48 protein-coding genes are annotated in these 49508 nt (G+C 32.1%); 23 read left to right on the top strand and 25 right to left on the bottom strand.

What is annotated here, in order from left to right:
• Positions 1-500: 500 nt before the first annotated feature.
• The 3 genes from ACJBCC_RS16225 to htpG form a co-directional block, all read right to left on the bottom strand.
• Positions 501-1073 carry a Crp/Fnr family transcriptional regulator gene (locus tag ACJBCC_RS16225; protein ID WP_407557793.1) on the bottom strand — a complete coding sequence of 191 codons (573 nt, stop codon included), beginning with the start codon at positions 1071-1073 and terminating at the stop codon, positions 501-503.
• A gap of 149 nt (positions 1074-1222) precedes the next feature.
• A complete protein-coding gene (locus tag ACJBCC_RS16220) occupies positions 1223-2878 on the bottom strand; it encodes a serine hydrolase (RefSeq protein WP_407557792.1) in 1656 nt (551 codons plus the stop codon).
• Between the two features lie 124 nt (positions 2879-3002).
• The gene (gene htpG / locus ACJBCC_RS16215; RefSeq protein ID WP_407557791.1) at positions 3003-4913 is read right to left on the bottom strand and encodes a molecular chaperone HtpG; all 1911 of its coding nucleotides are present in this window, start codon (positions 4911-4913) and stop codon (positions 3003-3005) included.
• A 170-nt stretch (positions 4914-5083) separates the two neighbouring features.
• On the opposite strand from htpG, the gene ACJBCC_RS16210 reads away from it, so the two are divergent.
• Positions 5084-6094 (top strand): 3-oxoacyl-ACP synthase III family protein, encoded by a 1011-nt coding sequence (locus ACJBCC_RS16210; protein WP_407557790.1) that lies wholly within the window; start codon positions 5084-5086, stop codon positions 6092-6094.
• 305 nt (positions 6095-6399) lie between these two features.
• Here the strand turns inward: ACJBCC_RS16210 and ACJBCC_RS16205 are convergent, their stop codons facing one another.
• Positions 6400-8844 carry an outer membrane beta-barrel family protein gene (locus tag ACJBCC_RS16205; RefSeq protein ID WP_299103313.1) on the bottom strand — a complete coding sequence of 815 codons (2445 nt, stop codon included), beginning with the start codon at positions 8842-8844 and terminating at the stop codon, positions 6400-6402.
• A 90-nt stretch (positions 8845-8934) separates the two neighbouring features.
• Between ACJBCC_RS16205 and ACJBCC_RS16200 the strand changes: the two genes are divergently transcribed.
• Positions 8935-9297 carry a CoA-binding protein gene (locus ACJBCC_RS16200; protein ID WP_299103315.1) on the top strand — a complete coding sequence of 121 codons (363 nt, stop codon included), beginning with the start codon at positions 8935-8937 and terminating at the stop codon, positions 9295-9297.
• On the opposite strand, the gene ACJBCC_RS16195 is transcribed toward ACJBCC_RS16200, so the two are convergent.
• Entirely contained in the window at positions 9294-10826 is a 1533-nt protein-coding gene (locus ACJBCC_RS16195; RefSeq protein ID WP_299103317.1) for a sodium:solute symporter, read from the bottom strand. The genes ACJBCC_RS16200 and ACJBCC_RS16195 overlap by 4 nt on opposite strands.
• A 77-nt stretch (positions 10827-10903) precedes the next feature.
• On the opposite strand from ACJBCC_RS16195, the gene ACJBCC_RS16190 reads away from it, so the two are divergent.
• From ACJBCC_RS16190 to ACJBCC_RS16170, 5 genes are all read left to right on the top strand, one after another.
• Positions 10904-13438: a VPS10 domain-containing protein gene (locus ACJBCC_RS16190; RefSeq protein ID WP_299103319.1), complete on the top strand. Its 2535-nt coding sequence runs from the start codon at positions 10904-10906 to the stop codon at positions 13436-13438.
• Between the two features lie 81 nt (positions 13439-13519).
• Positions 13520-14137, top strand: coding sequence for a recombination mediator RecR (recR, locus tag ACJBCC_RS16185; RefSeq protein ID WP_299103321.1), 618 nt, complete (start codon positions 13520-13522; stop codon positions 14135-14137).
• A 7-nt stretch (positions 14138-14144) separates the two neighbouring features.
• Complete coding sequence (locus tag ACJBCC_RS16180) at positions 14145-15245, top strand: glycosyltransferase family 2 protein (protein ID WP_407557789.1); 1101 nt, start codon at positions 14145-14147, stop codon at positions 15243-15245.
• Between the two features lie 90 nt (positions 15246-15335).
• A complete protein-coding gene (locus ACJBCC_RS16175; RefSeq protein ID WP_407557788.1) occupies positions 15336-16757 on the top strand; it encodes a dihydrolipoamide acetyltransferase family protein in 1422 nt (473 codons plus the stop codon).
• Positions 16758-16959: 202 nt separating this feature from the next.
• Positions 16960-17646: a hypothetical protein gene (locus tag ACJBCC_RS16170; RefSeq protein ID WP_407557787.1), complete on the top strand. Its 687-nt coding sequence runs from the start codon at positions 16960-16962 to the stop codon at positions 17644-17646.
• Between the two features lie 138 nt (positions 17647-17784).
• On the opposite strand, the gene ACJBCC_RS16165 is transcribed toward ACJBCC_RS16170, so the two are convergent.
• From ACJBCC_RS16165 to ACJBCC_RS16155, 3 genes are all read right to left on the bottom strand, one after another.
• Positions 17785-18336 (bottom strand): hypothetical protein, encoded by a 552-nt coding sequence (locus tag ACJBCC_RS16165; protein ID WP_407557786.1) that lies wholly within the window; start codon positions 18334-18336, stop codon positions 17785-17787.
• 11 nt (positions 18337-18347) lie between these two features.
• Positions 18348-18806, bottom strand: coding sequence for a hypothetical protein (locus ACJBCC_RS16160; RefSeq protein WP_299103331.1), 459 nt, complete (start codon positions 18804-18806; stop codon positions 18348-18350).
• Between the two features lie 176 nt (positions 18807-18982).
• The gene (locus ACJBCC_RS16155) at positions 18983-19582 is read right to left on the bottom strand and encodes a hypothetical protein (RefSeq protein WP_299103333.1); all 600 of its coding nucleotides are present in this window, start codon (positions 19580-19582) and stop codon (positions 18983-18985) included.
• Between the two features lie 201 nt (positions 19583-19783).
• Between ACJBCC_RS16155 and ACJBCC_RS16150 the strand changes: the two genes are divergently transcribed.
• The 9 genes from ACJBCC_RS16150 (at position 19784) to ftsY (ending at position 25739) form a co-directional block, all read left to right on the top strand.
• Entirely contained in the window at positions 19784-20560 is a 777-nt protein-coding gene (locus ACJBCC_RS16150; protein ID WP_299103335.1) for a 3'-5' exonuclease, read from the top strand.
• Between the two features lie 36 nt (positions 20561-20596).
• Entirely contained in the window at positions 20597-21499 is a 903-nt protein-coding gene (locus ACJBCC_RS16145; protein WP_299103337.1) for a carboxypeptidase-like regulatory domain-containing protein, read from the top strand.
• 90 nt (positions 21500-21589) lie between these two features.
• Positions 21590-22201, top strand: a complete 612-nt coding sequence (locus ACJBCC_RS16140; protein WP_299103339.1) for a fumarylacetoacetate hydrolase family protein — start codon at positions 21590-21592, stop codon at positions 22199-22201.
• Positions 22202-22543 carry an Hpt domain-containing protein gene (locus ACJBCC_RS16135; RefSeq protein WP_299103341.1) on the top strand — a complete coding sequence of 114 codons (342 nt, stop codon included), beginning with the start codon at positions 22202-22204 and terminating at the stop codon, positions 22541-22543.
• Positions 22544-23791 (top strand): competence/damage-inducible protein A, encoded by a 1248-nt coding sequence (locus ACJBCC_RS16130; protein WP_407557785.1) that lies wholly within the window; start codon positions 22544-22546, stop codon positions 23789-23791. It begins immediately after the preceding gene.
• A 168-nt stretch (positions 23792-23959) separates the two neighbouring features.
• Positions 23960-24196, top strand: a complete 237-nt coding sequence (gene rpmB, locus ACJBCC_RS16125) for a 50S ribosomal protein L28 (RefSeq protein ID WP_173281392.1) — start codon at positions 23960-23962, stop codon at positions 24194-24196.
• 27 nt (positions 24197-24223) lie between these two features.
• A complete protein-coding gene (gene rpmG, locus ACJBCC_RS16120) occupies positions 24224-24406 on the top strand; it encodes a 50S ribosomal protein L33 (protein ID WP_215924165.1) in 183 nt (60 codons plus the stop codon).
• 8 nt (positions 24407-24414) lie between these two features.
• On the top strand, positions 24415-24567 hold the full coding sequence (locus ACJBCC_RS16115) for a DUF4295 domain-containing protein (RefSeq protein WP_008271041.1): 153 nt from the start codon (positions 24415-24417) through the stop codon (positions 24565-24567).
• A gap of 197 nt (positions 24568-24764) precedes the next feature.
• Positions 24765-25739 (top strand): signal recognition particle-docking protein FtsY, encoded by a 975-nt coding sequence (gene ftsY, locus ACJBCC_RS16110; RefSeq protein ID WP_407557784.1) that lies wholly within the window; start codon positions 24765-24767, stop codon positions 25737-25739.
• A gap of 243 nt (positions 25740-25982) precedes the next feature.
• On the opposite strand, the gene ACJBCC_RS16105 is transcribed toward ftsY, so the two are convergent.
• A complete protein-coding gene (locus ACJBCC_RS16105; RefSeq protein ID WP_407557783.1) occupies positions 25983-28109 on the bottom strand; it encodes a T9SS type B sorting domain-containing protein in 2127 nt (708 codons plus the stop codon).
• A gap of 201 nt (positions 28110-28310) precedes the next feature.
• Positions 28311-29390: a serine hydrolase gene (locus tag ACJBCC_RS16100; RefSeq protein WP_299103349.1), complete on the bottom strand. Its 1080-nt coding sequence runs from the start codon at positions 29388-29390 to the stop codon at positions 28311-28313.
• 125 nt (positions 29391-29515) lie between these two features.
• On the opposite strand from ACJBCC_RS16100, the gene rimO reads away from it, so the two are divergent.
• A complete protein-coding gene (rimO, locus tag ACJBCC_RS16095) occupies positions 29516-30820 on the top strand; it encodes a 30S ribosomal protein S12 methylthiotransferase RimO (RefSeq protein ID WP_407557782.1) in 1305 nt (434 codons plus the stop codon).
• 24 nt (positions 30821-30844) lie between these two features.
• Here the strand turns inward: rimO and ACJBCC_RS16090 are convergent, their stop codons facing one another.
• The 9 genes from ACJBCC_RS16090 to ACJBCC_RS16050 all read right to left on the bottom strand — a co-directional run bounded on the left by ACJBCC_RS16090 (position 30845) and on the right by ACJBCC_RS16050 (position 39262).
• Positions 30845-31417 (bottom strand): ASCH domain-containing protein, encoded by a 573-nt coding sequence (locus tag ACJBCC_RS16090; RefSeq protein WP_407557781.1) that lies wholly within the window; start codon positions 31415-31417, stop codon positions 30845-30847.
• Between the two features lie 134 nt (positions 31418-31551).
• Positions 31552-32364, bottom strand: a complete 813-nt coding sequence (locus ACJBCC_RS16085) for a hypothetical protein (RefSeq protein WP_299103352.1) — start codon at positions 32362-32364, stop codon at positions 31552-31554.
• Between the two features lie 136 nt (positions 32365-32500).
• Positions 32501-33043: a DUF4287 domain-containing protein gene (locus tag ACJBCC_RS16080; RefSeq protein WP_299103353.1), complete on the bottom strand. Its 543-nt coding sequence runs from the start codon at positions 33041-33043 to the stop codon at positions 32501-32503.
• Between the two features lie 297 nt (positions 33044-33340).
• On the bottom strand, positions 33341-33541 hold the full coding sequence (locus ACJBCC_RS16075) for a hypothetical protein (protein ID WP_299103354.1): 201 nt from the start codon (positions 33539-33541) through the stop codon (positions 33341-33343).
• Position 33542: 1 nt separating this feature from the next.
• Positions 33543-33917: a VOC family protein gene (locus ACJBCC_RS16070; protein WP_299103355.1), complete on the bottom strand. Its 375-nt coding sequence runs from the start codon at positions 33915-33917 to the stop codon at positions 33543-33545.
• A gap of 257 nt (positions 33918-34174) precedes the next feature.
• The gene (locus ACJBCC_RS16065; RefSeq protein WP_299103356.1) at positions 34175-35188 is read right to left on the bottom strand and encodes an NAD-dependent epimerase/dehydratase family protein; all 1014 of its coding nucleotides are present in this window, start codon (positions 35186-35188) and stop codon (positions 34175-34177) included.
• A gap of 61 nt (positions 35189-35249) precedes the next feature.
• Complete coding sequence (locus ACJBCC_RS16060) at positions 35250-35819, bottom strand: Crp/Fnr family transcriptional regulator (protein WP_299103357.1); 570 nt, start codon at positions 35817-35819, stop codon at positions 35250-35252.
• A gap of 198 nt (positions 35820-36017) precedes the next feature.
• Positions 36018-36668 (bottom strand): peroxiredoxin-like family protein, encoded by a 651-nt coding sequence (locus ACJBCC_RS16055; protein ID WP_173281380.1) that lies wholly within the window; start codon positions 36666-36668, stop codon positions 36018-36020.
• A 110-nt stretch (positions 36669-36778) separates the two neighbouring features.
• Positions 36779-39262 (bottom strand): M14 metallopeptidase family protein, encoded by a 2484-nt coding sequence (locus ACJBCC_RS16050; protein ID WP_299103358.1) that lies wholly within the window; start codon positions 39260-39262, stop codon positions 36779-36781.
• Between the two features lie 117 nt (positions 39263-39379).
• On the opposite strand from ACJBCC_RS16050, the gene bshC reads away from it, so the two are divergent.
• The 5 genes from bshC (at position 39380) to ACJBCC_RS16025 (ending at position 45510) form a co-directional block, all read left to right on the top strand.
• Positions 39380-40975 carry a bacillithiol biosynthesis cysteine-adding enzyme BshC gene (gene bshC / locus ACJBCC_RS16045; protein WP_407557780.1) on the top strand — a complete coding sequence of 532 codons (1596 nt, stop codon included), beginning with the start codon at positions 39380-39382 and terminating at the stop codon, positions 40973-40975.
• A gap of 81 nt (positions 40976-41056) precedes the next feature.
• Positions 41057-42592, top strand: a complete 1536-nt coding sequence (gene guaA, locus ACJBCC_RS16040) for a glutamine-hydrolyzing GMP synthase (protein ID WP_407557779.1) — start codon at positions 41057-41059, stop codon at positions 42590-42592.
• Between the two features lie 52 nt (positions 42593-42644).
• Positions 42645-44552: a LysM peptidoglycan-binding domain-containing protein gene (locus ACJBCC_RS16035; RefSeq protein WP_407557778.1), complete on the top strand. Its 1908-nt coding sequence runs from the start codon at positions 42645-42647 to the stop codon at positions 44550-44552.
• Between the two features lie 149 nt (positions 44553-44701).
• Entirely contained in the window at positions 44702-45241 is a 540-nt protein-coding gene (locus ACJBCC_RS16030; protein WP_407557777.1) for a DUF922 domain-containing protein, read from the top strand.
• Between the two features lie 41 nt (positions 45242-45282).
• Positions 45283-45510, top strand: a complete 228-nt coding sequence (locus ACJBCC_RS16025; RefSeq protein WP_299103369.1) for a DUF3820 family protein — start codon at positions 45283-45285, stop codon at positions 45508-45510.
• 63 nt (positions 45511-45573) lie between these two features.
• Here the strand turns inward: ACJBCC_RS16025 and ACJBCC_RS16020 are convergent, their stop codons facing one another.
• A complete protein-coding gene (locus tag ACJBCC_RS16020) occupies positions 45574-46086 on the bottom strand; it encodes a lactoylglutathione lyase family protein (RefSeq protein ID WP_299103371.1) in 513 nt (170 codons plus the stop codon).
• A 123-nt stretch (positions 46087-46209) separates the two neighbouring features.
• On the opposite strand from ACJBCC_RS16020, the gene ACJBCC_RS16015 reads away from it, so the two are divergent.
• Positions 46210-46527 carry a winged helix-turn-helix transcriptional regulator gene (locus ACJBCC_RS16015; protein ID WP_407557776.1) on the top strand — a complete coding sequence of 106 codons (318 nt, stop codon included), beginning with the start codon at positions 46210-46212 and terminating at the stop codon, positions 46525-46527.
• A 12-nt stretch (positions 46528-46539) separates the two neighbouring features.
• Here ACJBCC_RS16015 and ACJBCC_RS16010 read toward each other — a convergent pair whose 3' ends face one another.
• From ACJBCC_RS16010 to ACJBCC_RS15990, 5 genes are all read right to left on the bottom strand, one after another.
• Entirely contained in the window at positions 46540-47082 is a 543-nt protein-coding gene (locus ACJBCC_RS16010; RefSeq protein ID WP_407557775.1) for a hypothetical protein, read from the bottom strand.
• 109 nt (positions 47083-47191) lie between these two features.
• On the bottom strand, positions 47192-47569 hold the full coding sequence (locus ACJBCC_RS16005; RefSeq protein WP_407557774.1) for a T9SS type A sorting domain-containing protein: 378 nt from the start codon (positions 47567-47569) through the stop codon (positions 47192-47194).
• 208 nt (positions 47570-47777) lie between these two features.
• Positions 47778-48317, bottom strand: a complete 540-nt coding sequence (locus ACJBCC_RS16000) for a hypothetical protein (protein ID WP_407557773.1) — start codon at positions 48315-48317, stop codon at positions 47778-47780.
• Between the two features lie 10 nt (positions 48318-48327).
• Positions 48328-49059, bottom strand: a complete 732-nt coding sequence (locus ACJBCC_RS15995) for a DNA/RNA non-specific endonuclease (RefSeq protein ID WP_299103380.1) — start codon at positions 49057-49059, stop codon at positions 48328-48330.
• A 209-nt stretch (positions 49060-49268) separates the two neighbouring features.
• A partial coding sequence (locus tag ACJBCC_RS15990) for a type II toxin-antitoxin system RelE/ParE family toxin (protein WP_407557772.1) occupies positions 49269-49508 on the bottom strand: 240 nt, incomplete at its 5' end.

Below are 49508 nucleotides of genomic sequence, written 5' to 3'. Positions count from 1 at the left end.
TTTCCTATTCTAATTTATAATAATCTTAGAAGTAACTAAATTTTAATGTTGAATAGATTAACTCTAATTTAATGTCAAGTGGTTTAGTTTTTTACATTATAGAATTCTACTTCTCTTAAAATATTGGTTAAATTTTGGATTTTAATTTGTCCATGTTTTATTCATTTTTCATAATTATTTAGCTGCGTTAAGACTATAATTTACCTGATGTATTATAACCATAACATCCTATTGTAATAAAAGGAGATTATTCTTTTAGGATTCATAGTTTTCATTGTTTACCAGAAATTGATTCAGCTTTATTAAAGGCAAAAATGGAATAGATAATATAGATTAAGGTCTTATTTACGGTTAAATTAAACAAAAAAAAGCGCAAGTCTATACAACTTGCGCTCTCCAGCTATTAATCTTAGGGTAATAAGGGATATTACCTTGTTAGGACTGCAAAAATAGAACTATAAATGATGTTAAATATTGATGTATGGTAAGAAATCGATGCCTTAAGATAATTCTTTTCTAATACGACTTAAACTTTCTGTAGTTATTCCCAAGTAAGAGGCAATGTGGTAGTTTTTGATACTCTTTTCTATTTTGGGATACGTTTCAATAAAATTAATATAACGCTCCTTCGCAGGTTTTGATAGGTTAATTAGAATTCTTTTTTGAAATGCCGTAAAGGCTTTTTCGAGTTTTACTCTAAAAAAATGATCCACTTTAGGCATTTTAGAATACATATATTCTTTATCCTCTCTAGAGATTCTATATAAGGTAGAGTCTTGTATGGCTTCAATGTTTAAGATAGCTTTGCCACCACTGAAAAATGCAGTGTAGTCGCTAATCCACCAATCGCTAATCCCAAATTGAATGGTATATTCTTTACCTTCTTTATCAACGTGAAAGGTTCTCATACAGCCATCTACAACATAATATTGATAATTGACAAGGTCACCTGCTTTTAGTAAGATATCCCCTTTTTTAATTTTTACTTTACGAAACACAGATTTTACAATCTTAATTTCTTCATCTGTAAAATTAAGCTCGTCAAAAATCTTATTTATGTACGTAAAATCCATTACTACCGTTTAATGAATATAAAATTACGTAAAACCTTTTAAATGAGTAGTTTAATTCGTTGTGGGATATAAAAATAGGTTTATCAGACAAAGTGTAAAAAACCACTTTTAATTAACAAAGTGGTTTGTTTGATTCTTTGGACTGATAATTAATTAATTTTCTTGGCGACAGATTCTTGTCCGCCTTGATATAGTGTGAAACTTTCAATATCGTCTTTTTCAGTTTTATTAAACTTTACTTTAAGCGCTGATACCTTAGCAAAAAACGTGGTTTCATCTTCTGCGAAAAGTTCAAATTTACCTTGACCTGTAGCTTGTCCAAATATTTGGCTGTCTTCAACTGTAATCTCCACAACAAAATTTGGAGCTAATTCATATTTACCAATATATTTTTTTAAGAGATCATTAGATAATGATATTTCTTTTCTGGCTTTAGGCATTGCCTTGTCTATTTCTATTCCAATATTTTCCTTGTCAGTGATGAAAATGGCTTGTCGTTTTCCGTTCGCTGTCTTTGAGAATTTATATTCTATATTTCCTTCTTCAAACATAAAATGGTTTTCAGATAATGGGAAAATTTCGAATACAGTGTTGGTTTCAGATTCTCTCATGCTGCTAAGTTTTCCGTCCTTCATAAATATATGTCTTATAGCACCATCTTCAAATTCGTATGCGCCAACCCATTGTTTTAGCTTTTTCTCAGAAACTTTGACCACATCATTCATTGTAGGATAAGGTTTGCCGATAGCTGCAGCGGCTAAACTTTGAGTGACAGCACCAATATCGTTGCAGCTACAATTACTAAGACCAATAACATAGAGGTCTTCTTCAATAAGGTATATACCATTAGTAGAAGTACCAAAAATTCCACCGCTATGCGTGTAACCTTTAGACCCTTTTAAATTAAATTCACCAAGACCATAACCATAAGAAATATGCTCTCCATCATTGAGATTAGAACCATTAATTGCTTTTTCTAATGTTGATGCTTTAATAAATGTGTTATTAGTAAGTGCATTTTGCCATTTTAACATATCTTCTACAGTAGAGGTTAAGGAACCCGCAGCATGAGGTATAGTCATACTGAGGTAACTAGCGTTAACAAAACCAGAAGGTTCTTCTTCATAAGCCTCAACTCTGTTTTTAACTAATTCTCTATTATTTCCATATCTAGAATTATTCATGTTAATACGCTCAAAGATGTTTTTCTCAATATAATTTTCATACGTATCTCCAGATAATACTTCTATGATTTTACCTAATAATACATAACCAGAATTATTATATTGATAAGCTTCGCCTGGATCGAAATCCATGGGTTCATTTTTAAAATAATCAATTAACTCATCTAGAGTAAAGTCTTTTCTAGCCACTTCTAATAAATTACCAATGCCTGTATAACTTTTTATACCAGACGTATGATTTAGTAAATGATGCACAGTAATGGTTTTTCCATGCGTAGGATAATCTGGTATGAACTTAGTAATAGGATCATTTAGACTTAGTTTTCCTTGCTCTTCTAACATTAAAATGGCTACGGCTGTAAATTGTTTAGTTATTGAGGCTAACATAAACACGTTCTCAGGAACCATATCTACATTGAGTTCTAAACTCGATTTGCCAACCGCTTTTTTATAAATGGTTTTGCCATTTTTGGCAATTAAAATTGTTGCACCAGGAGCATCAGGATTATCATAAAATTGAGATACGATTTCATCGAATTGTGCGGTGTTGTTTTGAGCAAATGTTGCTGTTGTAAATACAAAACTTAAAAGGAGTAATGAGATAGTTTGATTGATTTTCATTTTTCTGAAGATTGATTAATACTAATAAGACGATTCTCAGAAGATTAAGTTACAAAAAAACCACTTTGAATTAACAAAGTGGTTTTAAATATTTAAGAAACTGAAACAAGTTCAGTAAAAGAGATTATTTTATCATCTCATAACTACGCTTAATAAAGCTTGTTAACTCTTCGCCTTTTAAAAGCCCTTGAGATAAACGTGCTAAATCTAAACTTTGAGAAATTAAACGTTCTTGTTTCTTCTTAGTTTTAGTACCTAATATTTCGCCAACTAATTCAGAGTTTGTGTTAACGATAAGGTTATGAATTTCTGGCATGTTACCAAACATATTCATTCCGCCTCCACCAGTCTGCTGCATTTCTTTCATTCTACGCATAAATTCTGGTTGTGTAATAATAAATGGAGACGCATCGCTATCCATAGCTTCTAACTGAATTGAGAATTTTTCAGAAGGAATTACTTCCTTTAAAAGTGTATCTAATTCTGTTTGTTGCTCATCTGTTAATTTAGAAATTGTGTTTTCGTCTTTCTTAATTAAATTGTCAATATGATCACCATCAACTCTAGCAAAAGAAATATTTTCTTTAGTAGACTCTAATTTCTGAATTAAATGCGAAACAATAGGAGAGTCTAACATCAATACTTCATAGCCTTTAGCTTTTGCAGCTTCGATATAAGAGTGTTGCTGATCTTTATTTGAAGCGTAAAGGATTACAAGTTTACCATCCTTGTCAGTTTGGTTTGCTTTTATCTTGTTGAATAATTCGTCATACGTAAAGAATTTACCATCTACTGTAGGGTAAAGTGCAAATGCATCTGCTTTTTCAAAGAATTTTTCTTCAGAAAGCATTCCGTATTCAATAACGATCTTAATATCATCCCATTTTGCTTCAAAATCTTCGCGATTGGCGTTAAATAAAGACTTTAATTTATCTGCAACTTTACGAGTAATGTAAGATGAAATTTTCTTAACTGCACCATCTGCTTGTAAGTAAGAACGAGATACGTTTAATGGAATATCTGGAGAATCGATAACACCTCGTAGCATTGTTAAAAATTCAGGAACAATACCTTCAACATTATCAGTTACGAAAACTTGGTTTTGGTATAATTGAATTTTATCCTTCTGCATGTTCATATCATTCGTCATCTTAGGGAAATATAAAATCCCTGTTAAGTTGAATGGATAATCTACATTAAGGTGAATGTTAAATAATGGCTCTTCAAACTGCATTGGGTACAATTCTCTATAGAAACCACTATAATCTTCATCTTTCAATTCTGATGGTTGTTTTGTCCAAGCCGGATTAGGGTTGTTGATTATACTATCTACCGTAATTTGTCTATGTGGCTCAGTTGTTTCTTTACCGTCAGCATCTGTTGTAGTTGCTGGTGTAAACTCAGGATCGTTAATTTCCTTAGTTCCAAATTTAATTGGAATAGGCATAAACTTGTTATACTTATTAAGTAATTCACTGATTCTAGACTCTTCTAAAAACTCGGTAGAATCTTCTGCGATATGAAGAATGATCTCTGTTCCTCTAGATTCTTTATCAGATTTTTCTAAAGTAAATTCTGGAGAACCATCACACGTCCAATGTGCAGCATCTGCTCCTGTGTGAGATTTTGTAATGATTTCAACTTTCTCCGCAACCATAAAAGCAGAATAGAAACCAAGACCAAAATGGCCAATGATTCCAGAATCTTGTGCAGAATCTTTGTACTTATCTAAAAATTCTTCAGCACCAGAAAAGGCAACTTGGTTAATGTATTTTTCAACTTCTTCAGCTGTCATACCTAATCCTTGATCAATGATATGAAGCTTTTTACCTTCTTTATCAATCTTTACTTCAATCTGTGGATTTCCGTATTCAGATTTAGATTCACCTATGCTTGTAAGGTGTTTTAATTTTAGTGTGGCATCCGTACCATTACTAATAAGCTCACGTAAAAATATTTCGTGATCACTGTATAAGAATTTTTTAATAAGCGGAAAGATGTTCTCTACCGATACATTAATACTTCCTTTTGTCATGATATATAGTTTTTTGTATTATTAATTTTAATATTTAGCTTTAGTCAAATAAAATACCAAGACTTAAAAAGTGACAAACTGACACAAGTACTATGCGTGCATAACGAATGTAAATTCTAATAAATGGTAATCGTATCTTAAATATTAAATTGCAGTACTAAATAATAACTATGTACAATTCAAAAATAATAGGCTTAGGCAAATATGTGCCAGATAATGTTGTCACTAATGATGATCTATCAAAAATGATGGACACTAATGATGAGTGGATTCAAGAACGCACTGGTATTAAAGAACGTCGTTGGGTAGAAAAGGGTAGTGGAGACACTACAGCTACAATGGGAGTGAAAGCAGCGAAAATTGCTATTGAGCGCTCAGGATTAGATAAAGACGATATTGATTTTATCATTTTTGCGACACTAAGTCCTGATATGTATTTTCCAGGTCCAGGCGTACAAGTACAACATGCCTTAGACATAAAAACCGTTGGCGCCTTAGATGTACGTAACCAATGTTCTGGTTTTGTATATGCCATTTCTGTAGCAGATAATTTTATTAAAACAGGAATGTATAAAAACATTCTTGTCATAGGCAGTGAATTGCATTCTCATGGATTAGATAAAACCACGAGAGGACGAGGCGTTTCTGTTATATTTGGAGATGGTGCAGGCGCTGCTGTTTTAACTAGAGAAGAAGATACAACGAAAGGTATTTTATCTACACATTTACATTCTCAAGGTGAGCATGCCGAAGAGTTGGTCTTGGTTGCTCCAGGAATGGGTAAACGTTGGGTAAATGATATTTTGGCTGCAAACGATCCTAATGACGAAAGTTATTTTCCATATATGAATGGGCAATTTGTATTTAAAAATGCGGTTGTTCGTTTTAGTGAAGTCATTATGGAAGGTTTAATGAAAAATGAATTACAGGTTGATGATATAGATATGCTTATTCCGCACCAAGCGAATTTGCGTATTGCACAATTTATACAACGTAAGTTTAAATTAAACGACGATCAGGTATTTAATAATATTCAGAAATACGGAAATACTACAGCAGCATCCATCCCAATTGCGTTAACTGAAGCTTGGGAAGAAGGAAGAGTAAAAGAAGGCGACACCGTTGTATTAGCAGCTTTTGGTAGTGGTTTTACTTGGGGAAGTGTAATAATAAAATGGTAGTACAATATTTTAATTAAATTAGAATTTTAAGTATAAAAAAGCCCAAGCAGAATGTCTGTTTGGGCTTTTTCGCTATTAACCAACCTTAACTAATCACTATTATAAACTAAGTTTATAATTCCCATGATAAAAAAAACTTATAATAATGAAGACGTAATAGTTGCCATTTTATTTCAATGAATATTACATTTAACTTGTATTTAACAAAAATCCTGATATGTCCAAAGACCATCAGGATTTTCTTGATTTAATAGTTGAGTTCTAACACTAACCATCAACATTTTTGTCAACTATTAAATACTATCTTAAAACATGCCACCATCTTGCTTTACATCATTATCTCTTTGTTTACGCGATTTTGCTCTGTACTTTCCTCCACCAAAACGGTACGATAAGCTTGTTGTAATTTGTTGGCTCTCCCAGTTAAACTGTCCACGTTGGGCATAAGGTCTTTCTCCATCGAATTCTGCATACATAGTATCAAAAATATCGTTGTAACTTAAGCTGAAGTTGGCTCTGCCTTCCATAAAGTTATAGCGCATTCCTAGGTTGACCATTAACATATCATTCATTTCAAATTGAATATTCTTGTTTTTTGAGCGGTACATTCCAAATGCAGAAAAACTAAGACTCTTACTCACTTTAAAATTATTGAATGCTCTGGCACTCCAAGCTATATTATCGACTTCAACTGTATTTAAAACAATATCTTGGTTGGTGTCAAAAGATTCAGCTAAACTCTTTTGTGTTTGCGAATACAAATCAAAACTAGCATTTACGCTCCACCATTTTGTAGGTCTGTAATTTGAAGATACTTCTATACCGTAAGACGTAGTATTGTCAAAGTTTAAATTGGTAAATATTAAACGGTTAACATCAGTTCTGTCAATTAAGATAGCTTGTTGAATTTCGTCTTCAATAATTCTGAAGAATACACCTGCCGTAATACTCCCTTTTTCAAATTGTCTAGTATAGTTTGTTTCTATAGAATTAGTAAATTGAGGACGTAATTCTTGATTTCCAAATTCTGAAATTAATGGTGTGCTCCAATTAGGTAATGGGTTTACTTGTCCTATTCCTGGTCTATCTATACGTCTACTATAACTAAATTGATACGAGTTTTTCTCAGAGGGTGAATAGGTTACAAATGCAGATGGATATAATTCAAAATAATCATTTGTAAAAGGAATATTTAATTCTTCACTAGAATCTAAATCTTTTTTAAAGGCATCAGAATCTACATTTACAGTTTCTGCCCTTACGCCAAACTGATAACTCCATTTTTCTAACTTTTTACCATAAGTGGCATATGCAGAATAAATATTTCTGGTGTAATCAAAAAGTGTTGTTGTTGGTATGTATGTACCTGCTTCGTTTTGTTCTCTTGCATCAGATTCGTAAAAGATGCTGGTGTCAAATAAACGTGCTTGTAATCCCAATTCAAATTTTACAGACTCTGATAATGGATTAACATAATCTAAATTAACAGTTGTACTATTTCTATCAATATCAGTATCTTCTATAAAATCTGGACGTTGAGAGCTAAAAAACACATTACTGTTATCCACCAAACCTTCATAAATATTATGATCAACTTCTAATTCTATATTATGACCTTCTTTATCAAAATCATGCTTATAATTAAAGTTGTACTGTTGAGAATCGTTTTCGTTTATGCCACTTAAGTATTGAGATTCATCAAGTGCATTGTTAAATAAATAAGCAATATTAGAGTTAACATTAGTTTCTCCATTAAAAATATTTTGATTTGTAAATATTGAAATCGTGTTTTTATCGTTTAGGTAATAATCCAGTCCAATTTTAAATAAATGAGATTTGTTGTCATTAAGAATATCAAAATTTTGTTGAATGTCTTGTTCTATTCTATTTATGTAACCGTAGTTTACGTTTCTCCTAATGTTATTTCCATATGAGCCATAAAAGTTAATTTTCCCGTTACGGTAATTAGCATCGATAGAGCTATTGAATTTAGCTTCAATATCATGAGCTAAACCAACATTAATATTACCATTAAAACCAATTTTAGTGTTTTTATGAAGTACAATATTAATTATACCACTCATACCTTCAGGATTATATTTAGCAGAAGGATTTGTGATTAATTCAACACTTTTTATAGAGTTTGATGGAATCTGTTTTAGCAATTGATCAGCAGGTATATTAGAAAGTTTGCCGTCTACCATGACCCTAACATTTTGGTTGCCACGCAAGCTTATTGATCCTGTCTGTTGGTCTACACTAACTGATGGTAAATTGTTCATCAGTTCACTAGCCGTAGCTCCAGCGGTTTGCAAATCTTTACCAATAGTGATGACCTTACGATCTACTTTTTGTTGAATTGTAGAGACATCTGCAACAATGGTCACTTCATCTAAACCTGTAGATTCTTCTTCGAGTTTAATATCTCCAAGATTAACTTTATAATTTCCTTTTCCGAGAGTAACGTTATTATTTATTGTTTTAAAACCAACAAATTGAATGGATACAATAATTGTACCTTCAGGTATATTTTCAATTTCAAATGTTCCGTCGTCTTTAGTGATACCACCTGTAATTATTTTATTGTTATTGTCTTTTATAACCACGTTTACATATGGTAATGGCTCATTAAGTTGCGCGTCTATAACGCGTCCATATACAGAACCGTTTCTTATATCGTCATTAGAATTGGGTTGGGCTGATGCTATTACCGAAAATAAGAGCATGCAGAGAAGCATAATTGATTTCATTTTGATTGATTTTGATAGTTTGTTATAGAATAGACGACTAACTTTACAGTATGTTACTCAAATTATTTACGTTAACATCATTTTAACATTATGAACAAAACCACATTAGTTATTGGCGCATCTTTAAAGCCACAACGTTACTCAAATAGAGCTATTAGAAAATTAAGACAATACAATCATAACGTGAAAGCACTTGGGTTACGAAAGGGTGACGTTGAGGATGTAACAATTGATACTGAATTAATGCCATATGTAGATTTAGATACTGTAACATTATATCTAAATCCTATGCGTCAAAAATCCTACTACGATTATATCATAAATTTAAAACCATTGCGTGTCATTTTTAATCCAGGAACAGAAAACCCTGAATTCTATAATCTTTTGAAACAAAATTCCATTGAATTTGAAGTAGCTTGTACGCTAGTACTATTAGCGACAGATCAATATTAATTTTTTCTTTTTGAAATTATTAGAAGCCCTAAGAAAGTAATTAAACCATTTAATGGTAATATCTCCCAATGGAAATTGTAATAATTATTCTGGGCATATATAGCAGCACATTCCCAAGCAGACTTGGTACAATTCTCTATAGATAATCTTTGACTGTAGGCTAAATAAGTTGGTATAAGCGTAACGCAATAGGTTAATAGGATAGAAACTAAGCCAACTACCCATACATATTTATCTTTAATAGAAGTTTTAGTTAAAATACCGAAAGCAAAAAGTCCTAGTAATGGTCCGTAAGTAAAAGTGGCGAATTTAAAAAGGTTACTTACGACACTGCCTTCTAAAGAATTGAAAATAATAACCACAATGATCAATAGCAAAGACACTGCAATATGAACCTTTTTACGTAATGGTTTTTGATCTTCAATAGGTTTCTTTTCAATGTTTAAAAAATCTATCGAAAATGACGTAGTTAAGGACGTTAATGCAGAATCTGCACTACTGTAAGCTGCTGCGATTAGGCCAATAATAAAAGTTATGGCTAATCCCTTACCTAAGCCTTGGTTCATAGCAATTTCTGGAAATAATAAATCAGTTCTGGTAACGCCATCTAATTTAGGAATTGTAACATTAAACTGATCTGCGTAGATAAAAAGTAAAGCACCTAGTGTTAAGAAAACTACATTTACAATTACCAGTAAAACTGACATTGAGAGCATATTCTTTTTAGATTCATTAGCGTTTTTACAAGTTAGATTTTTTTGCATCATATCTTGGTCTAAACCTGTCATGGCAATGGTTATAAATATTCCGCCAATAAAGTATTTCCAAAAATTAATTTTACTGTTGATGTCATCAAAATAAAAAACTTGACTCTTATTTTTAAACGTTTCTTTTGTGAATGTTTCTGCTAATGTCCAATCTAATTTATTCAGAATTAAAATAATAGCGACAATCACAGATGTTAGCATCGCAACGGTTTGTAAAGTGTCTGTCCAAATAATTGTTTTAATACCACCTTTATTGGTATATAGCCATATAAGTAAAATAGAAATAACCACTGTTACCCAAAATGGAACTCCTAAACTTTTAAAGACAATATATTGCATAGATAGCGCAACTAAATACAACCTAAAAGCAGCACCAGTGACACGTGAGAGTAAAAAGAAAAATGCACCAGTTTTATAACTTACTATACCAAAACGTTCTTCTAAATATTGATAAATAGATGTCACATTTAAACGGTAATACAGCGGAATCAAAACGAAAGCAACAATCAAATAACCAACAAAAAAACCAAATACGCCTTGCATATAGGCAAATTCTTGGCCCTTCACTAAACCTGGAACTGAAATAAAAGTTACGCCAGATAAAGAAGCTCCAATCATCCCAAAAGCGACTAAATACCAAGGTGCAGATTTATTGGCTTTAAAAAAAGCGGCATTAGAATCTTCTTTACCAGTGAAATAGGAAATTAAAATTAGTAACCCGAAGTAACAAGCAATTAATATTAAAATGGATATAGGAGACATGGTAAATTGAATTAGTGGTAATATTTTTGAAAAGTAGTACATTTGGTAAAATAGAATGCTTGAAAAATTAAATTTTTATGAAAAAATATACTTTCCTATCCGTATTTTCCATGTTCTGTTGTGTTTTGATTGCACAAGATTTTAAAGAACTTATAGCCGAAGGAACTCATACAGTTGAAGATATTGTAACTGTAGCTGAAAGTCATTTTGATTCGGTCGGTAGAGAACGAGGCAAAGGTTATAAACCGTTTAGACGTTGGCAATATTTTGCAGAACGCGCTATGAATGAAAATGGTATGCTAGAAACACCAGAGTTTTATTTCAATGAGTTAAATACTTATAACTCTAATATAAATAATGAAGGGTTTATTGCAAAAACTGTTGTGGGATCTTGGGAAGAAATGGGACCAACGTATTGGAATGCAACTTCAGGTTATAATCCTGGTGTTGGTAGAATTACCTCAGTTTCCGTAGATGAAAGTAATTTAGATCATATAATTGTAGGTAGTGTAACTGGTGGTGTTTGGAAAAGTTTAGATGGCGGAACAACATGGACAGTACTAACCGATGATTTAGCAAACATAGATGTATATGCTTTAGCTATTGACCCAAATAATAGTTCTCATTATTATTGGGGAACGACTAACGGTTCAATTTTTAAATCTGAAGATGGTGGTGCTACATGGACGTTACATGGCTCTGTTTCTGGTGGAACGGTAAATAAAATTTTAATCCACCCAACAGATCCTTCAATTATGTATTGCAGTTCTCAAGGTAGTGGTTTGTATAAATCTACTGATGGAGGACAAAATTGGAGTTCAATTTACTTTGCTGGTGTGTCAAATGGTTATGATGTTAGATTTAAACCAAACGATCCAAGTGTAGTTTATGCTTCGGGAAGTAGTTTTTATGTGTCTTCAAATGGAGGTACTAGTTTTACAAAAGTTGATGGTGTATCACCAAATCAGTTTAGTTCTGGTCCAAAAATGATTGGTGTTTCTCTAAATGACCCATTAGTAGTATATGTATTAGAAGCCGAAAGTGGAAAATTTGGTGCCTTGTATAAATCAACTGATAATGGAAGTAGTTTTACAAAATTAAATCATGACGGAAGAAATTATTTTGGTTACGATACAGCAGGTGTTGACGATAGTGGTCAAGCACCAAGAGATATGGCTATAGCTGTAAATCCTAATGATGTAAATGATGTTCATATAGCAGGAATTAATACATGGCGATCAACCGATGGAGGTTTAAATTTTAATATTTCTTCTCAGTGGACACCAAATAATGCCAATAATCAAAACATTGGTTATTGCCATGCAGATGTAGATTTGTTAGAGTTTGTAGGTTCTGGTGCAAATGTTAAGTTGTTTGTAGGTTCAGATGGCGGCATTTATAAAGCTGATAACCCAACCGTTGTGAATAGTACCTATTATACGGATTTAACGGCTGGTTTAGGGATTAGACAATTCTATAAAATTGGTATAAGTCAAACCACACCAGTTGTTGTTACAGGAGGTTCTCAAGACAATGGGTCTTCAGTTTTAGGTGCAAATGGTAATTGGACAGATTGGTGGGGAGCAGATGGCATGGAAGGATTTGTAGATAAAAACAATACTCAAATTATCTATGGTACGTCTCAATATGGATCTTTTGTAAAGAGTTTTAATGGAGGTTCTAACATTACGTATTTAACACAACCAGATGATAAAGGAGGCGATTCTAATTGGAATTGGGTAGTGCCATTTGAGCAAGATCCAATTTTACAAGATGTAATTTATTGTGCATTTGATGAAGTTTATAAGTCAATAGACGGAGGGCAAAATTGGGTGTCTATTTCTCAAAATTTTTCAAGTGATATAGATCACTTTAAGATAGCTCCGACCGATAGTAATAAATTGTATTTATCTATAAATGGTGCATTTTGGTATTCATTAGATGGAGGTGCTAATTGGATGCAATCGACGGCTAATTTAGGAGGTGGACAAATTAATAGTATTGCTGTTCATCCTGAAAACCCTGACAAATTAGCAATAGCAACTACTAATAATCAAAAGGTGTATGTCAGTAGTGATAATGGAGTGTCTTGGACATCCATAAAATGGGATTTGCCTAATTTTTCATCTCAGGCAGTTGCATGGCAAACAGGTTCCTCGGATGGTCTATATGTTGGTATGAATTATGGTGTCTATTATACAGATAACACCATTGGTGATTCTTGGACATTATTTAATAACGGATTACCAAATGTTAGAATAAACGAATTAGAAATTAATCATTTAGAAGGTAAGTTGTATGCTGCCACATATGGTAGAGGTTTATGGCGAACTAACTTATATCAAGAATCACTGAGCAACGATTCTTTTGAAATGGATGAATTAGCCATGTTTCCAAATCCTGCTTCTAGTGCAGTGAACTTAAAATGGAAGTCAGGAGAAACAGTTGCTGTTAGAATTTATAATTCTTTAGGGAAATTAGTATTCTATTCTAAAGCAACAGATTTATCTAATGGTTATAAAATTGAAACGTCAGCCTTAGAAACGGGTGTTTATTTTGTGAAATTAAATTCTACAAAAGGCGCACTGACTAAAAAGCTAATTATAAAATAAAGGTATTTAAATAGTGAAATTTAAGTTTGCAAGGCGTAATCAATCACATTTTTGTGCCTAAAAAACTTTACCTTTGCACTCATGGAATTTTCATCAAAACTCTTAGAAAATGCAGTCAATGAGGTCTCTCAATTACCAGGTATTGGCAAGCGAACTGCATTGCGTTTAGTATTACATTTATTACGTCAGCCAGAAAGTCAAACGTTTCAATTAGCAAATGCAATTTCTAAGGTAAGGGCCGAGATTAATTTTTGTAAATCTTGCCATAATATTAGTGACAAAATTCTATGTGAAATTTGTGAAAATCCTAATCGGAATAGCGAGCTTATTTGCGTGGTAGAGGATATAAGAGATGTAATGGCTGTAGAAAACACAAGTTCATTCAAAGGTCTATATCATGTTTTAGGTGGTAAAATTTCTCCTATGGATGGGATTGGTCCTCAAGATTTAAATATATCATCATTGGTAGAGAAAGTAAAAGAAGGCAAAGTAAAAGAATTAATTTTTGCTATGAGTCCAACCATGGAAGGTGATACTACTAACTTCTATATCTTCAGACAAATTCAAGGTTATAATGTTTCTACGTCAACCATTGCTAGAGGTGTTGCGGCTGGTAATGAATTAGAATATACAGATGAAGTTACATTAGGTCGCAGTATTATAGACCGTGTACCATTTGAGACGTCACTAAAATCTTAAACAATATTTGAAGTTATCGGTTGTCATACTAAACTATAATGTACGCTATTTTTTAGAGGCGTGTCTAAAAAGTGTTGAAGTGGCCATTGCTAGTATTGATGCGGAGATTATAGTCATAGACAACAATTCTTCAGATGATAGTTGTGAAATGGTTAAGCAACTGTTTCCTTCAATAAAGCTAATTGAAAATAAAGAGAACTTAGGTTTCTCAAAAGGTAACAATATTGGTGTGGCTGAGGCGAAAGGTGAATATCTTTGTATTCTTAATCCAGATACTATTGTTGCAGAAAACACTTTTATAAAACTTTTAAAATTTTCTAACGCAAAGCAAAATCTAGGTATTGTTGGATGTCAACTTATAGACGGAACAGGGAATTATCTTCCAGAAAGTAAACGTAATGTACCAACGCCTAAGGTAGCATTAAAAAAGGTTCTTGGTAAAGTCGATGATTATTATGCAAATAATATAGACAGTGATAAAACTGGTAAAGTTGATATCTTAGTAGGTGCATTTATGTGGCTGAAAAAAGAGGTTTATGAAGCGGTTAAAGGTTTTGACGAATCTTATTTTATGTATGGAGAAGACATCGATTTATCATACAAAATCAAAAAAGCAGGCTACGATAATTATTACTTTGGAGAGACTACAGTCATTCATTTTAAAGGTGAAAGCACTTTTAAAGATGCAAAATACGCTAAGCGATTCTATGGTGCAATGCAGATTTTTTATAAAAAGCATTTTAAGCAGAACATGCTTTTTAATTTTATAGTTTGGTTAGGTATTAAGATGGCGCGAGTTACAAGAAAACCACAAAAGTCATTAAATTATAGCTCAGACAGAACTTATCTGTATGCCAAATCAATTAGTCAAACCTTAGAGAATCAATTGCCTAAGCCAATTGAAGTAATGGACTCAATTGCTGGAAACGTAAAAGGCAAAAGCACCTTAATATACGATTTAAATTTGTTTAAAACGACTGAGGTTTTTAATGATATGAAAGAGAAATCTAAACAAGAAAAGATTGTTTTTAGATTTATGCCAAAAAGCAGTAAATTTATCCTCGGAAGTGATAGCGCTACAAATAGAGGTGAAGTGTTACATTTCTAGGTTGTAATTATTGAATAAAAATCAGTTATTGATATGTTTTTTTATTAATTTTGCAATCGATTATAAAATAAAGACCTTCAAATTAAATATATGTCAAAGTTTGAACTTAAGTTACCTAAAATGGGAGAGAGTGTTGCAGAAGCAACTATAACCTCATGGCTTAAAGATGTTGGAGATGCAATTGAAGCAGATGAAGCTGTTTTAGAAATAGCTACGGATAAAGTAGATAGTGAAGTTCCTAGTGAAGTGGATGGTGTTTTAGTAGAAAAACTATTCAATGTTGATGATGTAGTGCAAGTAGGTCAAACTATCGCTATAATTGAAACAGAAGGTGGTGAATCTATAGAAGTGAAAGCACCAGCTGCAGAACCAGAGCGTGTTGTAGAGCCAGAAGCTCCTAAAGCAGTTGCAGAGGTATCGCAAACTGTTGTAGCTGCAAAAGCATCTGTAGACCCAGTAGTTTCTACAGAAGATCGTTTTTATTCTCCATTAGTAAAAAATATAGCAAAACAAGAAGGCATTTCTCAGGCCGAATTAGATTCTATAGCAGGATCAGGAAAAGATAATCGTGTTACAAAAAATGATATAAAAGCTTATTTAGAATCTCGAAATTCAGCACCAAGTAAGCCACAGCCTCCAGAGGCAGTTGCTCTACCAAAGGTTGAGTCTAATGAAACAAAGAAGGAACAAGCTGTAAATAATCAAGTAGATACGCCAAAAAGCAACTCTCAACCAGCTAAAGAGAAAGCTAAAACAGAAAAACCTGCAAGCAAACCAGTAGAGAAACCAATTGAAGTATCAAATGGTGATGAGATAATTGAAATGACCAGAATGGGGAAACTCATTTCTAAATATATGGTAGATTCAGTACAAACGTCTGCACACGTGCAATCGTTTATTGAAGCCGATGTTACTGATATTTGGAACTGGAGAAAGAAAATTAAGGACGACTTTATGAAGCGCGAAGGTGAAAACTTAACCTTTACGCCAATCTTTATGGAAGCTGTAACCAAAGCTTTAAAAGAATTTCCGATGATGAATATTTCTGTACAAGGTGATAAAATCATTAAAAAGAAAGCCATTAATGTTGGTATGGCAGCTGCTTTACCAGATGGTAATTTAATAGTACCTGTTATTAAAAATGCGGATCAGTTAAATTTATTCGGAATGGCAAAACGCGTTAACGATTTAGCTAGCAGAGCCCGTTTAGGTAAATTAGATCCAGATGATATACAAGGCGGAACATATACTGTAACCAACGTTGGTACATTTGGTAGTATAATGGGAACACCAATTATTAATCAACCACAAGTTGGTATTTTAGCTTTAGGTGCCATTAGAAAAACACCAGCCGTTATTGAAGGACCACAAGGCGATTATATTGGTATTCGTTATAAAATGTATTTATCGCATTCTTACGACCATAGAGTTGTTAATGGTGCACTTGGAGGTCAATTTGTAAAAGCCGTGAAAGATTATTTAGAAGGTTGGGATGTTAATCGTGAAATCTAAATTATAGAGAACAGACTAATTTCATAATATAAAAGAAAAAAGCACAGTTTTAGAACTGTGCTTTTTTTATGGTTTTATGATATTTTATTTAATAATTCACTGATAAAAAATACAAAATTTGTATTACAGCTAAACATTGTATGTATAGAGTCGACTTCTCACATTTTATTCGTCTAAATTTGATTGAATTTAAAATTGATTTATGAAAAAAGGTTACTATTTATTAATATTTATGTTGGTTACGATATTTACGTATGGGCAAGAGATTAATTTTCAGAAAAATGAAAGCTATATTGCTCGTAAGCATAAACTAATACAAAAATTAAATGTAAGTGGTCATAGTTTAATTTTAGAAAGTGAAAGAAAAAAGATAAAGCAAGTAGATATATTAAATGAAGACTATTTGGAGAGTATTATTATTGATAGCACCAAAGGAAGAATTAATCTTAAGAAATTAGCAATAGGTAACTATGTAATACAAGCAAGAATTGGTAGAAATTGGATTGTTATGTACATAGAGAAAACAACAGGTATTTACAAAAGTTTAAATATAAAAGCTGAGTTGAAAGAAAAGAGTTCAGAAAAAGAATTATTTGAAGAAGACAAAATGTATTGGGTGGTGTATGAAAGTAATTCACAATTTTCATCGCAAAAAACAATGGGCTTAAAATACGTGGATGAGATACAAGAAATGATTTCTAAAGTTAAATTAGAATTGAAAACGGAAGATGGGAAATATAATAAGTTAATTGTGTATGAAGTGTATAATAAACCAATGTTTATGAGAAGACAGCTTAGAAATAAAAAATATTATAAATCAAGAAAATCAAAATTCTTTAATACGAAACCTTTATATAATTTAGAAATTGAAATAGTAGATAAATCTTAATTTTAAAAAATCTATCATAATTAAATAAAAGCACCGTTAATAAAACTGTGCTTTTTTTTATGATTCTTTTGATGTGTCTTGTCCTGAAATATTGCTAAAGGTTAAAATTGATTTTACGCTGATAATTTGTATACCATATTAGGTGTTTTGCACAATTTTTTTTATTTCCAATATTACCAAAGTCAGAATAGTCATTATTACTCCTTGTAGAATTATCATTCCAATTCTAAATGAGAATAAATCTATTAATTCAAAATTTTCATTTTCTGGCAAATAATCTCTATGAAAACTTGTCACAATTATCACAAAACGCTCTAAATACATTCCACTTTTCATTCCAAATGCGACTAAAAGTACATACCAAAATTTTGATGCTAATTTTTTAATAAGTAAAGTCAGAGGCAAAATTAAAGCGGATAAAAACATTATCCAATATGCCAAAGCATAAGGTCCAGTTGCTCGATTAATAAAAGCGTATTCATCAGGATTCATAGCCATTCCTATTAGATAGAACGTAAAGGTGACTATTGTATAAATAATTATTGTCCAACGAATTAAATTAAGCGTTTTTTTTGTTTCAAATCGGTTTTTGAAAAAGAGTTCGACAAGTGTTAAAGTCATAATTATTGGAATCAGACAATGAATCAGGTTCGCATCAACCATTTCAATTATACTTTTATATAACTCCATTTTTTAGTTATTCATATTTTGAAATCCCAAGTTGATTCAAAATTCCAATGACTTTTGTTAATAGGAATTGGAAAACTTTGGTCATGAATTATATCATAAGTATTGAGGTCAACTCTCCAAGTCAAAGTTTGTAATTCTGAATATTCAGTTTGAAAATGGACTTTTGATTCAAGCCATATTAATTCAGATAATAATTTTTCGTATTTAATAAGCCATTCTTTTAATTCATATTCTACTGATTTTAGATTTGAACCAAAGTGAATGATTCGGCCAGAATATTCTAAATTCGGTCGATAAATTTCATTATTATGATTGCTGGTAATAGCAAACATTTCTTTTGAAAGTGGTGGCCATTCATCATTGTTTTTTAGATTTCCAATTACTTTATGATTATGGCTTTTAACTTTGTTTTTTATTGGACTTTTCCAAAAATCCATTTCTTCAATATAACCATATAATGTGGTTCTCATTCCCATAGATTATCGACTTATCGATGTTTTCTTAAATTATGCACAACGTGTTTGTGTATGATTTAGTTGCGTGTTTTAAGCACTAAGGTTAGCAAATAACTCACAGATAGAAAGCCTGCGAGGACTTTCGTAAGTAGGCTATAACTAGCAATGATATACACGGTGTTGTAGGTAGTTTACTCTTCAAATACTAAATCAATATAAGGTATTCCAAAATAGAATAATTGCTGAGATGATTGACTTCCGAAAGTTGCGCTGGTAATTATTAAATTATTATTGCTAATTGGAAAATTCAAGTCATCATTATTAACGTTTTTTACTATTCGTCCAATAAAAATTGTAATATCATTAGTCGAATTATTTTGAACTCTTTTGATTGTATATGAGTTTCCTGAAACTAAATTTACAGGATTAATAGCTACATACTCTGTTATAGAGGATGAAAAAGTATGATTTTCAGAATATAATAGCATGTCGTTCGTGTTGTCATAGATTTCTATCAAATATGGATAAGTTTCAAAAGAAGGTTGGCTACTATATCCGATTTTGCAAATAGATTCATTTGATAAGACTTCAAATGTATAAGCATGATTAATTACATCAAGTGTTATTTCTTCTTGATTATTTACATCCATTAATAAATCAGTATAGAGTTGATTAAAAGTAGTGTTTGACGAGTCACATAATTGATTTTGTTCCGAATCATTGTCGTCATCATTATTACAAGAATTGAAAAAACCAATCGCGATTATAAATAAAATTATTTTTTTAAACATATTCTTCTTAGTTAAGTTATTGTATAGAGCATTCGGTTCTCAAATTACCTACAATTCACTGATAAAAAAAACGTTTCAATGTTTTTTATCAAGCGTTAAACGAAGTTAGCTTTTTTATTTTACGAAGCCAAGTCAGCTTTTTCTTTCTTACTAAGGCTATTCTACATATTCTAATTATCTTTGATTATCAAAACAAAAACAATGCAACTCAATTTAACAAAACCAATCTGTTTTTTCGATTTAGAAACTACAGGAATCAATATATCTAAAGATCGAATTGTAGAAATTTCAATATTAAAAGTACATCCTAACGGAAAAGAAGAAGCTAAAACTTGGGTTGTAAATCCTGAAATGCCAATACCTGCAGAGGTAACGGCTATTCATGGGATTTCTGATGCAGATGTGGCAGATAAGCCTACATTTAAAGCACTATCAAAAGAAATTTATAATTTAATAAAAGATTCGGATTTAGGAGGATTTAATTCTAACCGTTTCGATATTCCTCTTTTAGCGGAAGAAATGTTGCGTGCAGAAGTAGATTTTGATATGAAAAATACACATTCCGTAGATGTGCAAACCATATTTCATAAAATGGAACAGCGCACATTGGTCGCAGCTTATAAATTCTATTGCAATAAAGACTTAGATGATGCGCATAGTGCAGAAGCAGATACTAAAGCGACTTATGAAGTTCTGAAAGCCCAATTAGATCGCTATGAGGACCTAAAGAACGACACTAAATTTTTGGCAGAATTTAGCTCGCGTAAAAAATTCGCTGATTTTGCTGGTTTTTTAATTTTTAATAAAGAAGGCGAAGAATGTTTCTCGTTTGGTAAACACAAAGGAAAGCGCGTGGTTGATGTTATGGAAAAAGAACCAGGTTATTTTGGCTGGTTACTAAATGCGGACTTTCCATTATATACTAAAAAGGTTCTAACGGCTATTAAATTACGCCAGTTTAATAATAAATTGGGCTAAAATGTCTGCGATAGTAGCAATCTTATTATTTATAGTATGAAGCTTTTGTTTTTATTAATTCCCATTATAACTTTTTCTCAAGAGCAAATAGCTAAAGGTTTCGTTTTAGATAAAGTTTCTAACGAACCTATTCCTTATGTAAATATTTCTATTCTAGATTCTCAAATAGGCACATCTAGTAATGAGGATGGTAGCTATTCGCTAACAATAAGAGATAAAGATTTAGAGAAAACTGTAAAATTGTCTTCATTAGGCTACGAAAGTAGTGTAATGCCTATTTCTCTATTTTTAAAGACTGGAGAAGTTTTTTTGAATTCCTTAGTGGAAAAATTAGATGAGGTTGTAATCTCTAAAAAGTTTGAGGAAAAGACTAAGATAATTAATGAAATCAGAGAAGAAGACCTGTGTCAAGGTTATAGTTCGCATGCTGAAAATCCTTGGATATTAGCATTGTATTTTCCATATGATGAAGCATATGATACAACAGATTATTTAAAGTCTATTAGATTTCATTTCGGAAATTTTAGAAATAAAAAAGCGAAATTTAGATTGCGTGTATTTTCTATGGGTAAGGATAGCCTTCCAGATAAAGATTTACTAAAGGAGAGTGTTGTTGTAAGTTTAAAAAAGAAACAAAAAACTGTAGATATTAATATTTCAGATTATAATGTCATATTTCCTAAAAATGGTTTTTATGTTGCTTTTGAATGGTTATATATACCTTACAATGAGGTAAAAGTAACTTATGTCGATGGTCCAAAAAATAAAAATAAACGAAAAGGTATAAAGTATGCACCGACTGTTTCTGGTATTTGTGCAGAAGAAGGTGAATTTAAGTTATCTATTTATAACGCTGGTAAATGGCGCTTTTATGCAGCGAATAAATATAAAAGTGATAAAAAAATTATTCCAGCAATATCATTAACTTTGTCTAATTAAAAAGCTGTTTATCATTCCGCACTTGATTCGGAATCCACGGAAAGTATAAAGTTCAATTAAATAAGGTTCCTGCCTTCGCAGGAAATAGATATGAAACTAATCTGTATAGGTCGTAATTACACAGACCACATAAAAGAACTAGAAAACGAAAAGCCAACAGATCCTGTGATCTTTTTAAAGCCAGACACTTCTATTTTATTGAAGAAACAACCGTTTTTTATTCCAGATTTTTCAGATGAGGTTCATCATGAAGTGGAAGTTTTAGTGAAAATCAATAAAGTAGGTAAGTATATAGATAAGAAATTTGCACATAAATATTATGATCAAATTGGGCTTGGTATAGACTTTACAGCTAGAGATCTTCAAGCAAAACTAAAAGCTAAAGGATTGCCATGGGAAAAGGCCAAAGCTTTTGATGGAGCAGCAGTAGTGGGTAAATGGTTATCAAAATCGAAATTTCAACATATCGATAACGTTAATTTTAGTTTAAAAAAGAATGATGAGGTAGTTCAAAGCGGAAACACAGAATTAATGCTTTGGAAAATAGACGAAATTATAGAATATGTATCAAAATATTTTACTTTAAAAATTGGAGATATTATATTTACCGGAACACCTGCAGGAGTTGGAAAGGTTTTTGCAGAAGATCGACTAATAGGATACCTTGAGGACGAGGAAATGTTTTCAATAAAAATTAAATAAATGGCACAACATTATAAATTAGATAGAGTAAGAGAAATGGCTGATAACGATGAAGATTTCGTTGCAGCTATAGCAGCCGCATTTTTAGAAGAAGTACCAGAAGACGCTGAACGTTTAAGAACAGCAGTGCCTGCTAAAGATTATAAAGAAGTTTACCAAGCCGCTCATAAAATGAAACCAACCATAGATTTATTTGAATTGGGTGTTTTAGACACTTTAATTGAAGTGCAAGATTGGGGAAAGTTTGAACAAACAGATAAGAACGTAGATGAGCAACTTATTACAGTATTAACAGCTGTAGATAATGCAGTTACTGAAATTAAAGCCGATTTCGGATTGTAAATGCAAGCAGAGATTATAACCATTGGCGACGAAATTCTTATTGGCCAAGTTGTAGACACAAATTCCGCATTCTTAGGTACGGAATTAAATAGAGTCGGTATTTCTATTTATCAAATTACATCTATTCAAGATGAAAAATCTCATATTCTTAAGGCACTTAAAGAAGCTGAAGAAAATGCAGATATCATAATCATTACAGGTGGCTTAGGACCAACTAAAGATGATATTACTAAGCATACAATTTGCGAATACTTTAATGATACATTAGTAGAAAACGAAGATGTATTAGAGCATGTAAAACAAATATTTCTAAAATATAGTTCAGCACCACTTTTAGAAGTAAATAAGCAGCAGGCTTTAGTGCCATCGAGATCTACAGTGTTGATGAATCATAATGGTACTGCACCAGGAATGTGGTTAGAGAAAAATGGAAAAGTATTTGTTTCACTTCCAGGTGTGCCTTATGAAATGAAAGCGCTTATAACAGAACAAGTGCTTCCTAAACTAAGAGCACAATTTAAGTTTCCATATATATTGCACAAAACAATATTAACCTATGGTAAAGGAGAAAGTGCTTTAGCGGAAGAGATTTCAGATTGGGAAGATAATTTGCCAAGCTATATTAAGTTAGCATACTTGCCTAGTTTAGGTCGTGTAAGGTTAAGATTGTCGGGAAAATATGATGACAAAAAAGCACTTGAAAAAGAAATACAGAATCAAGTCAATTTATTACTACCTCAAATTGAAGATATTTTTGTAGGATTTGAAGAAGACCAATCTATTGAAGCTTTAATAGGAGAACAATTCACTAAAGCAAATAAAACACTGGCAGTAGCAGAAAGTTGTACAGGTGGAAGAATTGCTCAGTCGTTTACAGCAAATGCAGGTGCATCAGCATATTTTAATGGTAGTGTGGTAACTTATGCTACAGCTTCTAAAGTAAAAATTCTAAATGTTTCTGAAGCTATTATAGAGAAACACTCCGTAGTAAGTAAGGAAGTAGCGGAAGCTATGGCAGAAAATGTTAGAATTTTGTTTAATAGTGATTATGGTATAAGTACTACTGGTAACGCAGGTCCATCTAAAGGAGATTCAGAGGCCGAAGTTGGTACAGTGTGGATTGCCATTGCAACAAAAGATGGTGTATATTCAGAAGTTTATAACTTCGGAAACTTGAGAGAGAAAGTAATTGGGAGAGCTACAAATAAAGCTTTTGAAATGCTTCAGAAACTTTTTTTGAAAAAGTAGAGTTTTATGTTTGTTGAAACGTAAAGTTTTATTAAATTTGCACCCTGTTTAAAATATCCATGTTCGGATTTTAGATTCTTAATAGTAGTGTTTACAGGCAATACTGTAGAAAACAGCAAGATAATTAAGAGTTAACAGAATTACATTAATACCTAAAGAAAGAAAACAATGTCAAGAGTTTGTGAACTTACTGGGAAAAAAGCGATGGTTGGAAACAATGTTTCTCACGCTATGAATAAAACGAGACGTAGATTTGATGCAAATTTAATGAAAAAGCGTTTTTACATTCCTTCAGAAGATAAGTGGGTAACATTAAAAGTTTCTACATCAGCATTAAAGACTATCAATAAAATTGGTATCGAAGCAATGTTAAAAGAAGCTAGAGCAAAAGGATTTTACAAATAATAGCGTTTACGCTTAAGTCAATTTACAATGGCAAAAAGAGGAAATAGAATACAAGTTATCTTAGAGTGCACAGAGCACAAGACGTCTGGAAAACCAGGAACATCTAGATATATTACAACAAAGAATAAGAAGAATACGCCAGATCGTATGGAGATTAAGAAATTTAATCCTATCCTTAAGCGTATGACAGTTCATAAAGAAATTAAATAATTTAAGACATGGCAAAGAAATCAGTAGCGTCTTTACAGACAGGATCAAAGCGTTTGACAAAAGCGATTAAAATGGTAAAATCACCAAAAACTGGAGCTTACATGTTTGTAGAATCAGTAATGGCACCAGAGTTTGTCAATGACTTTTTAAATAAAAAATAATCTTTATTTTTATATAGATTAACTAAACTGCTTTCATTTGAAAGCAGTTTTTTTATGGCTATATTTGAAAAATATGACATCTTAGCAGTAATTCATTAAGGGCAAGGTTGTTGCTTTTGGTTTTAACAATATGATTAACTAACTAAGTCATATAGAAGTTTAAAAACATTTAAACTTTTAACTTTTAAACTAAATAAATGAGTTTTTTTAAAAAAATATTCTCTTCAGAAAAGAAAGAAACCTTGGACAAAGGGTTAGAGAAATCTAAATCTTCTTTTTTTAATAAATTAAATAAAGCCGTAGCCGGAAAATCTAAAGTAGATGATGATGTTTTAGATAATCTTGAAGAAATCCTTGTTACTAGTGATGTTGGTGTCAATACCACATTAAAAGTAATTACAAGAATCGAAGAACGTGTTGCAAAAGATAAATATTTAGGAACTTCAGAATTAAATAAAATTCTAAGAGAAGAAATAGCAGCATTACTTTCTGAAACCAAATCTGGTGAAGAAACAGAATACACTATTCCAGATTTACCAAAACAAGCTGATGGCTCTAAAACGCCATACGTATTAATGGTAGTTGGTGTAAATGGTGTTGGTAAGACTACAACAATTGGTAAACTAGCCTATCAGTTTAAAAAGAAAGGATTAAAAGTTGTTCTTGGTGCTGCAGATACGTTTAGAGCTGCAGCAATAGATCAATTACAAGTTTGGGCAGATAGAGTAGATGTACCAATGATAAGACAAGAAATGGGTTCTGACCCAGCATCTGTAGCTTTTGATGCCTTGCAATCTGGTTTTAACCAAGATGCAGACGTTATTATTATCGATACAGCAGGAAGACTGCATAATAAAATAAACTTAATGAACGAGCTAACAAAAGTTAAGCGCGTTATGCAAAAAGTTGTTGGTGATGCACCTCATGATGTACTTTTAGTTTTAGATGGTTCTACCGGACAAAACGCGTTTGAGCAAGCCAAACAATTTACAGCAGCTACAGAAGTAACCTCTTTAGCTGTAACTAAATTAGATGGTACTGCCAAAGGTGGTGTTGTTATAGGTATAAGTGATCAGTTTCAAATTCCGGTTAAATATATTGGCGTTGGTGAAGGCATTGAAGATCTACAAGTCTTTAATAAATATGAATTTGTAGATTCTTTCTTCAAGTAACAAATAAGGTAGATTTAAAAGCCACAAAATCTGTCATTCTGAATTTATTTCAGAATCTTAATGATCTGATGATTATCCTTTCAAAATAGAATCTGAAACTAATTCAGGTTGATAAACTATTGTTTTTTTGAAAATACTGCCGCAAATTTATATTTCAAAGATTTATAGATCTTGGATGTGTTTTCCAAGGACATATTTATAACTTCATTGTTGTCTTAAGTCCTTATGATAACTAAATCTATTCTATCTTTTTAAAGTAAAATGACCTCTATAGGTTAACCTATTTGCTCTTGTGACAACAAACCAGTAGTCTGACGTTGGTAATTTGTGACCATCATATGTACCATCCCAAACCGAATTAGCATCTAAAACTTTTATTAGTTTCCCGTATCTATTAAATATCTTAACTAGAATTGACGGTTCAGTAGTAGCATTTTTAATATACCAAGTGTCATTAATGCCATCACCATTTGGTGTAAAAAACTTTGGGAAATTTAATAGGTAAACAACTTGTTCTGTAATACCACATTCATTTTTATCTCTTACATAAACTGTGTATTCACCAGAAGCTAAATTGTTAAAGCTATTACTATCTTGGTAATAAAAGTCATCAAGAGAATATTCGTAATCGCCTAAGCTTAATTCAGATAGGAAAACGGTAATGGAATTGTTATCATCTGTCCAATCCTCAACATCTATATCCGAAATTATAGCAGTATTTGACTGGACAACTTCAAAGGTCTTTGTAGATTCGCATAGGTAAGACAAATGATTTTCGGTAACCGTAACTGAATAATTTCCAATCATTTGGTTAGTAATTTCTATAGAGCTTGTAGTTGCTCCTGTAGACCATAAATAACTGTAAAAACCAGATCCAGCATCAATAGTTATATAGTTTTCATCCTCACAAATACCAACAAAATCTGAAATTGGTATAATTGGTGTCGGTTCTAGATCAATTGTAATTTCAGCAATTTGATAACAATTATCTGAAGAATCTATTCGTGCAAATACAATGTTCGATTCTGCATATGTCACATAATTTGAAGGATCAAATAAACCGTCTTCATTATAATTTTCAGCGTCAGATAAATTTTCGAAATAATGAAAAGTACATTCTGTACATGTAGCAATTTCAGATTCATAAAAGGTTAAATCGGTATTTTCTAGGTCATCATTATTTGTGTCACATAAAATAATCGATAGATCATTTACAACTAATATTGGCATTATAATACTTACTTCTACAGCAATTCTCTCATCACTTTCACAACCATCGTTTGTAATTTGAGCGCCATAATAAAGATTACCATCAATAAGATGAGTCTCGTTAGAAATGACATTACCATTAATTTCAGCATCATACCAAACCGCATTTGAATTTACTTCAAGATCTGCTATAGTTGCTTGTTGAGTTATACAAAATACTTGTTCATATTCTCCAGTTAAAGCTTGCGGTTTTTCTAAAATGGTTATATCAAATATTTCCGAAGCAATTCTACATGCCGAAGATTCAATATTAATTCCGTTGGCTACGGTAATTCTATATTGAAAACTTCCAGGAGTATCAGTTTCTGAAAATTCAAAATTAGTTGTTGTTTCATTGTCAATATCTGCCCATGTTATACCTAAATCATCTGAAAATTGCCATTGGTATTGAGGGTTTGTATAACCAGATAAAACATCAGCTTGAAATGTATATTGAGCTGAACTGCCTTCACATAAAGTAATAGCATTTCCTAATTCATTATTTATTGAGTTTGTAATTGTAGGACCACATGGTCTAAAGGCAATATCATCAAGAGCAAGGTCATTGCCAGGATGTGCACTTGGTGCAGAGTTTAATATTGTAATGACAACTTCTGTATCGTTTTCGAGGGTAAAGAAAAAACCGTATTGTAACCAATTTCCAGAAGAGGTCTGTGCAATGTCACCAGTGTTATATGAACCTAATATGTTTCCAGACGTATCACTAACCCTAAAGGTAACATCGGGATGATATTCGTCCGTACCAACAGAAGGGTTCATAATGTTAATAAGCCAAGCAGAAAACTCGTAGGTTGTGTTTGAGCATAATCCTGTAACCGTTTTGGTGTAAAAAACGCCTTCATTTGCTAAAACAGCACTGTTTATTACCATCATGTAACCATTGGTGTCGCCTGTGTGATCGCTAGTAACGTGCCAAGCATTTCCTTTTAATCCACTTGTGGTATTGGCTATAGTATATTCACCCTCATCTAATTCACCAGCACTACTATAAGTAAATGCCGTGATATTATTACCTAAAGCATCTCCGCGTTCTGAGCCAAACCCAAAATCTATTTCTACTAAGGGATCACCTAAATTACCTTCGCATAATTGAGCATTCAATTTTAGTGACGTTAAAAAAAGAAAAACAATTAGAAACTGATTTTTTATATTCAAATTAGAAATATTTAAAAATGACTATATAAAGCTATTTCATTTAGGTTTAGCTATAAGTCTTTAGATGCTGTTTTTAAATATAACTTGTGCTTAAATTTTTTTAAGATCTGAAAAATGTAATTATTTTTTAGGAAGGGTCATTTTTGGCTAATCAATCAAAGCATTAATTTTTAACCATAAATCATTATCAAAACTAGATAAGGCAAAATTTTCATCTTCCGCAGATTGTCCCATTCTAATAACCACAATTTCTTTACTGGGAACAACATATATTTTTTGATCGTTTTTCCCTAATGCAGAATACATATCACTAGGAGCGTCTGGTATTAGCTCGCCTTGAAATTCAAATTGACTTTGTGGTAAATGATAAGTAGATTTTCCGTTTAACCACCACATATAGCCATAAGCTAAATTTACAGTTTGAGATGTATTTGTAGCTTCGCTTAAGTAGTTTTCATTTATTATTTGTGTGTCTTCCCATTTACCATTAGCATAAGATAACAAACCAAATCTAGCCATACTTCTGGTATTACTCCAATAAACACTTAAATCGCCAAGATCTATCCAACTACCATTCATGCCAATAGGGTCTTTTAATTTATCTGTAAAGTAATTACTCCAAGTTTGATTAGTTGCTTCGGCTACAACATCTTGCATTTTTACATAAACGTTATGATATGCCCAACGCGTACCAGCATCAGCAACATATTGCAAATTAGTTGATGAAACATCATCGCCACTAGTATCATCAAGTCCTGAGGTCATTGTTAAGAGATGTTTACAGGTAATTAAATCTTCTTTGGTAGCAGAGGTACTTGTCCATCCTGTTCCTAAATAATCAGAAACTTTGTTATTGATATCTATATAGCCTTCTTGCTCGGCAATACCTGATACTGTGGTTGTAAGCGTTTTTCCGGCACTTGCCCAATACCAAGTTGAGTTGCTATCATGACCATTCATGTATTCTTCCACTACAATTTTTCCGTTATGGAGGATTATAAAACTTTTGGTGTCTTTTTCTTCTAAATAATCTAAAAGTGGTTGAAGTTGATCTTCATTCCAGTTTAACTCTGATATAGATTTAGTTTCCCAAGTATCTGAATTAATTGGTGGAAAATAAATTTCTTCTTGTTGTGGATCTACGTCATCAGAACTGTTATCATCATTTGAACAGGACAAAAACACTAAAAATAGGAGCAAAATTGTGGTAAATAGATGAGATTTCATGGTTAAGTTTTTATTTAAGACTCTAAAATATGCAAAAGGTTTAATAACCAGCACGTTTCAAATGTAAAACTACAATCGTAAATCGTAAATCATTCCTTATCTTTGCCAACTGATTTATAAAAAGCATGAGAACCAAGACTACAAAAAAGAATAGAATCAACGTTATTACATTAGGCTGTAGTAAAAATGTTTACGATAGTGAAGTTTTAATGGGACAGCTAAAAGCAAGTGGTAAAGACGTTGTACATGAAGAGGAAGGAAATGTTGTAGTTATAAACACCTGTGGTTTTATAAATAACGCCAAAGAAGAAAGTGTAAATACCATTTTGGAGTACATGAAGAAAAAGGAGGAAGGCGATGTAGATAAGGTTTTTGTTACAGGTTGTTTAAGTGAGCGTTATAAGCCAGACTTACAGAAAGAAATCCCGAATGTAGATCAGTATTTTGGTACAACTGAATTGCCAGGCTTATTAAAAGCCTTAGGTGCAGATTATAAACACGAATTAATTGGTGAACGATTAACAACAACACCAAAGAACTATGCGTATCTTAAAATAGCAGAAGGTTGTGATAGACCTTGTAGTTTCTGTGCTATTCCTGTTATGAGAGGAAAGCATAGAAGTACACCTATTGAAAATTTAGTTACAGAAGCTGAAAAATTAGCAGCTACAGGAGTTAAAGAATTGATATTGATAGCTCAAGATTTAACCTATTACGGATTAGATATCTATAAAAAACGAAATCTAGCAGAATTATTAGAAAACTTAGTTAAGGTAGAAGGGATTGAATGGATTCGTTTGCATTATGCTTTTCCAACAGGTTTCCCTATGGATGTTTTAGATATTATGAATCGTGAACCAAAGATTTGTAATTATTTAGATATACCATTACAACATATTTCTGATGATTTATTAAAATCAATGCGTCGTGGTACTACCAAAGAAAAGACGACTAAGTTAATAAAGGAGTTTAGAACTATTGTGCCAGAAATGACGATTAGAACCACATTAATTGTTGGTTATCCTGGAGAAACTGAAGCACATTTTGAAGAACTTAAACAATGGGTTTCAGAAATGCGTTTTGAGCGTTTAGGCTGTTTTACATATTCTCATGAAGAAAATACACACGCTTATAATTTAGAAGACGATGTGCCAGAGGACGTAAAAATGCAACGTGTAAATGAAATTATGGAAATTCAATCTCAAATTTCATGGGAACTGAATCAAGCTAAAATAGGACAAGAATTCAAAGTTGTTATTGATAGAAAAGAAGGAAATTATTTTGTTGGTAGAACAGAGTATGATTCTCCTGATGTTGATAACGAAGTGCTTATTGATGCATCTAAAACGTATCTAAAAACGGGAGAGTATACCACTGTAAAGGTAATTGAAGCAGAAGATTTTGATCTGTATGGTGAGGTGGTAAAATAATCTTATTGCATTATGAGCCTAGATTTATTTAGGCCAAACAGTTTCAAATCTTACACAAACTATTTTCATATCTTCAGTTGGTTCTTTTTCAATTTCTGCTAAGAAATTTTTAAAGAAATCCCAATGTGCTTTTTTCCATTTTTTTAAGGGCTCAGAGTCTGTTCCCATGTCTAATTGCGCATATTCCTTAGATATTTGATTGAACGGAATGGTGTCTATACTTTTGTTCTCTATGATTGCATATGCTTTACCATCAAAATCAGTTATAATTTGTTTAGATCCAACTTTGGGTAGATCCAAGTTATATTGTTTATAGAGACTAAGTAGGCCAGAAGAGGCTTGCTTTTTTTTATTTGCAGTTAATTCTGCTAATCGTTTTGCATCTTCTTTGTTGTTGTGGAAAAAATCAAATTCAGGTAATTCTGTATTCTTAAATTCTGGATTTTGAGCAATGTAGCTGTTCCACATTGTTGTTACCGATTGGTCTATTACTATTTCAGAAGTCTTATTAGCCTCTGTTTGCTCGTCATTTTGTGTTTTTTCTTCATTCTTACAGCTGATTAGAATTAAAAAGAAAATGATTAAAGTTTGTTTCATCATAACTAGTCAGTAAAATTGTAAACTCCTTTATGCAATATAAAGAACGTTAACTGAATTTTAGTTTTTGCTAAAAAAAAAAAGACTACACATTAAATGAGAAGTCTTTTTCCTTAGTAAATTTATATATCTCATTAACAGCCATCATTAGAGCCAAATGTAAAGACAAATTCTTGCTCCATTTTTTCGCCATTGCTTTTTCTTGCAGGTAACCATTCTCCAGGTATCTTTTGTAGAAGGTCTTTAAATTTATTATCAATAGAAGGATATCCCGTTTTCATGGCATCATGCTTAACGTCTTTAACTTTACCTTCTTTAGAAATGATAAAAGAGTATTTTATGGCATTGAGTCTGTCATCAGTTATAACATTCAACGCTTCTAAACTGTTTTCTTTTAGATACGTGATTAATGCTTCTTTACCATCAACATATGCAGCTTGTTGGTCTGGAACAATAGTAATGTGTGGACCAAAAAACTTATCTTCAATAACACCAGTCTCTTTGTTTTTGCCTTTAAATTCGGTTCTAATTGTAAAGTGATTAAAATAATCTAAGGATCTTAATAGTTTTAATTGGGCTTTGGTAAGTTGAGCAGTGGTGCCATATTCTTGTAATTCAGACTGTTGGTTATCCTTAATTACAATAAGTTTTACGGATTTTATTTCCTCAATTTGGTGTTTTTCATCTTCATTAAGAAAATCGTAAATGCTGGTTGCTGCTTGTATATCAGCTTTTTGTACAGCTTCAAAGCGTGCGTCAACACTATAATGCAAATCTGGTAGTTCTTTTAAAAATGGACCATAGTTAATGGCACTATCTATTGCAATGCTATTGTTCCTTTTTTTACTTAAATCTTTGGCGTCAGAAGATTCCATATTAGTTAAACCAAAAAATAGAATACTTAATAAGGCCAATGCAGTTCCTAAAATAATAATACGTTGTTTCATAATGTTTTGCTTTTTGAGATGAATATGCTCAAATGTATTACTGAATGTCTATGCTAGTGTAACATAAAATGTCAAAAAAGTGTAAAATCTTTGTGAATGCATAATTTACATTGCTTAATCTCATAAAACTGTTTTTTTAATTTGCTTTTTCATAGGCCTCTTTCATCCAAGCAATTAATTCATCGTCTAGATCATTAACCGATGTAATTTGTACACGATGCGTGCACATTGTACCAAATGGACCAGAATTACCTAATCTATCAGTTGTTGGTTTTTCTGGAAGTTTTAAGCCTAAATCAATGCGTTTTTTAGTAGCTGGTTTAATGAGAACAAATTGTCGTTTTCTAATGAAACTTACACTAGTTTTCTTTGGTGTTATTGTGACATCTTTCCCAAAAGCTTCGATTTTGTTATGTAGCTTTTCATAAATAGGAAATAATAATTCTTTCCCTTCATATTGATTAGTAACTAAATCGTCTTCAGAATTATTTTCTTCCTTAGAAAGTGTCACAATGGTGTTGGCAAAACCATGCGTTACACCATGTTCTTTCTTTAAAAAATTAACACCTTCAGAATGTTTTACAAATGCTTTTTCTTTTAAAATAGATGTCCATTGGTCTAATGATTTACCTGTTTTCTCAGGCATATTGTTAATCATTGTTTGTAATGCTTTTTCCATGAGATATAGTTTTTAAAAGGGTTTACGTGACTTTTGTGGCAAATATGTGTCGTATAATTGAACACAAATCTTAGTATTATGAACAGAGCGGTTAGACACAATAGAATGCAAATTATTTTATTATCTTGTTATGCGTTTGTCAGTTTTGTAATCTGGTATTTTCTTTTTTAATTATTTTGAAGGTAAGCTATTAACGTAATTAAAACTATCCTCAAAATAACCAACTAATAAGTCTTTTTCATTGTAAAGCGATTTTGGTACTAATACATAATCTCTCATTTTTGCACCATGCGAATATTAGTCGTCAGCGTCATATTTCGCTTTAAATTTATTAGCAGTTTCTTTTGGCAATCTTATGCCAATTTCGCCTGCTTTATTTAATAGCGTAAACATATAACCATTAGAGGAGGTGTAAATCATCTTTTTGCCTTTGCGCTCAAATCCGTTACAAGCTTGCGTAATATCATCAAATACTTTTAAGGTGTCTTCCCAACTCATGTTACACGTGCTGGTCTATTAAAATAGCATTACCATCTGGATCTAAAACCACAAAACTTGCTGGACCAGAAGTTGCCGTTTCTTCTATTTCACTAGCAAATGTTACAGCGTTAGATTTTAAATGTGTTTGAATAGCTCTAACATCATCAAAATTTTCTAAAGTATTGGCGTTTTGGTCCCAACCAGGATTAAAGGTAAGAATATTGTTTTCAAACATACCTTGAAACAAACCAATCAATGATTCGCCATTTTTCATGATGAGGTAATTTTTTTCTAATTCACCACCAAAAACGGAGAATCCTAAAGTTTCGTAAAATGCTTTTGATGCCTTTATGTCGTTTACAGCAAGACTTACTGAAAATGCGCCTAGTTTCATAATTTTGAGTTTAAGTTAGTACTTAAAGGTAATGAAAGTTTTAATTATGACTTTTAGTAGGTGTGTTTTTTAAATAAATATAATAATTTGGTGCTCTCAGAGCTTTAAATTTAATGGGATTTTGAACAGTCGATACACGGTTTTGTGTATGATTTCGTTGCGTGTTTAACCACTAAATTTAGCAAATAAATCACATATAGAAAGTCCGCGAGGACTTTCGTAAATAAGCTATAACTAGCAGTGAATTATACAAGGTGTTATATACCGTTTTCTTTCTTCCAATCGGTCTTCAAATATTTTAAAGCATCTTCTAAAGCTTTACTTGAAGGTTTAGGGTTAAAATCTAATTCTTTTCTTGATTTACTAATATCATAATCTTGTTTTAAGCCATAAAACATATCCAAGTAATGTCTCTGTAATAAAGGCTCTTTGCCTGTTAATTTACTTCTGAATTCCATTAAACTAGCTACAGAATATAATAAACATTTTGGTACTTTTTTAGGTGTTTTTAATTTTAGTTGCGGATATAATTCTGATGCTATTTTTACTGTTTCTTGTAATGTTGTATGGTGCTCATTAGATAAAATATATCTTTCTTGATTTCTGCCTTTTTTCATTGCATTATACATACCATAAGCTACATCTTTTACATCTACCCAATTTAAAGTTACGTTTGTGTCTACAGGTATTTCTCCATTTAAAACTTGTAATACAAGCTTGTTAGAATAACTTAACTTATAAGCTTTAGACCCAATCATAGCAGAAGGTAAAACAAGAACAGTTCTGATACCATACTTTTTTCCTAATTCTAATGCGAGTTTATCGGAATCATTTTTAGAATTATAATACCAGTTTCGTCTGTCTTTGTTATATCCATTATCAACATTTGCAGGTAATTTTGTAAAATCTAAACTGGCTACAGAACTTACATAAACGATATTTTTGACGCCACATTCTTTAGCAATGTCAAACAAATTTTGAGTTCCTTGCATATTATTATCATAAATTTCAGTTTTAGGGTTTTTAGCCCACATACTGAAATTTGCAGCCACTGCATATAAGTTTGTAACTCCTTGAAATGCTTTTTTTAGGGATTCTCTGTCGGTAATATCAGCTTGAACAACTTCACAGTCTAACCCTTTAAAGGGTTCAGTATTATTAATATTTCTTACAGTTGTTCTTACTTTTTGGTTATCCGAAAGTAAAAGCCTAATTAGGTTGTTTCCTAAATGTCCATTTCCGCCAGTTATTAATGAAATTTCGTTGCTCATAATTTTTAAATTTTGTTTGAGCAAATTTCGACACCTTTTAAGCGGTTAGAAATAACATTTGTTAGAAAGCGATTTGTTTTCTGATACGGCTTAAAGATTGAGGTTCCATTCCTAAAAAAGAAGCAATATTGTCAATAGATACATTTAAAGCTAATTTTGGATACTGTTTCACAAATTTAATATAACGTTCTTTTGCAGTTAAAATTTGAAAATCTTTAACGCGGTCTAATTTGCAACTTAAATGTTCATTTGTTACTTCTTTGACAAATATTGCCCAAAATTTTGTTTCCTTTTGTAAAATGTCAAAATCAAGTTTTGATATTTTTATTAGATTACAATCCGTGATAGTTTCATAATAATCAACGGATGGGGTTTCTGTCATAAAGCTATCTAAGGATGTGAAAAAATCTTGCTCAGCTACAAGATGTTGTACAACAATCTTTCCGTCAATATTTTGATATCCTTTTACAATTCCAGTATCTAAAAAATAAATATATCGCTCAACTTTTCCTGCTTCTAAAAGATTAGTATGAGCTGAAATTTGTTCAGAAACAAAATACTTTTTGATAAAATCAATTTCGTTTTGAGTTAAATCAATTTTTGATTGTATGTAATTAATTAGATTCTCCATTGTTGTGTCGTAATGGTATATAATGTCCCGCTAATATTAAAGCGTTTTAATGTTTTATGTCCAACGTTAAACGAAGGTAGCTTTTTTGAGATATAAAGTCAAGTGACTGACTATTAATTGTCTATATTTTTTTAATCTTCAATTGTTAATAAACTTAAACACTATTTATAATTATAGCAATAAGCTTTTTACTATCGCTTAACTCATACTTTTTAGCACTTTAACAATTTCATCAGGTTCAGAGCGCGTTCTGTAATCTACATTGACGTAATTCCATTTTACAATGCCATTTCTATCTAAAATAAAGGTTGCAGGAATAGGTAAAACATTAGCGTTACCATTATTAATGGCTTTTAAATCTAGTCCACGATCTACACGCATATGTTCCATTAAAAACTCAGGGACTTCCCAAGCTACACCATATTGTTTGGCAACTTTAGCATCTTGGTCCGACAGCACTGTAAATTCCATTTTACTAATTTCATTTTCAGTTAAAGAATCATCTGGTACTTCTGGGCTAATAGCAACTAGAGTTGCACCTAAAGCTTGTATTTCACTAAGTTTAGCTTGTAATGCTCTTAATTGTAAGTTGCAATAAGGACACCAACTACCACGATAAAAAGTAACTACAACAGGTCCTTTGTCTAGTAAGCCAGATAATGAAATCGGTTGTCCTTTTGGGTTTGGTAATTCAAATTCTATAGCTTTATCGCCAACTTTTAGAGCATCTTTTCCGTCTTCAAAAGCTTTGGCTTTAGCTATAACATCATCAACGCCTTGCATAAATTCAGGTTTTGCGTTTCGTCCTGCTGCAATTTTAGCGTCGGTTTGTTCTTTTAGTGTTTTCATTTTATGTTTTTAATGTGTCGTTATTCTTAAATTATGAACTAAAAATAAATTTAGCCATAATCCATAAACTAGCCATGTTCTTTAATTTTAATTAACTTTTTAATTAAAGATTACAGCTCGTAAGCATTATTATTTACAAAGAATAAAGAATTCACAAAAAACAATTTACCGTTTTCCCAAAAGCTTCTAAAAAGAGGATTATCTACCATGTAAATAAAACTACCGCTTCCCATAGTTTCCTCACCAAAAACCAAAGTTTGGTCTAAGTTTTTTACAGCATTTTGACCTGCAAATCCAGAAAAGACTTTGGTGTCATTTAAGTAAGCCACATTATAGCCACTGTCTAATAAATTGTATGCAGAACTACCTAATTTTAATGTGAAATAGTTGTCATCATAACCGAAAGCCATAGGATGCGTAGCATCTACTTTAGTATTAAAAATGGCACCTGTAATTAAGTGGTTACTGTATTCGCGTTCGCGATTGGCGTAAGGTGTTAAGTTGTCGTCCTCGTCTTCATCATCGTCTGAATCTTTATAACTTAAACTAAATCCATCCTTACCAGCAAAACTGGCTAGTGCACCATCAATAGCGATTACTTTTCCACCAGAACTTACCCATTTTTTTAGTTTCGTCATGTTATCACCAGTCAAAACTTTACCGTAATAACCATTTGGTATAACTAAAACGTTGTATTTATTCAGGTTGGTTTTGCCTAAATCATCGGTATTGATAGAAGTTACTGGGTAGTGTAATTGTTGCTCAAAGAAATGCCATATCTCACCATAACTTAAAGAGGACGTACCATCACCAGAAAGTATAGCAATTTTTTGCTTATTGACTAACTTAATATCTGGCGAGCCAATATCTGGTGTTTTGTGAGAAAATCCAGAAGTAATTTCTGTTAATGGTTGGGCATGTTCTTGTGCAATGGTATTCAATTTTGATACCATTTTTTCAATATGCTTGTTGTCGCCTTTAGTAATAATTAAAGAACCACGTCCAAAGGTTTTATCATTAGAAGAAAATGCTTTTTCAGTAAAACGCACCTTGAAATTATGTTTCAATAAAGCGGCTAAAAACTGAGCATCTTCCATAGAATTCCATTTACTTACATAACCGTAAGCATCATTTAAAACCTGGAGAGATTTTTTACTCGCCATTGTATTACTGCTTACTTTAGACGTTGTAGCAATAGCATCTAATCCATAAGCGTAAGGCAATGACCAAGCTGTAATATCATATGTTAATGAGTCGGAAAGCAATGTGTTGGGTTCAAACAAAACCTTAACCATTTTTCCTTTTGGTTGGTTAGAATGTACTACCAAAGCATTACTGTCTGCATTAAAACTACCTTGCTTGCCTGTAGCATAATGGTAACCAGAAACTTTAGTACTTGTAGCGTTTTCAAATGTAATTTGATGTTTGTTTAATAGTGTTTTTAAGCTATTAATTTTGTCTTCATTCCCTTTTAAGACGTAGCTTTTATATTTTAGATTGGCATTATTGAAGAATTTACCAAACTCTGTATTCAGTTGTTTTGCGTTTTTTGAAGCCATTTCTACAGTAGAAATTCCTGTAGTGGTATGATGCGTTAATCGTTCTACCAAAGTTAACACATGGCCTTCATCGTTTAAAATGCCCAAACCTGCCATACCATGGCCACCTTGCTCGTAAGTCATTCCCATGGCACCCATAAACGTTGGATAGGTATCACCATAACTTGGGTACAATAAATCAAAACGTTCTCGTGTAAAAAACAACCAACCTTCTGCATCAAAATATTTGGCATGATTTTGACCAATTTGCGTTTGGAAATCGCGTTGCCAATCTGAAATGACTTCATGAAACGGTTCTGCAGCTGGCGCAAAATAATACGGTTCGTTAATACCTTGCTCATGAAAATCTACATGCACATGCGGCATCCAAGTATTGTAAACCTCTAAACGTTGTTGGGTCTCAACTTGTGTGGCCCAAACCCAGTCTCTATTTAAATCAAAAAGATAATGATTTGGTCGTCCGCCTGGCCAAGGTTCGTTGTGTTCACTGGCTTGTTTGTCCACATCGTAAGGTTCGCTCTTGGTTTCATTATACCAATTAATGTAGCGGTCTCTACCATCCGGATTGACACTTGGGTCAATAATTACAACCGTATTTTTTAATAAATCTTGTTCTTCTGTTAGCAATTTATAAAGCGTAAGCATTGCAGCTTCAGAGCTAGATGCTTCGTTACCATGCACATTATAACTCAACCAAACAATTGCAGTATCTGTATTAGTTGGTTCACCATCTAATAAACCTGCGTTTTTTAAATTGTTTTCTCTAATCGTTTCTAGATTTTCCATGTTAGCTTCGCTTGTAACAAAAGCTAAATACATGTTTCTACGTTCATTGGTTTTTCCGTAGTTCACCAATTTTACTTGATTAGGTACAGCAGTTTCAACAGATTTAAAATAATCAATAACCTGATGATTTCTACTAAATTGTGTGCCAATATCGTAACCTAAAACGTCATTAGGAGAGGGAATGGTTTGTGCTGACGTTAAGGAAAGACTGCCTAAAACGACCAATAAAACGAAGACTAATTTTTGCATTTAATTTAAAATTATGGTTGTTAGCTAGTAAAGATAGTTAGTGCAACTGAATTAACTAAAAATTAGCAGATAAAAAATTGAAGAGTCTTATATTTATGCCGAAATTAAGATTAACCTATGCCAACTGACTGTATACCGTTTAAGGAAACCCATTATTTTTCAGATTTTATATGCGATTATCTCGCTGAAAAACCAGAATTAAAAGACTTTTACAATCGTTTTCCAAAGCTTGAAAATTTTGAAGCTCAGATACATGAAAAATCTATCTCATTTAAACGTGAAACGAGAACGGTATTAGTTGAAACATTAAAACAACAATATAAAGATATACAGACTTCAGATTTGACGTCTGAAAATATTGAAAGCCTACAGCAAGAAAACACCTTTACCATTACAACAGGTCATCAATTAAACCTGTTTACAGGACCTTTATATTTTTTGTTCAAAATTGTGTCTACTATAAATTTAACAAAGCAGTTAAAAGCTGAATGTCCAACTTATAATTTTGTACCCATTTATTGGATGGCTTCAGAAGACCATGATTTTGAAGAAATTAATTATTTCAATTTTAAAGGCAAAAAGATACAATGGAATTCAAACCAAACAGGTGCAGTTGGTCATTTTAACACGGAAGGTTTAGACGATGTTTTCGATATTATTGCTTTAGAATTTGGAGAAGGTAGAAATGCAGAACAACTAAAAACATGGTTTAAGGAAGGCTATTTAAAACATAATAATTTAGCGGATGCTACACGTTATTTGGCAAACGAATTGTTTGGCGAACATGGTTTGGTTATTATAGATGCTGATGATAGCGCATTAAAACGTCTTTTTATTCCGCAGATGAGAAAAGAAATTCTAGAGCAAACAGCATTTAAAACAGTTTCTGAAACTAATAAAAAACTAGAAGCCTTAGATTTAAAGATTCAGGTTAATCCAAGAGAAATAAATCTATTCTATATAAAAGACGGCTTACGCGAACGTATTGTAGAACGTGACGGAGTCTATTCCGTTTTAGATTCAGAAATAAAATGGAATGAAAGTCAACTATTAAAACACTTAGATGAGGAACCAGAATGTTTTTCGCCTAACGTAATTATGCGACCATTATACCAAGAAGTTATTTTACCAAATCTCTGTTACATTGGTGGAGGCGGAGAAATGATTTATTGGTTGCAATTAAAATCTAATTTTGAAGCGCAAAACGTAACATTTCCTATGTTGTTGTTAAGAAATTCAGCCTTAATAAAAACCACCAAACAAGCCGAAAAACTTGAAAGCTTAAATATTTCTAACAAGGATTTATTTTTAGATAGACACTCATTTATTAATAAGAAGGTTAGAAAAATCTCGAATATAGATATTGACTTTTCAGACCAAATAGCACATTTAGAATCTCAGTTTAAATCCCTTTTTGAAGTAGCAGAACAAACCGATAAATCATTTATTGGCGCTGTAAAAGCACAAGAAGTAAAACAATTAAAAGGCTTAAAACATCTTGAAAAACGTTTGCTACAGGCACAAAAGCGAAAATTAGCCGACCAAATTAGCCGTTGTACGGAGTTACAAGAACAATTGTTTCCTAATCAAAGTTTACAAGAACGAAATACTAATTTTTCAGAATTATATTTAGAGTTTGGCACACAATTAATTCCTAACTTATTGAAGGTTCTACAACCATTGCAAGGCGAGTTTACCATCGTTACCTTATAGTTATCATATAAACTGTTAAAAACTATTCAAAAAATCGCAGATCGTCAATCGTAAATTTAAATTCAATGTTTATTTTTGCGCATGCAACACAACAAAGTCCTAATTTTAGATTTCGGATCGCAATACACACAACTTATTGCGCGTCGCGTTAGAGAGTTAAATATCTACTGCGAAATTCACCCATTCAATAAAATTCCTTCAGATTCAGATAGCTTTAAAGCTGTTATTTTATCTGGTAGCCCAAATTCTGTGAGAGGAGAAGATGTTCTTCACCCAGAGTTAGATGGTATACGCGGAAAAAAACCAATGCTAGCTGTATGTTATGGTGCGCAATATTTAGCCCATTTTTCTGGTGGCGAAGTTGCGGAATCTAACACAAGAGAATACGGAAGAGCTAATCTCGATTTTGTAAAAGACAACGAAGACTTCTTTGAAAACATACACGAAGGCAGCCAAGTGTGGATGAGCCACAGTGATACTATAAAACAATTACCAACTAATGGTGTATTGTTGGCAAGTACAAGTGATGTAAAAAATGCAGCTTATAAAATTGAAGGCGAACAAACGTACGCTATTCAATTTCATCCTGAAGTATATCACACAACAGATGGTCATCAATTGCTTCAAAATTTCTTAATTAAAATAGCAGACGTTGAACAAGATTGGACACCAAATGCATTTGTAGAAGAAACGGTTGCTGATTTAAAAGCAAAGCTTGGCGATGATAAAGTCGTCCTTGGTTTATCTGGAGGTGTTGATTCTTCTGTCGCAGCGATGTTATTGCACAAGGCTATTGGCAAAAACCTCTATTGTATATTTGTAAATAACGGATTATTACGTAAAAATGAATTCGAAGATGTACTGCATCAATACGAAGGCATGGGATTAAACGTTAAAGGTGTAGATGCTTCGGCACGCTTTTTGGATGCTTTGAAAGGGTTGAGTGATCCAGAGAAGAAAAGAAAGGCTATTGGAGCCGAATTTATTGCTGTTTTTGATGATGAAGCGCACTTAATAAAAGAGGTAAAATGGTTGGCGCAAGGTACAATCTATCCTGATGTAATAGAAAGTGTATCTGCAACAGGAGGTCCAAGTGCAACCATAAAAAGTCATCACAATGTTGGTGGATTACCAGATTATATGAAGTTGAGCGTTGTGGAGCCATTACGCGCTTTATTTAAAGATGAAGTAAGACGCGTTGGTGCTTCTATGAATATGGATAGTCAGTTATTAGGTCGTCATCCGTTTCCTGGTCCAGGTTTAGCAATCAGGATTCTTGGAGATCTAACTGAAGAGAAGGTACGTATATTACAAGAGGTAGATGCTATTTTTATTAATAACCTTCGTTCTTGGAATTTATACGATAAAGTATGGCAAGCAGGAGCTATGTTATTGCCAGTGAATAGTGTAGGTGTAATGGGAGATGAGCGTACTTACGAAAAATGTGTAGCTTTACGAGCTGTAGAAAGTACAGACGGAATGACTGCAGATTGGGTAAATTTACCTTATGAGTTTTTGCAAAAAACCTCAAACGAGATTATAAATAAAGTGAAAGGTGTTAATAGAGTGGTGTATGATATAAGCTCTAAACCACCTGCAACTATTGAATGGGAATAAAACAATTTAGTTTAGCATATATTGTTTTTAGAATAAAAGTAAAATAGAATACATGAAAAATTTTTTAGCCATCTTATTAATTGCTTTTACTATTGGTTTAAGTGCTCAAAATTATGTTGAACATAAGGTACAGTCTGGAGAAACAATAGAATCGATTGCAAAACAATATTTAGTAACACCTTTTGATATTTATGCGTTAAATCCGGATGCTAAGAAAAAATTTCAACCAAATACGGTTTTAATTATACCAAATTCTAAAATTAAAAATGAACCTATAGCAGAAAATAAGCGCGAGCTGACTGGTTATAAAAGTCATAAAGTAAAACGAAAAGAAACGTTATATGGTTTAACTAAAAAGTATGGAATTTCTGAAGAAGAATTAAAAAAGGCCAACCGTTCTTTATATTCTGAAAACCTTAAAAAAGGTGATAAAATTAAAATTCCTCAATACCGAACAATTATTTCAAAAAGGTCTTTAAGTAACACCGTAAAGAAATACACCGTTTTACCAAAAGAGGGGAAATGGCGTATTGCCTATAAATTTGGAATTTCGGTTGCAGATTTAGAAGCATTAAACCCTTACATGAATGACGTAATTCAACCAGGAGATGTGCTTAATGTTCCTAATATTGAAGATAAGGAAGAAAAGAAAATTGAAGCTGCATTTGGTTATTATGAAGTTTTACCAAAAGAAACATTCTACAGTTTAAAAGGTAAGTTAAACTTAACGCAAGGGCAGTTAGAGCAATTAAATCCTGATTTAAAAACAACAGGATTAAAAGCAGGTATGGTTTTAAAAGTACCAGAAGGTAGTAATACAGAAGTAGGATTAACAGCGGTAAAAACTACTAATTTAAAACGAAACCTAGTTAATTATAAGACTAAGAAGATCGCTTTAATGATGCCTTATCAATTGCATAAAATTGATGTAGACTCGGTAGAGGAAGCAAAGGATAGAATTAAAAACAACAAATTGTTATCTATAGTGTTAGATTTTCATGTTGGTGTATTGATGGCTTTGGATTCTGCTAAACAATTAGGAATCTCAACAGATCTTAAGGTATTTGATACGCATTACCACGCAGCAGTAACATCTAAAATATTAGCTGAAAATGATTTTTCGGATTATGATGCTGTTATTGGACCAATGGAAAGTAAGAGTTTTGATCGTGTGGCTTCTGCTTTAAAAGGCGATCGTGTGCCTGTTATTGCTGCAATGAACAAGCCCAAACAAGTTTATAGCAACGTGTTTCAAACTTTACCAGAGAAAAAATTATTGAGTAAAACAATGATTGATTTTGTAAAAGCTGATAGTTTAAAAACTAAAGTGGTTATAATCTCAGATCAGGCAAATAGAGCGACTAGTGAAGCATTGCAAAAGGAATTTCCAGATGCAAAACTCTTTTTCTCTAGAATGAATAAAAAGGATAAGACAAAAGATGCTTACTTTTTGTACCATACCGAATTAGAAGGTGTGTTCACGGCAGGTAAAACAGTAGTGTTTTTAGAAACAGATAATGATTCGTTTGCATCGAGTATTATAAGTATGCTAAATGGTTTTATTAATAATAGAACAGAAATTGTTTTGGCTACTTTAGACAAGGGTAAAGGCTTTGAAGGTAAAAACATAGATAACATTTATTTATCTAATCTAAAATTTCATTATGCTTCTGTATATAGAGATTTTGATGATGAAAAAGACAACGGATTTGTTAAGGCATATAGAAAAGAATATGGTATAACACCAAGTAAATATGCCGCACGTGGTTTTGATATTACTTTAGATATCTTAATGCGTTTAGCATCTGCAGAGGATTTATATGAAGCTTCGCCCGAAACAGTAGAAACGGAATACATTGAAAACAAGTTTAGATACACAACAGACTTTTTTGGCGGTTATGTAAACCAAGCTGTTTATGTAGTAAAATTCGATGATTTACGAGTTGTAAAAGCGAATTAAAGGGCTTTAGATAATTGAATATCTAATCTCATCTTAATTTTTTAGTGCTTTAACGAATAATATACTTTTTTTGATATAAATGACGTTATTTTTGGGAGGAACGTTAAAATAATTATTTAGCGTACTCATTTTAATCCATTTTTTATCCCTTGAAAAATATACTTATTTGTTTGTTTGTATTGTTTGTTAGTAGTGAAACTAACGAAGAAACAATAACTTGGGATGAAAACAACAAGTTAACTTGGGCAGACTTTAACGCGAGTCCAGATCCTGATTCTGATGCAGTTGCTTTAACAGCGTCAGGAATTACGTTTGGTTTTGGTGTTAAAACGTCTGGTAAACGTATAGTGGAGTTTTCAACCACAGTAGAATCGCACTTTTATCCTAACAAATCTTGGTATAAGAAGGCGCAAAGCGATCAGCATATTCTTGGGCACGAGCAATTACATTTTGATCTTACAGAATTATATTCTCGAAAATTGCGACAGGAAATTTCTAAACTACAAGTAAATCAGAATGTGAAAAAGCAATTGAATAGATTGCATGAAGACATTAATTTAAAGCTCAGTGCAGCTCAAGCAAAATACGATCGTGAAACCCAACATTCAATAAATGCGGTAAAGCAAAGAGAATGGGCTAATTATGTAGAGAAAGAATTAAAGAATCTAAAGGATTACAAATTGCTTTAATAATTCTGTCCTAATAAAAATCATTAGACTTCAAATTAAAAATGGAATTAGACGGACGAGTTCTTATAGAATTAGCGCACTATAAAATGCCATTTGGGAAATACAAAGATCAATACCTTGTAGACATACCAGAAGCTTACTATGTTTGGTTTCAACAAAAAGGATTTCCAGAAGGAAAATTAGGTAAAATGATGCGCCAAATGTTTGACATTAAAATTAATGGTTTAGAATCAATGATTCATACCATTCGACGCGATTTTGAAAAGTAAAAGATTTCTGCTTCCTAAGGTATTTTTAACCTATTAGAAAATGTGTTATAGCGTAACACCTTATTATTTTGCGTAAGCACCAGAAGAATACGTTAACTCGTAGCTGTGTGTGTAAACTTCAAACACAATACCAAATGGATCTTCAACATAACACATTTTATAAGGCTTATCGTTAGGATAGTATTGTCTAATTGGCATACGTTGTTTTCCGCCAGCAGCAACTATTTTATCTACTAAACCTTCAATATCTGGGTCTTGGATGCAAAAGTGAAATAAACCGGTATTAAACGGATTAAATTTTGGAGCTTTTTTTACGCCATGAGAAAATGAAAATAATTCTATGCCAATACCATCTGAGGTAGACATATGTGCAATTTCAAAACTTTCCCAATCATCGCCAAAAACGTCAATACACATTATACCTATGGCTGTATCTGCTTCCTTTTTTACAGTAGAAGGTTCCATAATAACGTACCAACCCATGACGTCTGAGTAAAACTTTACAGCAGCATTAATATCTGGTACTGTAATACCGATATGCGAAAAAGACTTTGGGTAACTCTTATTAGTTGTCATAATTTTTGTTTTAAAGTTCAAAATTAATTTAGATTTGTCTAATTGGCAATAACTTACCTAAAAGTGCTATAGTGTACTAATAGAGTAAAATACTGATTAATAGCTTTTTAATTTGAAATAAATATGATAAATAATTGTCCACTGCACTATACAATGCAATTAATAGGTACCAAATGGAAGCCTCTAATACTGTTTCATTTGTTAGAAGGCGCTTCTCGATCTGGTGTTTTAAAGAAAAAAGTACCAGATATCTCAAATAAGATGTTTACGCAAACGGTTAGAGAATTAGAAAAAGATGGACTTATCTCTAGAAAAGTTTATCCTGTGGTACCGCCAAAAGTAGAATATAAGCTAACCGAAAGAGGACAATCGCTCGAAAAGCTATTGAGAAGTTTAGATAAATGGGGTTTAGAAGATCTTAGAACTATTAAAAATAAATAGCTCAAAACAATTTTAATTGCCTGTTATTAGGTAGTTACCATCGTAACTGCCAGTAATTATAGTACCGTCATTTCTAGTAAATGAAAAGTTAAAGACGATATTATATGCTGTATAGTTAGTAATGGTTACAAATCCAGATTGTGCATATAAATCAGAATCTGGATCGCTGTCTGACAAGAGTTGTGTGCCAGGATTAAATTCGCTGCCTGTGATTGACCCATTTATAGAGACACTGAATGCATCAATTGAGTTGTAAGTGGTGTTCTGTAGGTTAATGTCATCAACTTCAAAATTAACATAAGAAACATCTGTTAAATCGGAGTTGCTTGTTATTTTAGAACTTGATTTATTAAATATATTAATCGAAATTTTACCAGATTCACTAGCACTAGAATTACTATCAACAATAATAGCAGACATTAAAGGATAATTGTTGCCATTATAGCTAAATTCGTTAGTGTCTTCTGGTGTGTAAGACGTATTCTCTTCTGGAGCACAACCAAATGTAATTAAGGTAAAAAACAGTATAGTAAGAATATGTGAGTAGGATTTCATAATAGATAATTTAATTAAAACCTAAAAACAAAAAACCACTAAGTAGAACTAAGTGGTTTTTTAATTTTAAATAAAGCCTAATAGAAAGGCCTAAATACGCAACCAACGTTTATTTTCTTAAAACGTTCTTTGTTACCGTGTAATGTTTACTGCTAAATTGAATGATGTACATTCCAGAATCTAATTGATTAAGATCAATAGTTCCTTTGTAAACTTCTACTTTTTGCTTTTTACCATAGATATCATAAACTGTAATGGTAAAATTAATGTCTTCATCAGCAAGACCATAATAAACAAGATCTTCAGTAACCGTTGGGTAAACTTTTACTTTGTCATCATTTTCTGTGGTCTCATTTTGAGTTTCAATAGCAAAAGCAATATCTGCAGTCTCAACCACAGAAATGGCGTTTGTTTTACTCGCCGAAACGGTTTGTGCCATAGATGCCATAGAACATACAGCAAATACTAGTAATAAATTAAATTTCATAAATAAGTAGGTTAAAATTTGGGTTAAATATTAATTTAAGCCGTAAACTTATGAAAATAAATGATTAACGCAAATTTACTTACGAATAATCCTACATATATTTACATTTAAGCATTAGTTAATTGTAATTTATAGGTGTTTTCTGTCTTTTTAAATCTGAGAAAATGAGTGTTGATATAAAAATTGGAGTCTTCAAATTGGGGAATTATTAATTGTATTCGCAATCCGCTTGTACGACTTTGTGTTGCCACTGAATCCAATATTCTTGTAAGCCTTGTTTTGTGGTTTTTAGTTCACTAATATTTAAATGACGACCAGCTAATACTACGTTTTTTAATTGTGCTTTACGTTGCGCTAGAGCAGGAGTGTGATTCCAACCACCAACATGATCAAATGCTGTGTAAGCATCACATTTATTAGTCACGGAAAGAAAAGGAATTGTTAAGCTATAAGATACAGATCCAGAACCCATACCATCTGTACGCATAGAGATGTTTTTAAGATCCACTTTAGCGTATGTTCTAGAAGCATATAGCTTTTTTAATTGATCGCCAACAGAAGCAGCCATTTGGTTAGAGAATTGATGTGCAATATCGTCGCCATTAATAAATTCTTTACCAATGTAAGTGCCTGTGCAAGCTTTATAGGTGCAAGTAATGTTTTTTGCTGAGGTTAAGCTCTTATTGTCTTCATTGTATTTACAAGATGACAAAACGAACATTAGCATAACATAGATTATGATTTTCATAATTGCATCTTTAGGTAATATCAAACTTCCACATTTTCCTTTTTCGAGATTTTTTATTAATCATTTTAGTGCCAAGTAATGTTTCCCATAAGAGTAAACCCGATATCTTTTCTACTTTAGAGGTTTCAACTAAAAACTCTTCAAGTTTTTTATCTGTTTTTTCATTCGGAATTATAAAAGACCACATATTTATGGTTCCTGTATTTCGTTCTGTTAAGACCGATTTAAAAAAGGCATGAGGAATTGGTAATGAGACAGAAATTTTAGCATTATCATCACCCATCATAATGACTTCTTGATCAAAGTAAAATAAAGGACCACTGATGACGTAGGTTTCAAAAACTTTTTCATCACTATCTAATATTCTAATGGCTTGTTCTAGATCTTTCCAAACCCCTTTATTAAAACTTGGTGCTTGTGGTGTCATATTAGAGAGTAAAAAGGTTTCGCTATTCTGTATTTGTGTTTCAAATTGGTTAGCACTGGCTACGAGATGACCTCTGTCTAATCCTGAATGTTGATATACTTCTTTATCAGCTCTAAAACTTTCTGGAATCCTGTAGTCTGACCGAAAATTATCCATTCTTTCAACATCAGTTCTGTCTTTATCAATAATTTCTAAAGCCCATTTTGCTTGCCTAAAATAGTACGAGTAGCCTAATACATAATGTCTGTTATACAATATTTGATCTGCTGTTGGTAAGCCATACCTAGTTTCTCTTTTTAAATTCGGATGGTTCATAAACTAAAACTTTAAAAATTGATTATAAGTTTTGAAGTTACTAAAAATAAACACTCAGTAGAATACGTAGATATACTTATTTTAAGGAATTGTTAGGTTAGCGTTGTGATCATTGAAATCGAGCTTAAATAAGATTAGAGTAGGTAATATAAAGCTTGATTGAAATTAAAACCAGCAATTAATTATACACGGTGTTAGCCTACGTTATTTTATTTCAGTCGTTTTTTAATATCCATTCTCTGATGTAAAATTCTAACGATTTCTACAATTTCATTTTCAACTTTTCTGTAGAAAATCAGATGCGATTTAATTTTCGTTACGCGATAATTTTTTCGAGTTTGTTCAGCCGATTTTCCAATCCGATAGTTGTCCGCAATAAAGTCAATTTCTGCCATTATTAAATCGTAATATCTGTCTGCTTGTTCTTTAGACCATTTGTTAAGAGTATA

The sequence above is a fragment of the Winogradskyella sp. 4-2091 genome (genome assembly GCF_045765065.1).
Lineage (GTDB): Bacteria > Bacteroidota > Bacteroidia > Flavobacteriales > Flavobacteriaceae > Winogradskyella.
This window is presented reverse-complemented; position numbering and strand designations above follow the sequence as displayed.

Bases quoted from the DNA above. Each gene is read 5' to 3' on its own strand.
- ACJBCC_RS16225 (WP_407557793.1), bottom strand. From the start codon at position 1,073: ATGGATTTTACGTACATAAATAAGATTTTTGACGAGCTTAATTTTACA.
- ACJBCC_RS16220 (WP_407557792.1), bottom strand. From the start codon at position 2,878: ATGAAAATCAATCAAACTATCTCATTACTCCTTTTAAGTTTTGTATTT.
- htpG (WP_407557791.1), bottom strand. From the start codon at position 4,913: ATGACAAAAGGAAGTATTAATGTATCGGTAGAGAACATCTTTCCGCTT.
- ACJBCC_RS16210 (WP_407557790.1), top strand. From the start codon at position 5,084: ATGTACAATTCAAAAATAATAGGCTTAGGCAAATATGTGCCAGATAAT.
- ACJBCC_RS16205 (WP_299103313.1), bottom strand. From the start codon at position 8,844: ATGAAATCAATTATGCTTCTCTGCATGCTCTTATTTTCGGTAATAGCA.
- ACJBCC_RS16200 (WP_299103315.1), top strand. From the start codon at position 8,935: ATGAACAAAACCACATTAGTTATTGGCGCATCTTTAAAGCCACAACGT.
- ACJBCC_RS16195 (WP_299103317.1), bottom strand. From the start codon at position 10,826: ATGTCTCCTATATCCATTTTAATATTAATTGCTTGTTACTTCGGGTTA.
- ACJBCC_RS16190 (WP_299103319.1), top strand. From the start codon at position 10,904: ATGAAAAAATATACTTTCCTATCCGTATTTTCCATGTTCTGTTGTGTT.
- recR (WP_299103321.1), top strand. From the start codon at position 13,520: ATGGAATTTTCATCAAAACTCTTAGAAAATGCAGTCAATGAGGTCTCT.
- ACJBCC_RS16175 (WP_407557788.1), top strand. From the start codon at position 15,336: ATGTCAAAGTTTGAACTTAAGTTACCTAAAATGGGAGAGAGTGTTGCA.
- ACJBCC_RS16170 (WP_407557787.1), top strand. From the start codon at position 16,960: ATGAAAAAAGGTTACTATTTATTAATATTTATGTTGGTTACGATATTT.
- ACJBCC_RS16165 (WP_407557786.1), bottom strand. From the start codon at position 18,336: ATGGAGTTATATAAAAGTATAATTGAAATGGTTGATGCGAACCTGATT.
- ACJBCC_RS16160 (WP_299103331.1), bottom strand. From the start codon at position 18,806: ATGAGAACCACATTATATGGTTATATTGAAGAAATGGATTTTTGGAAA.
- ACJBCC_RS16155 (WP_299103333.1), bottom strand. From the start codon at position 19,582: ATGTTTAAAAAAATAATTTTATTTATAATCGCGATTGGTTTTTTCAAT.
- ACJBCC_RS16150 (WP_299103335.1), top strand. From the start codon at position 19,784: ATGCAACTCAATTTAACAAAACCAATCTGTTTTTTCGATTTAGAAACT.
- ACJBCC_RS16145 (WP_299103337.1), top strand. From the start codon at position 20,597: ATGAAGCTTTTGTTTTTATTAATTCCCATTATAACTTTTTCTCAAGAG.
- ACJBCC_RS16140 (WP_299103339.1), top strand. From the start codon at position 21,590: ATGAAACTAATCTGTATAGGTCGTAATTACACAGACCACATAAAAGAA.
- ACJBCC_RS16135 (WP_299103341.1), top strand. From the start codon at position 22,202: ATGGCACAACATTATAAATTAGATAGAGTAAGAGAAATGGCTGATAAC.
- ACJBCC_RS16130 (WP_407557785.1), top strand. From the start codon at position 22,544: ATGCAAGCAGAGATTATAACCATTGGCGACGAAATTCTTATTGGCCAA.
- rpmB (WP_173281392.1), top strand. From the start codon at position 23,960: ATGTCAAGAGTTTGTGAACTTACTGGGAAAAAAGCGATGGTTGGAAAC.
- rpmG (WP_215924165.1), top strand. From the start codon at position 24,224: ATGGCAAAAAGAGGAAATAGAATACAAGTTATCTTAGAGTGCACAGAG.
- ACJBCC_RS16115 (WP_008271041.1), top strand. From the start codon at position 24,415: ATGGCAAAGAAATCAGTAGCGTCTTTACAGACAGGATCAAAGCGTTTG.
- ftsY (WP_407557784.1), top strand. From the start codon at position 24,765: ATGAGTTTTTTTAAAAAAATATTCTCTTCAGAAAAGAAAGAAACCTTG.
- ACJBCC_RS16100 (WP_299103349.1), bottom strand. From the start codon at position 29,390: ATGAAATCTCATCTATTTACCACAATTTTGCTCCTATTTTTAGTGTTT.
- rimO (WP_407557782.1), top strand. From the start codon at position 29,516: ATGAGAACCAAGACTACAAAAAAGAATAGAATCAACGTTATTACATTA.
- ACJBCC_RS16090 (WP_407557781.1), bottom strand. From the start codon at position 31,417: ATGAAACAAACTTTAATCATTTTCTTTTTAATTCTAATCAGCTGTAAG.
- ACJBCC_RS16085 (WP_299103352.1), bottom strand. From the start codon at position 32,364: ATGAAACAACGTATTATTATTTTAGGAACTGCATTGGCCTTATTAAGT.
- ACJBCC_RS16080 (WP_299103353.1), bottom strand. From the start codon at position 33,043: ATGGAAAAAGCATTACAAACAATGATTAACAATATGCCTGAGAAAACA.
- ACJBCC_RS16075 (WP_299103354.1), bottom strand. From the start codon at position 33,541: ATGAGTTGGGAAGACACCTTAAAAGTATTTGATGATATTACGCAAGCT.
- ACJBCC_RS16070 (WP_299103355.1), bottom strand. From the start codon at position 33,917: ATGAAACTAGGCGCATTTTCAGTAAGTCTTGCTGTAAACGACATAAAG.
- ACJBCC_RS16065 (WP_299103356.1), bottom strand. From the start codon at position 35,188: ATGAGCAACGAAATTTCATTAATAACTGGCGGAAATGGACATTTAGGA.
- ACJBCC_RS16060 (WP_299103357.1), bottom strand. From the start codon at position 35,819: ATGGAGAATCTAATTAATTACATACAATCAAAAATTGATTTAACTCAA.
- ACJBCC_RS16055 (WP_173281380.1), bottom strand. From the start codon at position 36,668: ATGAAAACACTAAAAGAACAAACCGACGCTAAAATTGCAGCAGGACGA.
- ACJBCC_RS16050 (WP_299103358.1), bottom strand. From the start codon at position 39,262: ATGCAAAAATTAGTCTTCGTTTTATTGGTCGTTTTAGGCAGTCTTTCC.
- bshC (WP_407557780.1), top strand. From the start codon at position 39,380: ATGCCAACTGACTGTATACCGTTTAAGGAAACCCATTATTTTTCAGAT.
- guaA (WP_407557779.1), top strand. From the start codon at position 41,057: ATGCAACACAACAAAGTCCTAATTTTAGATTTCGGATCGCAATACACA.
- ACJBCC_RS16035 (WP_407557778.1), top strand. From the start codon at position 42,645: ATGAAAAATTTTTTAGCCATCTTATTAATTGCTTTTACTATTGGTTTA.
- ACJBCC_RS16025 (WP_299103369.1), top strand. From the start codon at position 45,283: ATGGAATTAGACGGACGAGTTCTTATAGAATTAGCGCACTATAAAATG.
- ACJBCC_RS16020 (WP_299103371.1), bottom strand. From the start codon at position 46,086: ATGACAACTAATAAGAGTTACCCAAAGTCTTTTTCGCATATCGGTATT.
- ACJBCC_RS16015 (WP_407557776.1), top strand. From the start codon at position 46,210: ATGATAAATAATTGTCCACTGCACTATACAATGCAATTAATAGGTACC.
- ACJBCC_RS16010 (WP_407557775.1), bottom strand. From the start codon at position 47,082: ATGAAATCCTACTCACATATTCTTACTATACTGTTTTTTACCTTAATT.
- ACJBCC_RS16005 (WP_407557774.1), bottom strand. From the start codon at position 47,569: ATGAAATTTAATTTATTACTAGTATTTGCTGTATGTTCTATGGCATCT.
- ACJBCC_RS16000 (WP_407557773.1), bottom strand. From the start codon at position 48,317: ATGAAAATCATAATCTATGTTATGCTAATGTTCGTTTTGTCATCTTGT.
- ACJBCC_RS15995 (WP_299103380.1), bottom strand. From the start codon at position 49,059: ATGAACCATCCGAATTTAAAAAGAGAAACTAGGTATGGCTTACCAACA.